Below are 42,585 nucleotides of genomic sequence, written 5' to 3'. Positions count from 1 at the left end.
ATCGGTTTCGCCGGTGTCGGCACGCTGACCCTGAGCATCGATGGCGAGCAGGTGCTCGAGGAGACCGTGCTGCCCGAGGGCACCGACCCGGTCGAGATGCTGCTGAATCCGCCGCAGCGCTTCGTCACCCGCACCCTTGCCGAGGGGCAGGAGGTCGATGTGCTGGTACGGATGGTGCCTGGCGGTGGCTTCCCAGCCATGGGCATCACCCTCGCGGTCGACCGCCCGCGCCGCTCCGCCGACGAGGAGTTCGCCGCCGCGGTCGAATTGGCGCGGACCTCCGAGGTGGCGATCGTGGTGGTCGGCACCACCGAGCAGATCGAATCCGAGGGCTTCGACCGGACCTCGCTGGCGCTGCCCGGCCGCCAGGACGAGCTGGTCGCCGCCGTCGCCGCGGTGAATCCGCGCACCATCGTCGTGGTGAATTCCGGTTCGCCCGTGGAGATGCCGTGGCGCGACGATGTCGCGGCGGTCTTGCTCACCTGGTTCCCGGGCCAGGAGTTCGGCTCGGCGCTGGCCGATGTGCTCACCGGCGCTACCGAACCCGGCGGCCGCCTGCCCACCACCTGGCCCAAGACCATGGCCGATGTTCCGGTGCTGGACACCAAGCCCGCGCCCGACAATGCCCTGCCGTACAGCGAGGGCATTCACATCGGCTACCGGGCTTGGCTGAAATCCGGTGTGGACCCGGCGTATCCGTTCGGGCATGGCTTGGGCTACACCACCTGGGAGCTGGCGGATCTGAAGGTCACGGGCCGCACCGCCACCGTCACCGTCCGCAATACCGGCGACCGACCCGGCCGCCAGGTCGTGCAGGCGTATCTCTCGCGGGAGAACAGCGCGGTGGATCGCCCGGTGCGCTGGCTGTCCGGCTTCGCGGTGGTCGAGGCCGGCGCGGGTGAATCCGTCACCGCCACCATCGAATTGCCCAGGCGCTCGTTCGAGCACTGGACCGATCAGGGCTGGGCCGTCGAGCCCGGAGCCTTCACCCTGCACGTCGGCACCTCGGTGACCGCGCTGCCCCTCACGGCCGACATCGGCTGATTCACCTCGACAACAACGGATTCCGGCCGGAAACGGCCGGAATCCGTTGATGTCCGCACGCTCTGGACTCTCCGTGGCTCATTCCGAGGCCGACGCCGTCGGCCAGCTCTCCTCTCCCGAGGCATCTCCCACGCGCGGCCTGCTGCCCCTGCTGTTCGCCGGGAACGCCGCCATGTACGCGCTCTACATCGGCGTCGGTAGTGTGTTGCTGCCCTTGCAGATCGAGCACATCGACGCGGCGTCCAAGGTCGCCAATCTCGGTCTGGTGGGCGGGATCGCGGCGATCTTCGCGACCGTGTTCAACCCGGTGGCCGGTGCGCTGTCCGATCGCTCGGGGCGGCGCAATCCGTGGATTCTGGGCGGCGGTCTGGCCGCGGTCGCCGCCATGGCCGTGCTCGGCAGCGTGAACATGGTGCTGCTGGTGGCGATCGGCTGGTGCCTGGGGCAGGCGGTCATGAACATCTATCAGGCCGCGCTGACCTCCGTTGTGCCCGACCGGATTCCGCTGGCGCGACGTGGGGTCGCCTCGGCTGCGGTGGGGCTGGGTATGCCGGTGGGGTCGACCATCGGTGTGTTGGTCGCCTCGGTGTTCTCGCATCACTATCGGACCGGGTATCTGGTGCTCGGAGCGCTGGTCGCGGCAGCGGCGGTGCTGTTCACCTCCGGTGCGCGGGAGCAGCGCATGCCCGCGCGCGAACCGACCCCGTTGCGTGCGCAGGTCGCGACGTTCCTGAATGTGCTGCGCGAGCACGACTTCCGCTGGGCGTTCATCGGCCGGGCGCTGCTGGTGCTCGGCTACTTCGCCGTCACGGGGTATCAGCTATATATCTTGCAGGATCACATCGCGCTGCCGTCCGGCCTGGAACCGTCGAAGGCGGTCGCGGTCCTGACACCCATTTCCGCTGTGGCCATGGCGGTTTCGACCGTCGCCGGCGGTGTGCTCTCCGACCGCCTCGACCGCCGCAAGCTGTTCGTCGGACTGTCCGCCGGGCTCGCGGCCGTCGCCCAGCTGATTCCACTGCTCACTCCGACCTGGCCCGGCATGCTGGCCTTCGCCGCGGTGAACGGCCTGGCCTTCGGGTGTTTCATGGCCGTGGACACCGCGCTGGTCACCATGGTGCTGCCCCAGGCCGCCGATGCCGCCCGCGATATGGGTGTCCTCAATATCGCCAATGCCGGACCGCAAATCATCGGACCGTTCGTCGCGTCGGCGGTGGTGAGCCTCGGCGGATACCCGCCGTTATTCGTTGTCGGCGGGCTGCTTTCGGTGCTCGGGGCGGCCGCGGTACTGCCCATGCGGGCGGTGCGCTGACATTCTGTGCCGGAGTTCGCGCCAGGGAGCGATTCCGTTGCTGACATGACAAGATCAGGTAATATCTTGCGGCATTGAAAGGGGCTGCACAGCAACCTTTTCTGCTCTCTTGATCGACGGTTTTGGGTGGTAGGGGGTATCCGGGGGGACGGCACACAGGACTTCAGCGAAGTTGTCGAAGCGCAGGGGGCTGTTCGTCGACACGGTGAGGGTGTTGACGGCGAGATGCCTTGGCCCGGCTGCGCCGCACAAAAGGAATCTCGTAATGTCCGAAAATTTCCCGGATCATCCCGCCGCTCTCTCCGCCACGCCCACGGACCTTTCCCTGCTGTTGCGCCCGTCCCCGCCCGGGGCCCCGACCGATGTGGTGAAGATGCACCCGCGCAACGGCTTCCTGCTGTGGGCCGACCTCCCGCCCGTCCTGGTCCTGGGCAGCTCCGGCGGCTCCGGCGCGACCACCACCGCCCTCGGTATCGCCGGCGCGGCCGCCTACGACTACGGCGAACACTCCCCGATCGTGGTGGACGCCACCACCACCGGCGGCGACCTGTCCGCCCGCGGCTGCGACACCATCGACGCCGCCGGCACCGTCCAATCCTGGCTCAACATGACCCACCGCAGCCTCCCGTCGACAGTGATCGACAGCTGCGGCGAAAACAGCTCCGGCGTAGGCGTTCTCCCTCGCGGTCCAGAAGCGTTGCCCCGCCGCGAAACCTACTCCTCCGTCCACCGAGACCTCGTAGAAGCAGGCTGCCTCCCCGTCTACGACGGCGGCGCCCCCGTAACCAACCGCATGGTCGCCCCCCTGCTCTGCGACTCCCGAATCTCCTTGGTAATCACCCTCGCCGCCCGCCCCGACGCCGTAAACCGCCTCAAACCAGCCCTCATCTGGCTAGACGACAACTACAGCCAATACCACCTAGCCGAAGCGGTAATAGTCGTAACCCGCCAACACCCCAAAGACGGCCCCCTGGTCACCGAACACGTCCGCAAATACCTAGGCGACGTAGTCCGCGCAGTAGCCGAAATCCCCTACGACGCCCACCTGGGCTCCGGCGGCCCAATCAGCTGGCGCCGCCTCGCCCCACCCACCCGAGCCGCCTACCGTCAACTGGTAAATCTGCTCCGCTGACCACAGGGCGATGCTCGGGTGTGGAACCGTTCTATGCTGTCGTGCATGGTGGGGTCCGATGCGGTGAGCCCTGGTGAAAGTGGCTCGGCGCGGCAAGCTTTCGCTCAGCGTCTGGTCGAATTGTTCGAGGCTGCGGGAAGGCCGACTCTCGATCAGGTGTCGAGAACCACCGCGGAGCGGCTGCGGGTCACACGGCGCGCGGGACAGGACAAGGTCGTTTCCGTTCAGCGGATCAGCGATTGGCGGGCAGGGCGTACATTGCCCAGCCAATTCGAGTCGGTGCTACCGGTATTGGTGACTCTCTTCGGGCTGGTCAAGACAAGGTCGGTCACCGTCCCCGCTGAGTTGGTCGATCATCGGGCCTGGGAACGCTGCTGGAAGGCGGCTGCCGGGGAGGCCAGCGTCCCGATCCGACGGCCGCCCGTTGCGCAAGAGTCGATTTCACAACTGGCGGCGACCAGAACGCTGCCTCGGGGCGTGCCGGGCTTGGTAGGCCGCGACGAGCAGCTTCGGCGTATTGCGAGGACCGCGGAACCCGGCCAGATCGTGGCCATCCATGCGATCGACGGTATGCCGGGAGTCGGCAAGACGGCGCTCGTGATCCACGCCGCGCATCTGGTCGCCGACAGGTTTCCGGATGGCCGCTATTTCGTCGAATTCAATTCTCATGTCCCGGGACTCACCCCGGCCGATCCGTTCCACGTACTGGAAAGACTGCTCAGCGATCTCGGCGTCGACCCTCGCCACATCCCGGACACCCTCGAGCGGCGTAGAGACCTCTGGCGTGATCGCCTGTCCGGCCGACGCGTATTGCTCGTTTTCGACGACGTCGGCGAGCACGCGCAGGTCGCACCGCTCCTTCCGCCAGGACAAGACAGCCTGGTTTTGGTCACCAGTCGCCGCAGGCTGATCGGACTCGACGGTGCTATCCCGATGCCGCTGGACAGTCTCGCACCCGATTCCGCGATCGAGATGTTCTGGAAAGTGGCGCACCGGGATCCGGCACCCGGTGAGGCCGAGGGCGCTGCCGAGATAGTGCGACTGTGTGGATATCTCCCGCTCGCGATCGTCGTGCTAGCCGGTCGTTTCGCTCACCACCCCACCTGGACGACCAATGACCTGGTTGCCGCCTTGTCCAATGCGCACAACCGGCTCGCCGAACTCGAGGTCGGACAGCGTGCGGTGCGCGCCGCGTTCGCGACCTCATACGAGGCATTGACGCCGCCCCGGCAGCTGATGTTTCGGCGATTGGCTCTTCACCCCGGCCCGGATCTGGACGTCTATGCCGCTGCCGCCCTCGCCGCGGTGCCGGTCGCGGAGGCACGACAGCATCTCGATGCCCTGTACATCGACCACCTTCTCGAGGAGATCGCGCCGGGTCGCTACCGATTCCATGATCTGGTACGAGAATTCGCCCGCGCGCTGGCCGAAGAGGATCCGACGGAGAACAGCGATGCCGCCCGCGAGCGTCTGTTCGATTACTACGTCGGAGCGTCGCGGCGGGCTGCCCGGCCCGGGCAATCCGCACCGAACGAGAGTCAGGACAGCGGCGGCTATCCGGAGGTGCCCTCGACAGATGTGGCCGCGCTGGCATGGATGCGATCGGAGCGGCGAAATCTGTTGGCCTGCCTCGCCTATGCGGCATCGAAGAATCTGCTGGCTCGAGTTCTCGAACTGGTCGGCGCACTCACGGAGGAATTGCGACTGCACGGCCCGTGGCAGGTCGGCATCGCCTACAGCCAGCGCGCGAGTGTTGCCCGGCACACCATGAACGACACGGACGCTCAGACGCTCGCGCTCAAAGATCTTGCACCCGTGGGATATTTGGCCGACGGTTATCTACTCGCGGCCGAGCTGTTGGAGCGGCAGATTGCCGACCATCCGGAGCTCGAGCCCATGGTGAAGGCATTGGTGCTGCAATGTCTGGGTAGGACACGATTTCTGGCAGGGCAGTACCCGGGCGCTATCGCCGCATTGTCACAGGCGCTCGATGTCATTCGGGCGATCGGCGACAGTACCGGGGAGGGTTTCGCGCTCAACGCGTTGGGGTGGACGTACCACCTGACCGGCGATTATCGAGCGGCCGGTGAGTATGTGAGACAAGCGTTGGACATCCATATCGCGCACCACCATGAGTCGGGTGAGGCCGCGGCGCGGATGAATCTCGGCTGGATATGGTGTCTGGAGCGACGGCATGCGGACTCGATCGAGCAAGTCCTTGCAGCCGAGGCGATATACCACCGATTGGGGCGTCGATCCGATGAGGCGTTCGCGATCATCATCCGATTGTGGAATTGGCACCTGACCGGTGAATACGTCGCTCTGTGCGGACATATCGAGCGAGCCATCGAGCTGTACCGTGGCATCGGCAACCGCTCGGGACAGGCCTTCCTGATCAGTCACCAAAGCTCGTTTCTGATGGTGGCCGGCGAGTATCTCGACGCCACGCAACTGCTCGAGGAAGCGAAGGAACTCTACGAACAGCTCGGCAATCGATCCGGAGTCGCCTCCGCTTTGAACAATCTGGGTTTGGCGCACTGTCATCTCGGTGATTGCGGCAGCGCCGCGGAACTGATCGGGCAAGCACGGCAGATCTACGAAGCCATCGGCAACCAGACCGGAAACGCCGAAGCCGATGCATATTTGGGCTGGGTCAGGCACTGCGAAGGCGATCACCAAGGTGCAACGGAGTTGCTGGACCAGGCATTGCGGGCTTGCCGTGCAATACAACACCGCACGGGAGAAGCCGAGACGCTCATTCGGATCGGTGCCCACGCAGAAACCCTCGGTGACAACGAGTGCGCACTGTCGAGCTACGATCAGGCCGTCGAGCTGGCCAGGCGCATCGGTTCGCCTCTCGAACTCGCCCGAGCCCTCGACGGCAGTGCACGATGTCTGGTCTCTCTCGGCGACCATGACCGTGCGCGCGCGGCCCTGACCGAAGCCCTTCCACTTTTCCGTCGCCTCCGTGCCATCGAAACGGCTTCCGCCTCAGCCCTACTCGATCGCATCGATGCTGGAATATCCCTCCGCTGACCCGACCCATGAACACCCCCGCCGACTCGCCGTCCGATCCCGAACCGGACGAGCACCGACGATTCGCTCGGTATCAACAAGAACTGGCGCAGGTCGCCCCGGAGGCGGAGATCGCTGTCATCCGCGCGATTCTGAGCGACCCGGACGACGTCATGGCCGACGCCGCACTCGTTGGCCACCTGGACCACCGAGCCGCCCAACTCCTCACCGAAGCGACCTTCCCCGACTGGGCATTCCGCATGTCCGCAACCATCGCGAACCGAGACTTCCTCACCCGCCGCCTGAACGAATGGACCCTACTCCGCTCCATCGTCCTCAACACCGCCTGGACCACCGAATCAGTCCTAGCCGCCTCGAACTGGTTTCAGTACAAGGCCACCGACTTAGCCTCCACCCCCGCAGCCCTCACCCTCCTTGCCACCCACGGCCGAACCCGCCGCATCCGAGCCGCCGCCATCCGCCGCCTGACCCAACGCGAACACACGTGAGCCGCCAGAGTCCCTCGCTGGCGCGCTCCGCCAGTAGGGGTTTCGAGCCATTCATCGAGAATGCGGTGGTGGACAAGTCTTCTCGATGTTTGTGTATGCCAGTGCATTCTGGGCAGGGTGGAACTAGGCTGCTGCGGGGCAGATCGTTTATATCTGGGGGAGTCGCAGTCATGTCCGGTCCGCATTTTCCGCAGCAGCCGTATCAGGGGGCCGGGCAGCCGTCCCCGCAGTATGCCTACGGTGCATATCCGTACGGTCCGCCGCCCGTTGCACCCTCGCCGAAGTCCGTAACCGCGATAATTGCCGGCGTTTTGAGTTTGCTGGGTGGGGCTCGGGCTGTACTCGGTTCTCTCGCTTTGCCTTTGCTGGAGACCGATCCAGACCTCGACCCGAGCGGGTTTTGGGGCAGGGTGAAGTTGTTCTTGCTGGTGGCTGTGGGGTTCGGGGTGCTGCTGCTGATCGGCGGGATTCTGATGTTGATGCGGAAGCGGATCTCTCAGGTGCTGTTGGGGATCGGTGGGATCGGGACGCTTGTCAGTTCGATCGGGCTGACGATCGCGATGTACAACCATTTCGTTCGTGACTATGGCGGCGACAATGTCTCGGTGAACTGGGATTTCACCATCTTCGGGATCATCGGCGCCGCGTTCAATGTCGCCCAGTTGGTGCTGACGTTCTGGCCCAGTACCTCTCGGTGGCTGGCCAATAAGCCTGCGGTCTAGAGGGACATCTTGCCGTTGTCGACGGTGTAGATGGCGCCGTGGACGGCGGAGGCTTCGGGGGAGCAGAGGAAGGTGATGACGTTGGCGACCTGGGTGGGGTCCATGAGGCCTCGGGCGGCGGCGATTTTCATGATGAGGGTGTAGTCGGGGTCTTCGGGGAAGGTGAAGTTGGTGACCATGGGGGTGGTCATGCCGCCGGGGCAGACGCAGTTGATGCGGATGCCCTTGGAGTCGAATTCGAGGGCCATGGCTCGGGTCAGGCCGATGAGGCCGTGTTTGGCGGCGCAGTAGGCGGCTGAGTAGGCCTGGCCTTCGAGGCCCGCGATGGAGGAGACGTTGACTATGCAGCCGGAGGTGGCGAGGAGGTGGGGGAGGGCTGCCCGGGAGAGGTAGAAGGGGGCGTTGAGGTTGATGGCGAGGTCGTGGTGCCAGTCGGCGTTGGTGACGTCGGCGGTGTGGCGCATGGTGTGGGCGCCTGCGGCGTTCACGAGGATGTCGAGACTGCCGAAACGGTCCACGCAGGCCCGGACGATCTCCGCAGCGGTGTCGGGGTCGGTGAGATCGGCTGCCAGCCAGGAGGATTCGTCGCCGTCGAAGGCGGACGCGAGGCGGTCCTTGTCGCGGCCGACGCCGAGGACCTTCGCGCCGCCGTCGCGGAGCTGCCGCGCCACCGCCTCGCCCAGGCCGGAGGACGCTCCGGTCACGACCGCGACGCGGCCCTCGAAGCGCCCGGCATCATTGCCCGCCATACCTTCTCCAATCCATGGCCCGGGCGGTCAGGGAACGCCACCCGTGTAGAACGTGTTCTAAAATAGCCGGATTAGATGTTGCGCTCCAGCAGCAGGTTCAGCACCTCCGGGAACTGGTCCGGGAAGTCCATGGGGATGATGCCGAAGTGGGCGGGCTGGGTGCGGTGGGCGGTGAGGTAGGCCTCGACCTTGGGCATGATGGCGGCGGCGTTGTCCTTGGGCCAGGCGTTGTCGGCGAAGCTGGTGAAGTTGATGTACTGCAGGGTGTTTGACGGGTCGTTGGCCGCCTTGTCGAAGCAGGCGCTGACGTAGGTGAACTTGTCGCCACCCGAGGAGCCGGTGCCGGAACCGGATTTGGATGAACCGAGATCTGAAGAGCCGGAATCCAATCCGGCCAGCCCGCGATCCTTGTACCGGTCCTGGAGATAGAAGCGGTCGGTGGTGAAGACGCCGTTGTCGCCGCCGGGCCATTGCAGGCAGCCCAGTGAGTTGCTGAATTGCGCGATCAGGATGATGCGGCCACGCACCTCGCCGAGGGCGGGAATGCGGTTCTCCATCCAGAACAGCGAGCGGTAGCCCTTGGTATCCAAGTAGCCCTTGAAGATTCGCTCGAAGTCCGCACCGACATCGTTGTTGGTCCCGTCCTCCTTCTTGACCCGCATGATGATCACCTCACCGGGATTGCGGGACAGGAACGTCCGGCACTGATCCAGCACGGCATCGAAGGTTATGCCCTGATAGAACCCGGAGTGATACACCCCGAACGAATCGGAGGTGTGATCCTGCAGCCCGTTGCAGCGGATATCCAGAAACCGGATCCCGTGCGCGAATTGATCGGGCAGCGACCAATTCTGGGTGTGCGCCCATTCGGTGCCATTGGCCGGATCGACCGCACAGGAGTCATGCGTCCCCGGAATGGTCAGCCGCAACAGCGAGGTCGCATCCGACAGCGCCGACATCCACGCCTGCGGCGGCGCGCCGACGGTCCGCAGATGCGGAACCGCCTGCGCCGCGGTGCCGGTCAGCGCGGTGGTGGCGGCGCCGACGGCGGCGGCCAGGGTGGTGCGGGCGAAGTCTCTCCGGGTCAGGCTCATAGAGCCGGGAGCCTAACTTGGACGAGGGACCAAGATCGCCGATTTGCTCGAATTACTGCGCTTCGAGATTCACCGTGATCGTGGTCCACCCGCCGACGTGAATGCGATCCCCATTCCGCAACGGCACCGGCGTCTTCGGTGGGATCGGATCCGGGCTGTCATTGAGACAGGTGCCGTTGGTGGACCCCAGATCGGTGACCGTCACACCCTCCCCGTCGATGTGCAGGATCGCGTGTGAACGCGACACCGCGATATCGGCCGGAGCGATCGACAGATCGATATCCGGATGCACCCCCTGCGACACACTCCGCTTGCCGATCAGAATATTGGGCCCCGCCAAGGCGATTCGCCGATCCGGGTAGTAGTCGGGGAAGTCGACCCGCTCCAGATCGGGTCCCTTCTGCGCCCGCATGCGCGCGTAGTGGGCCGGATCCGCGGACACGGTCGCGACCCACACCGTCTCGGCGGTGTTCACCATCGTCGGTTCCGGCTCGCCCCGCTCCACGACCGGAAGCACCGGCGGCGCGGGCATTTCCGAATCGTGCCCGCAGTTCTCGCAGAACCGCCCCTCCGAGGGCGCGCCGCACTCCGGGCACAGCGTGGTCGGCGGCAGCACCGCGCCCAGCTGGACGCCGATCGGCGCCCCGCAGATATCGCAGTAATCCGTCGCGGTCGACTCGTGCCCCTCGGTACAGAACGCCATCACGGCTCCTTGCGGACGCGAGCCGTCTTGGTCGAGCGCACGCTGAGCACCATCGCGTCCTCGTCGGCGCCGGGCCGCAGCCGGACGGTGCCGGTGCGCGGATCCACCACGTCGACCACGCTGAGCAGCAGCTTGGCGGTGTTCTCATTGCCCGACGAGGTGGCCAGGTGGTAGGCCCGCTGGAGTTTCGCGGTGGCCGTGGCCTCGTCGCCCTGCTTGCGGGCGGTCAGCCCCTCCTGCACGGCCTCGGCCAGCTCGGCCTGACCGGTGTAGTGGGCGACCCGGCGACTGATACGAGCCGACTTGTCGGTATCGGTGGTCCAGATGGCTTTGACCAGACCCTGCCCGAGGATCTCCCCGTCGGCGAGCACGCTCACCCGCGCGGCCAGCTTCTCCCGGTCCGGCGCGGCCGGTTCCAGTTCCAGCTGCACGTGATAGTCGCGATCCTCCGCACCCCAGGAGCCCAGCGGGTATTCGCCCACCTGCGGCCCGAGCTCGGTGCGCCGCCCGGTGAGATCCTCGATGAACGGCGCGACCTGCTTGACGAACACGATCCGGGTACCCACCGGCGTCCACAAGCGCAGCGTGAGGTCCGGAATCGCCTTGGCCATCGAGGTTTCCATCATCGACGCGAAGTCCTGGGCCAGCAGGTCAGGGGACGGCGCGATATCGACGGTGCCGTGCAGCGCCGACCCGATGGCCCGCAGTTCCTTTTCCTCCCAGTCGAATCCGACGCCGCGGCAGTCGCAGGTGAACACGCCCTCCGAGGCCCGGATCTCCCGCGCCAGCTGTTCGGGCTTCTCGTGCTCGTTCTTGCCGTCGGTGAGCAGGATGGCGTGCACCATCGCCCCCGGATGCTGTTGCGCGATCAGCCGCGACAGCCCCAGCCAGGTGCCCATGGCCGTACCGCCGTGCGGGGACAGCTTGTCGAGGGCGTGGCGCGCATTGGCGCGCTCTTGGCGGCTGGCGATGGCCGATGCGCCCTGGCGCGGATATACGACCTGCGCCTTGTCGGTGCCCTCGACGATGGCGAAGCGGGTGCCGTCGGGCATGACGTCGAGCGCGGCGAGGGTGGCCCGGCGCGCGTGCGCGAATTTGTCGGAGCCGCCCATGGATCCGGAAGTATCGATGATCAGGATCTCCACCCGATCCTGCGGCGTGGCGGCGACCACCAGTGCGTCGGTGGCCTCCACGGTGACGATGGCGTCGACCGTGCGCGCCCCCTCGGCGAGGAATTCGTTCTGGTCGACGGCGACCGAAAGGCCTTTGTTCTCAGCGGAAGTCACGGGGTGTCTCCTGTTGATGCTCGTGACGGTACAGGTACGAGGGCGACGGTGATGTTGTCCTTCCCGCCCGCCCCCAGTGCGTGCTCCACCAGGGCGCGCGCCGCCGGCAGGGCGGGCAGCGTGCCGGTGAAGCGGGACAGGGCCGCCGCCTCGGGCAGGTAGTTCCACAGTCCGTCGCTGCACAGCAGCAGCACGCCGGGCTCGGTGGTGCGCAGGGTCCGAACGCAATTGGCGGACCACTGGTGTTCGCTGTCGGCGCCCAGCCAGCGGGTGAGCACGTGCGCGTGCGGGCCGTCCATGGCGGTGGCGGCGTCCAGCAGGCCGTTGTCGACCATGGCCTGGGCCAGGGTGTCGTCGACGGTGAGCCGCTGCGGGTCGCCGGAGAGCCAATAGGCCCGGCTGTCACCGACATTCGCGACGGTGACGACCGCACCGCCGTCGGCGCCGAACTGCACGATGGCCGAAACATAGGTGCACGACGGCGATTTGCCGTCCGGCGTCCCGACCGCCTTGACCGCGGCCGCCGCGGCGGTGAGCCCGGCCATGGCGCAGTCCTCGGCGGGCAGGTCCTGCGACAGCGCGGTCAGGCAGGCGTCCAGGCCCGCCCGGACCGCCGCGCCCGAGGCGGCTTGCGGATCCTCGGAGGTGGAGACCCCGTCGCAGACGGTGATGACCGCCGCGGCCGGCCGTTCGGGATTCGCGCCCTCGACCACGGCCGCGGCGACGGCGTCCTCGTTGCGGGCGTGCAGCAGTCCGCGATCGGTGACCAGGCACGTGGTGCCCAGATCGGCCTCGAAGCGATCGCGCTCCGGCCCGAGTTCACCGCAGGACGAGCAGTACCCGTCGGGATCGAATTCGCTGCCGCCGCACCCGGTGCAGTCGGCCGCGGGACCGGATTCGAAGGTGGCGGTGGTCCCCGTCACCGGATCCATGCGCGCGTTGCGGGCGGCGTCGGCGACCGGCACGGTCGAGCCGGAGCCGGGCCGGAATTCCTTGGGCGGCAGCGCGATCAGCCGGACGCCGAGCTTGCGGCCGCAGGCCTCGCAGAAGCGGTCGGTGTCGGCGGCGAAGGTGCCGCAGCTGGGGCAGCGGGCCGTCACAGGACGGTCCTCGGGCGCACGGCATTGGCCTGCTCCACCAGGGCGATGCGTTCCCACATGTCCTCGGTCTCGTGCGCCAGGTCGCGATAACAGCGTTCCAAACCGGTGCGTACCCCTTGTTGATCGAGCGCCACCCCCAGCAGCGGGGAGTGGTCGGTGGGCACCCTGCCCAGGCGCAGCCAGCGCAGCGCCGCGTCCAAGACCCGCATCCGCGCCTGGGCGGCACGGTATTTCGAGTCGAGCGTGAGATTAGCGATGCGCTTGCCCGCATCGCGAACCAATTGTTCGGTGAGTTGCTCGGCCTCCGGCACGTCCAGCAGAGTCTCGACGGCGGTCACCCCGGCCTCGGTGTGCACGGCCGACGCGGCATCGACCTGATCCAGCACCGTGACCGCACCCGCCCGATCGTCGACCGCCCGCCGCACCCGCGCCGCCCCGAAGGCCGCGCTGGTGAAGGTGCGATCGGTGCGCCAGACCATGTCGTAGTAGCGCGCCGCGCGCTCGCGTGCCGGTGCGGGATCGGTGCCGTTCGCGTTGTCGGCCATGAGTTCCGCGGTCACGGCGAGTGCGAGCTTCGGGGCCGCCTCGCCGGGGAGAGCGCTGTAGAGGGCGTCGAATTCGGCTGCGGCGGCTGGATAGTCGCGTTGCAGAAGCCGGGCCTGGCCCGCGAACCAGGCGAGACGCCAGTCGCCTTCGAGGGTGTCGGCCACCTCGTCGAGGCGGCGCAGAGCGTCCTCGGCGTCGCCGAATTCCAGTGCCGCGCGGATCAATCGGAGTGGTATCTCGACGGATTCCTCGCGGCCGGTGACCACCGAGGCCAGACCCGCGGTGATCTCGCGTTCGAGATCCTCGGGGGTGACCGCGCTGGTGGAGGCGAGCAGGGCCGCACCGCTGTCGCTGGGGTCGACCAGCGGAACCGGCAGGGCGGCAATGATCTTCCGCGGATCGTCGGGCACCTGGTCGCCGACGCCGAATACCGCGCGCGGCGGCGCGAACCGGGTCGACAGTCCCGGGCGCGGTCGACCGTCCTCCTCGGCCAGCACCTCACGCAGAATCCCGGTGAGCTGATCGCTCATCTCGGTCATCGACGTGAAGCGGGCCTCCGGATCGACATCGGTGGCGCGCACCAGGAATCGATACAGCGACTCGTGCCGCGCCATGAGCGGTTCGACATCCGGACCGGGCAACGGCCCGAGCTCCCCGTTGACCGGCGGGATCCGCATGATCAGCGCCGCCAGCGTCCGGCCCACCGTGTACACCTCCGACGCGATGGTCGGCCCGGTGTGCGCGATCTCCTTGGCCTGGTATCCCGGTGTGCCGTAGATGGTCTCGGTCTGATCGTGCAGCGGGATGACCGCGCCCAGATCGATGAGCTTGAGCTGCTCCTCGGTCTGCATCACATTGTCGGGCTTGAAATCGCAGTAGGCGAGCCCGTGATCGTGCAGGTACTCCAGCGCGGGCAGCATCTCGAGGATGTAGGCGATGGCGCGCGCGGGCGCCAGATACCGCTGATCGGTCGTGCGCTGTTCGCGCAGCAGCTGTTTGAGCGATTTGCCGCCCACGTACTCCATGACGATGTAGCCGACCGGCTTGCCGTCGGGCCCGGTGTCCTCGGCGAAGTTGTAGATCCGCACGATATTCGGGTGATCGACCTGCGCGAGGAACCGCTTCTCGGCCACCGCCGCCCGCATGGCGTCCACGTCGCCGGTATTGAGCAGGCCCTTGAGCACCACCGGCCGATCGTCGACCTTGTGATCCACCGCCAGGTAGATCCAGCCCAGCCCGCCGTGCGCCAGCGGGCCCAGCACCTCGTACTGGCCGCCCACCGTATCGGTGCGAGACAGCTTGGGGGTGAAGGAGAATCGCGTCCCGCAATGCGGGCAGAAGCCCTCGGTGCGACCGGGCTGGCCATTGCGGCTGCGGCCGACCGGACGTCCGCACTTGCCGCAATCGCGATGGTTCTCCGGCACCTCGGCGTCGGTCAGGACGGCCTCGGCGGGATCCTTGCGCGGTACCGACGGCACCTTGACCATGCCCGCGCCCAGGCGTCCGCGACTGCCGCCGGTGGATCCGGAGCGGCCCGTCCGCACCGACCGGCCGCTGCGGTGGGTCCCGCTGCTCGCCGTCGACGCGGCGCTGCTCCCCGTCGACCCGACGGCGGACGAGGAATGCCCGGTGTCGCGTGCGGTGGTCGCCATGGCCGATGCCGGAGCGGGCGCGCTGCCGCACACATCGCAGTAGCCGTCGACAATCGTTCCGGTGCAACCGGGTTCGGCACACCGATCCGCCGCGGGCGAGCTCCCCTCCGTCATCCCGGCATGTTTTTGGCCGGGATCCACGGCATCGGGGTGGATTCCGGCCAAAGGCACGCCGGAATGACTAGTCGAGGCCGGGGCGGTGCCGCAGACGGTGCAGTATCCGTCCTCGATGGTCCCGGTGCAGCCGGGTTCGGTGCAGTTCATGATCGCCTCCCCGTTTTCTGCGCGATGAGCTGTTGATAGTCGGTGATGGCCCGCGTCACCGCGGCCAGATCGCAGGGCCGCCGCGACAGCAGCCCCGCCGCGATCCGGCTGGAGGCCAGCACATCCTGGTCCTCGGCGACGCCCACTCGCGCGGCCTTGGCGCGATAGGAACTGAAGCGGCCCTCGAGTTCCCGCCGCCGGTCGAGCAGGCCCTGGGCCAGTTGCTCGTTGCGATTGGCCGCGTCCAGCGCCGAGGACAGGCGCTGCCGTAACTCCCACAGCGCCGTGGGCGCGGGCGGATTGGCTTCCAGCGCGGTCAATTCCGCCCCGTACATCGCGCTGTCGTCGGCCTGCCGGGGCAGCGGCGCGGCCAGAATCGTCCGCTCCACCTCGACCCGCGCATGGTCCGCGCGCTCATAGGTCCGGCGCAACGCCTCGACCCGCGCTCGCACCCGCTCGACCGCCCCGTCCCAATCCGAAGACATGGCACGCAATTCGGTGAGCACCGTCGTCGCCTCGCGCATCCGCCGCGCCAGATCGGTCAACCGGCGATCCAGCACATCCGGTCCCAGCGCGAGCGGATCGGTGGCGACCTGGGTGGCCAGCACATCCATTTCCTCGGCGAGCGAACACAATTCGGGAATCGAGGCGCCGACCCGGTCCAGCTCCGCCTGCAGCGGCGCGATATCGGACATGACCCGGTTGTTCACGGCCTCGACCGCGTCGAGCACCGTCACCACGGACGGAAACGCCGCCCGCATCCGATCCAGCATCTCCGCGATGCCGATCAACTCGACCATTTCCCGCGGCCCGCCCAGCGACCGCTGCGCCATCGGGATGGTATGCCGCGCCACCTCGACCGGCCGCCCGCGCAACAGCTGGGTCAGCTCCTCGCGATCCAGCGCGTCCAGCCTCCGCCGCGCCCGTGCCGCCTTGGCCCGGTCCAGCACCGTCCCCAACCGGCCGAAGTCCTCCCACATGGCCTCGAGCGCCGCGCGCGCCGGCGCCCACCGCTGCTCGGTCACCCCGATCGGCGGGAACCGGCGCAGCAGCACCAGCCCGGGATGCTTGTCCAATTCGACCAGGGTGGCCGCGATGTGCTCGATTTCGCGTGCCCGCTCGGCGATTTCACGATCTATTTCGGCGACGCTGAGAATGTGCCCAGGATTCCCGTGCATGGCCGGCTCAATCGCTGTATCGGGGCGCCGGCGGACCATTGGAGGGACCGAGCACGCTCAAACGGTCGTTGTAGAGCCGCTGCCAGGTGCCGTCATTGCGGACCCGCTCCAGCACACCATTGACGAAGCGCACCAGATCGGTCTTGTCCTTCTGGATTCCGATGGCGTAGTTGTCCGATGCCATGGGCCCGCCGACGACTTCGAGATTGGGATCCTGGATCTTCAATCCGTACAGCAGCGGCAAATCGGTGCTGGCGGCGTCGACCTCCCCCTGCTGCAGCGCGGTCAGGCAGTCCAGCCAATTCTCGATGCCGATCACGATGGGGCGCTGGGGAAGTGCGAACACCGCGTCCAGCGTCGTCGAATTGGGAATGCCGCACACCTTCTTGCCGCCCAGATCCGCCGCCGACCGAATACCCGATCCCTTGGTGACCAGCACCCGCTGATCGGTATCGAAGTAGACCGAGGAGAACTGGATGTCCTGGCGGCGCGCACAGGTCGGGGTGAAGCTCTGCACCACGATATCGACGTCGCCCTTGGCCAGTGCCTGCACCCGATTCGAGGTCTCGATGGGCCGCAGCTCCACCCGATTCGGATCGCCGAACAGGTCCCGGGCCACCTCGCGCGCGATATCGATATCGAAGCCCTCGATATCGCCGGTGGCGGGATTGCGGTAGCCGAACAGGAATTCGTTCTGGTTCACCCCGACCCGGATCTTGCCGCTGGCGACGATATTGGCCATGGTCGATCCGGCGGGCATGGCGCCCGGCTGCGGTTGCGCGCCCTGGGGGCGCAGGCTCGCGAGCGGATTGCAGGACACGTCGGCGCGCTGACTGGGGGTGGGGGTGAGCACCGTCGCGCCCGCCGGCAGCCGGTTCTCGGGCGGCAGCTGGAAGGGCTCGGCGGCCGGGGTCGAGCCGCACGCGGCGGCCAGCAGCGCCACCGCCGCCACCAGCAGCATCCGCATCCGCGTCTTCACAGGAACTCCTTCAACCGCGGCCACACCCCGATGACGATGGCGGCCGTCGCGGCCAGCAGCAGCGCCAGCGTGCCGATCGGGCTCAGGGTGAGGGCATTTCCGGCCGTGTTCACATCGTCGCGCACTTCCTGGCGCGTGCGCTCGAGTTCGGCCTTCAGGGCCTCGTCCAGTGCGGTGAACTGGGCCGCGGAACCGGTGCCGTCGGTCTTGATCGACTGGTCGACCGCCCCGCGATAGTTGTTGCTGAGGTAGGCGGCCACTTCCTTCCGATGGCCGTCTTGCCAACCGGAGAAGGCCTTGACCGCGGGCGAGTCCGCGCGCAGCAGCCCGGTCAGATCCGCGCGCAGCTGATTGCTGCTGGCGGCGAAGCGCTTCTCGCTGGCGTCCAGATTGCCGCGGGTGATCAGCTGCAGGGTCTCCTCGGTGCGGGCCTGCTGGGCCAGAATCCGGGCCTGGGCCAGCTTTTCGAAGCGGGCGGTGGCTCCGGTGTCGATGGCCGCGGAGGCCGCGATGGTGGTGGCCACGATCCACAGCAGCGCCAGCACGGTCAGCCCGGCCGCGGTCACCACGCCCGCGTTGACCCAGCGGTTGGTGCGCCGCAGCAGCACCCACGAGCCCGCGCCGCAGGCCGCCAGCAGCAGCACCAGCAGGCCCGAGGTCCACAGCGGCAGACCGGTGATCGCGTCCTGGTCACCGTGCAGCTGGTTCAGGCGAATGCTTTGCAGCTCACCGGCGTTCTTCAGGATCGAGCCCTGCATGAGCGCCGAGGCCTGCCGCAGATACGCCGAACCGACCGGGAGACCCTGGCGGTTGTTGGCGCGGGCGTCCTCGACATAGCCGGTGTAGGTGGGCAATTCGGCCGAGATCTTGCCCAGGATGGCGCGCGTCTCGGTATCGGAGGCGCCCGTGGTGGCCTCCGCGAGCGCGGCTGCGGCATCGGTGAGCGCGTTCTCGTAGCGGGCGCGCACCTCGTGCGATTCGACGCCGCCGGAGAGGTAGGCCGTGGAGGCCGCGGCATCGGCCGTCGAGAGGGCGACGTAGAGCCGTTGCGCGGCGTTCGCCAGCGGTTCGGTGTGCGCCAGCGCGGTGTCGTGGCGAGAGATCTTGGCGCTCTGCGTGTTCGCCGACACCAGTCCGGCGATCAGCGCGAGCAGTGCGAGGGCGGCGCCCACCGCACCGATGACGCCCGGCGCGGTGCGCACGAAGCGTCGCGTCCACTGCGCGGCATTGCGCATGGTCGCCGGAAGACGACTCCTCAACCTCATTCCCCCGTTTGGTGTCGATGACCGGGTGAACCGGCCGGTGCTCCCCGTAGCCAGATCGTACGGGAGTGATCGCACCCTGTCACTCGAGTTCCAACCGGTTGGAATTTATTGGGGAACCGTTCATTTCGAATGCACGTGCATTCGAGTGCGAGACCGCGAAATCCAGATTTAACCGCGCGTAATCGCCGGGAAACGTTATGGCACAACACTTGGTTCACCCGATGTGACGCTAGACACCTTATGCCACAACGTAATTTAGTGCTGGAGCGGGTCTGGTGCCTGCCCGCCCCGCGGTGAGGTAGCGCTGAAAAATGGTCCCGTATCCCGACTGGCTGAACCCCGGCGATAATGCCTGGCAGTTGGTAGCCGCGACTCTCGTCGGCCTGATGAGCATACCCGGTATCGCGATCTTGTATGGCGGTCTGGTGCAACGCAAATGGGCCGTCAATACCATGCTCATGGCATTCACCGGATTCTCGCTGGTCCTGGTGGTGTGGGTGCTGTGGGGCTTCAAGATGGGGTTCGGCGAGCCCATCAAACTCGGCCCAGGAATTCTGCGGGCCGCAATAGGCAAACCGCACACCGTACTAGGATCGAATAATCAAGAGCAAGCGGTTATTCCGCTGCTCGACGGGCTCATGCCGAACTTCCGGTTCTCCGAGACCACGCTGGTGTACTTCCAGTTCGTGTTCGCGGCGATCACGCCATTGCTGTTCCTGGGCAGCGTGATCGGGCGGATCAATTTCAAGGTGTGGCTGATCTTCGTGCCGCTGTGGTCGACGCTGGCCTACTCGGTCAACGCCTTCCTGATCTGGGGCGGCGGCTGGTGGTCGCAGATGGGCGCGCTCGACTATTCCGGCGGGTACGTCATCCACTTGGCCGCGGGGACCACGGGTTTCGTGGCGGCGGCGGTCATCGGGCCGCGGCTGGCGCGGGACCGCGAACGCGCGGTGCCCAACAACCTGCCCATGGCCGCGGCCGGGGCGGGCATCCTGTGGCTGGGCTGGAACGGCTTCAACGGCGGTGACCCGTACTTCTCCGGATCGGATGCCTCACTCGCGGTGATCAATACCAACCTGGCGACCGCGTGCGCGGTGCTGACCTGGGTGATCTGGGATATGTTGGCGGGCCCGTCGCGGCGGCCCAACTTCCTGGGCGCGGTCAACGGCATGATCGCCGGCCTGGTCGCCATCACCCCGGCGGCCGGTTTCGTGAACAGCTTCGGCGCCATGGTGATCGGCCTGATCGCCTCGACGCTGGTGTGGCTGTCGTGGAACAAGCTGGGGCGCACCCGGTTGTTCCGCAAGGTCGACGACACCCTCGGCGTGGTCCACACCCACGGCGTGGCCGGTCTGGCGGGCGGCCTGCTGGTCGGCGTGCTCGCGGACCCGAACATCAAGGTGTACCTGGGCACCGGTGGCGCACCCGACGCCACCTACGGCGGCTGGCTCTACGGGCACCATCCGAAACTGCTGCTGTGGCAGGCGGGTGCGGCGGCCACGGTCATCGTCTGGGATGCGTTGGTGACCTTCGTGATCCTCAAGGTGCTCAGTCTGTTCATGAGCCTGCGGATGCCCGATGAAGTGCTCGAGACCGGCGATATCGGAGCCCACGAGGAAGAGGCGTACCCGGACGACACGCTCGTGCACGCGCAATCCCCGGCGCTGCGAAAGCCGCCGCCGCGACCGCAAGCGCCGGTGGAACAGGATGGAGCGGAGATTCCGGCCAAGGAATCCTGATGTCGGCGCCGCTGCACCTGGGCGGCATGATCGGTGACCACACCATGGACCCGGGCGGCGGCGCGGACGCGAAGCTGTTGACGCTGGTGGTGCCGCCCGGCCTGTTCGATCAGATCAAACAGGCCCTGGCCGCCTTCGGGGTGCGGCGCATGGTGGTCACCCAGGTCTACCGGGTGGACGACCGCGACAATCGCGTCGAGAGCTATCGCGGGCAGCGGTTCGAGACCGATGTCAGTTCCGGGCTGCGGGTCGAATTGCTGGTCCGGACCGAGGATGTCACCGATCTGGTCCGGATGATCGGGCGGATCGGGACCAACCACCAGTCGTCCAACATCCAGATCTGGATGACCGACGCCCGGCGGTTGTGAACGCCGCGAACCCGATCGCGCTTTGCGAAAACGATTGCCGAGCTCCCGCCCCGATCGTATGGTCGGGGCGGGAGTCGTGCCGTGATCGCGCGGCAATTCACCGGTGGGAGTTCGAGTTTGGCAGTGCGGTTGGCCTTCGGCGTGGTCGCGGACCGGGATCGGCGGGCCTGGCTGATCGAGACGGGCGAGGAGGTCGGCCACGACGGGCCCGAGGGCGCGGCCGTCGTGCTGGGTGCGCGCGACAGCGATCCGGCGCGGGTGGCCATCGCCTGCGCGGATCTGGCCGGGCTGGTGGAGGTCGGCGGCACGGTGATCGCCGGGGCCGGAATCGATCTCGGCGAGGGCTTCGTCTCGGCGCGGCTGGCCGGGGCCACCGGTGATCGGCGCGACGCCGTCATCGCCGCGCTGCGGGTGCTCAAGCTGGGCGGCGCGTGGCGGCTGGGGGAGCGCACGGCCACGCTGGTGGCGCTGTTCGGGGTGGCCGCCACCAAACCGGTCGGGGCGGCGGCGGAGCAGGCGATCGGTGAGGGGCGATGGGCCGCGGTCATCCTGGCGTCGGCGGCCGCGGATGTGCTCGGGCCCGAACAGCTGGTGCGGGTGCTCGCGCTGCGGACGCCCGACGGGGTCGATCCGATGCCCGAGGGCGTGCCGTCGGTGCTGGCCGCGAATCTGCGCCGGGTGCTCGAACAGTATTCGGGCCCACGGCGTCTGGAGCTGGTGCTCGATCTGTGGGAGCACGTCTGCGCCGGGCAGCTGGCCGGGCTCGCGCGGGCGCGACTGGCCGCCTCGCACGATCTGACCGTGCTGGAGCCGCTGCGCGAGCGCTACCGGCAGTTCGCCGAGGCCCAGGCCATCGAGCTGGTGGAGAACCACGATTACCGGCCCTTCACGGTGTTGCACGGCATTCAGTTCCGGCCCACCTGGCGGCATTTCTGGAAGCACTGCGTCGAACGGCTGATCCAGGACGCGCTGGCGGCGACGGCGCTGCTGCGGGCGGCGGTGGCGGTGCACGAGCTCGGCGCGGACGTCGGAATCGCGCGGGTGCGCGGCGAGATCGAGGCCGTCTCGGCGCTTTTCACCCGCAGCGAGATCAACAAGGCCCGGCGTCCGGTCGGGGAGCTGACCACGCTGCCCGCCCGGCCCATCGGCCATCTCCGTGAGATCGATACCGCGCTGCGGCAGCAGCAGCTGCGGGGCGCGGCGTTCGAACGATTCCTGCGCACCCGGCTGCGCACCGCGCTGGCCTACGCGACCATCGTGCGGGACGAGGTCGTGGACCTGTTCCGGAACGCCCTGCCCGTGGAATCGCTGCCCGAGACCTGGGATTCCGGCTCGTTGCGGGCGTGGCGCGCGGTGGCGGGATACCCCGCGCAGCATCCGCCGCAGCACTGGCACTGTGAACCGTTGGTGCGCAAGCACGATCAGCCCAGCCTCGCCGATCGGCTCGCCGAGGACGCGTCGGCCGTCGACCGGGGCTGCGATCTGCTCTGGCTGGCGGACCTGGCCGACGCCATGGCCCGGGCGCTCGGGCATGCGGGCGCTGTTTCCGTGCCCTCCTACCGCGTGCCGGTGTTCGATACGAATCCGCCCGCGCCGCAGCCGGATCCGCTCACTCCGCGTGCGGAGTCGATCCCGCTCGCGGTGGCCGGGGCCGCGCAGCTGCTGGCGCTCGGGGCGGCCGCGCCCGACCGGTGCCGGGATTGGGTATCGCTGTGCGAGGGGCTGATGCGCAGCGGAGCCGTCGCGCAGGCGCTGACCAGTGAATTCGACATCGCCGAGGCGGTATTGGCGCACGACGGCGCGGTGCTGCCCGGGACCGGCCTGCGCATCCAGTTCGCGCGGACGGCGGGCCGCCTCGCGGAATGGTCGGATTACATGGGCAATTGCATTGCCGGACCGTGGTATCAGCGTGAGGCCGTGCGGGGCCGCAGCATTCTGCTCGCGCTGCGCGACGAGCGGGACGTGATCGTCGTCAATGCCGAACTGCGCCGTGGCCGCGGGTGGCTCGTCAACGAGATCGCGGGTCGCTTCAATCGGGACCCGGATCCCGCTGTGCACCAGGCGCTCCGGGAATGGGCGGCGACCTTGCCGGTGGCGGAGCCGCAAGCCGAACCCGCCGATCCGGTGGACGCGATACCGCCCGTACGCGTCCGGCGGGCCGCGCCCAACCCGCTGCGTGAGGTCGCGCCGCTGCTGCGTGACGCGGCCGGCAAGGCGATGATCGAGTCCGAACCCGGCCTGCGCGTCCTCACCGCCCTGGCGGGCGACCGCGATGGCGATCCGAAATCCCTGACCGCCCTGCGCCGTTCACCCGCCGACCGGCTGGGCCGGATCTGCGCCAACGCCCTCGCCGCCGAGCCGTCCACCCTGCCGCGCCTATGGACGGCCTCGGGCACCCGGCCCCTGGCGGCCGCGCTCGAGGCCCTCGACCCGGCGCTGCTCTCGCGCTACCCCCGACTGACCGCGCTGCGCGCCGACGCTCCCATCCCGTCGAAAACCCTGCGCGCCATGGTGAAAGACCCCGATATCGCCATCGCCCGCACCATGGACCTGGTCGGTCTGCGACTGCGCGCCGCCCTCGGCCGCCTGGCTCGCGCCGACGATCCGGCCCTGGCGCACGCGCTGACCCGGAACCCCCTCGCGGACATGTTGTGCCCGCTCATCATTTCGACCACCCTCGCACCGGATCTCCGCATCCCGCTCACCGCGATCAGCGAACCCCGTGCTGTCACCGTCCCCGGCTACCCGGTGACCTCCCTGTCCGACCCGACCGGCCCTTGGCAAACCGCTCGGGTGGCAGCGCGGGAACTCGGCGTCGACGAATTCGGTTCGGACAGTGAGGCTTTCTGGACCCGGATCGCCGATCACGGTCTGCGCATCCCCGCCTCCTGGCTGGGCCCCGGCGGCTGGCCCGCCCTCTGGTCCCGCGCCCACTCCCACTGACCAGGCGGTCGGTCAGGCCTGGGTCGGGAGTTCGGCCAGGGCGCTGAGGACTTCGTCGGTGGTCGCCGTGACGCCGAGGCGCGGGAAGATCTTCCGCATCGAATGATCGTGGGAATCGGTCTCCCGGTCGGCGGTCGCGTCGGCGGCGATCACGACGTGATAGCCGTGTTCATGGGCCGCCCGCGCGGTCGATTCCACGCCGATGCTGGTGGCGATGCCGCCGAGCACAATGGTGCTCACCCCGCGGCGGCGCAGCTGCACATCGAGTTCGGTGCCGTGGAAAGCGCCCCAGTGCCGCTTGGTGATGCGAATATCACCCGGCTGCACATCGAGCTCGTCCACCAGCACATCCCAGCCCTGCGGCGGCGTGTAATTCCCCCCGCCCGCCTGCATGGTGCGCCCCGGCGGCATATCACCGCCGTCGTCGGCCCAGGACACCCGCACCAGCACCACCGGCAGCCCCTGATCCCGAAATGCCTTGGCCAACTGCGCTCCCCGCGCCACCACATCCTCGACCGCATGCGGCTGGGTGGGCGCGGCGGTGATCCCACGCTGCAGATCGATCAACACCAGCGCGGACTTCGGATCCAACAGCTTCGACGTCAACAGCCAATCCTTCTCTAGAAGTTCGTGATTCCGTTCAGTCCTCGACCAGCCGGGCCAGCAGTGGAATCGCCGCGATCAGCGAATCCTGCTCGGCGGCCGAAAGTTTCGTGAGTATCGCGGTGGTCAGCCAGTCCTCCTTGGCGTCGTGCGCCAACCGCAGCAACCGCCGCCCCTCCTCGCTCAACGACATCAACACCTGCCGCTGATCGGTCGGATGCGCCCCGCGAGCAACCAGCCCCCGCTCCTCCAGGGCCGCCAAGGTGGTCCGCATCGACTGCGGCCGCACCTTCTCGGCCCGTGCCAGATCCGCCACCGACATCGCGCCCTCCGACCCCAGCCGGCTCAAGACCACCGCCTGCGACGGCGTCATCTCGATCCCGGCCCGAGCGGCCCGCAAATGCCGCAACAACCGGCTGGCCACGACTCGAAGCTCAGCCGCTGCCGCGGCGACTTCAGCCTCGGACCTGCCCGGACTCTGCGCTCTCACCGCACCAGAATTCCACAACAACAGCAAAACTTGCAAGTTTCCCTGTCAAATTATGACCAGGGCGACAGGGGTTCAGGCGAGTGCGTCGAGCAAACCGTCCTGGGCTGCCTGTCGCAGCCCACGGCGAGCCAGAAAGCCGTTGGCGAGCAGTAGCAGTGTCTTGTTCGGCGGCGCGACGAAACCCGAGGCGGTGTGCGGTGCGTAGGTCGCCTGCCCGTCTGCGACATCCAGCCAGCCGGTGTGTTGGCGGGTTTCGAGGCCGATCAGCTTGGGGCGGTAGTCGTGGGAGAGGATTCCGGCGCGGCGGCCGCCGGGTGGCAGGTCGGCGCGGACGGAGATACGGAGGCCGTCGGGGTCGGCGGTCGGTGAGGTGAAGGGGAGGATCGCCGGGTAGCCGTCGGACTGGCGGTAGGCGATCAGGTGGTGGGGGAGCTTTGCGGCTCGGTGCGCGGCCTCGGGGGTGTCGACGCGCGGGGCGGTGCCTTTGGCCGGGGGCTTTTGTGGCGCAGGGGGATTCGCGGGCATCGGTTCGCCGAATACCTCGGGTTCACCGGCTGCCAGGAGATCGGGCCAGACGATGATTCGGCGGACCTCGACGGTGACCAGCACGCGGTCGGCGTAGTAGGCGCTGAGCCAGCGGTCCCAGAAGGGGCCTCGGCGGGGTGGACCCAGGTAGGGGGTTGCCTGTTCGCCGATCGTGTCGAGGGCCGCACGGTCCGGGTGCGGGTCGAAGGTTGCCAGGCCCTGGACCAGGACGAAGCGTTGGTTGGCCGGGTCGGCCAGGCCGTGGGTGCGGGCGTGATAGGCCAGAGCGACGCGCGGATCCTTCTTGATCCGCAAGAGCTTTCGGCCGAATCCGAGCGATGTCGTCACGCCCACCGTGCCGCGCTCGCGGTCCCGCAGGCCGATCGGCGCGACCGCCGACACGACCGCGCCGCCCGCATCGGTATTGCATGCCAGCGCGCAGGTCAGGTCGCCACCGAGAACGTCGTCCACTTCGTCCGGCCAGGTCACCACCATGCCGCTGAGTCTAGGAACCGGTCGCGGATTCCGCCGGGGTTCGGGGTGTCCGAATGCCGCCAAATGCCATGGCGGATTTCCGCCGGTTATCGGGTCTCGGCTCGGCCAGAGTGGGTGGAGGAAAGCGAACGGATCGAGCAAGGAGGAAGCGATGACCGTGTACACGACGATGGCGAGCCCCGTTGGGGAACTGCTGCTCGTGGGGGAGATTCGGGACGGGGCGGTGATGTTGACCGCCGTGTCGATGGCCGGGAACAAGAGCGTTCTGGTGCGGCCGGAGTGGACCGCCGACGGCGACGCGTTCGCGGCGATCATTCCCCAGTTGTCCGCCTACTTCGCGGGGGAGCGGACCGGGTTCGATATCCCGGTCGGCGAAAGCGGGACCGAATTCCAGCGGCGAGTGTGGCGGGCGCTGGAGGAGATTCCCTACGGGAGCACGACCACCTACGGCGAGATCGCCCGGCGGATCGGAGCGCCGAAAGCGGCGGTGCGGGCGGTTGGCTCGGCCATCGGGGCCAATCCGTTGCTGATCGTGCGGCCGTGCCATCGGGTGATCGGGGCGGACGGGTCGCTCACCGGATATGCCGGGGGAGTGGAGCGGAAGCAGCGGCTGCTCGAGCTGGAGCGGGTCGCATGATGCGGGGGACCACGCTGGAGTCGGCGTGGGCCGGGAGGGTCGCCCAGCAGGATTGGGCGGCCCTGGCCGGGGAACTCGATGCGCACGGGCACGCGCTCATGGGGCCGTTGCTCACCGATGAGGAATGCGGCACGCTCGCAGCGCTTTACGACGATGGGTCCCGGTTCCGGTCGACGATCGATATGGCCCGGCACCGGTTCGGGGAAGGGGAGTATCGGTACTTCACGCACGATCTGCCCGAGGTCGTGGCCGGGCTTCGGGCGGCGTTGTATCCGAAACTCCTTCCCATCGCACGGGACTGGGCCGAGCGGTTGGGGCGGCCGGGCACCTGGCCGGAAGACCTCGAAGAGTGGATCGCGCAGTGTCATCGCGCGGGGCAGGTGAAGAGCTCGCAGATCCTGTTGCGGTACGGGCCGGGCGATTGGAACGCGCTGCATCGGGATCTGTTCGGGGACATGGTGTTTCCATTGCAGGTCGTGATCGGGCTGGACAAGCCCGGCGAGGATTACACCGGCGGTGAGTTTCTCATGGTCGAGCAGCGGCCGCGGGCGCAATCCCGGGGTGCGGCAATGACATTGCCGCAGGGACACGGCCTGATCTTCACCACCCGCGACCGGCCCGTGCGCGGTGCGCGCGGCTGGTCGGCCGCACCCATGCGGCACGGCGTGAGCCTCGTGCGCTCCGGGCGGCGGCGCACGCTCGGGCTCGTCTTCCATGACGCCTGAGGTCCGGCCATGGAATACACCCTGCTCGGCCCGGACGGCCGCCCGTACCGCAGCCGCACCCCGGGCACCCTCGGCGGCCATCGCCGTCTGCGGATCTACGGCCGCCTCGACTGCCCGGCCGCCCTGCGCGCCCTCGCCCGCGGCGGCTACGCCCCGCAGCGAGTCTTCTTCGCCGACGAGCACACCGCCATCGCGGCCGGATACCGCCCGTGCGCGGTGTGCTCCCGGGCCGCCTACCGGGCCTGGCAGGCCCACCGTTCCAATTGATGCAGACCAGTCGGTAGCTAGGATTGCCGGACGAACCGGCCCGGTATCGGCCGGACCGTTAGTGGCCGGTGACGTGGAAACCTATCCTGGGGGCGTGAGTGTGGAAACTGTCGATGAGCCGGGTCCGTTGCCGCGTGGCCGGCACGGGCTGACTCGCGAACAGGTCGAGGCCTCGCAGTACCGGCGGCTGTGCACCGCGGTACTGGAGGCGGTGGGGGAGCTGGGCTATGCGGCGACCACGGTCGCCGATATCGTGACCCGCGCCCAGGTGGCGCGCCGGACCTTCTACGCGGTCTTCGGCGGCAAGGACGAATGTTTTGCCGCCGCATACGATCTGGCGGTCGGCGCGGCCCTGGAGCAGCTGCGCGAGACGGTCACCGGGCTCGAAGGCGTGAATTTCGCGGAGCGGGTGCGGATCTCGTTCGAGATCTACCTCAATGTCCTGGCCCTGCAACCGGGCGCGGCGCGGGCGCTGTACATCGAAACCCTGGCCGCCGGACCTGGATTGATCGAACACCGGCTGCGCGTGCACGAGCGCTTCGCCGACTACATCATGGCGGTGGTGCGCGTCGGCGTCCGCGACGGCGACCTGAAAGCCGAACCCGACCGGCAGCTCATCGACATGCTGCTCGGCGGTATCGACGACCGAGTGCGCGCGTGCCTGCACCAGAAGGGCGCGCAGGCCCTGCCGGAGCTGGCACCGCTGTTCACCCGCACCGCCATCGCCATCTCGACCACGCCCGCGCCCTGAGATCGCCCCGCGCCCGAAGCGGCTGTTGGTCACCACAATCGCGTAGATCACACGACCGCGAGCACTGTCATCTGACACAGCGCCGGTGACACGGGCCACATCCGACTCCTACGGTCGCAATCGGATTCGACGCATTCGGTCGAATCCGCTCTAGGCAGTAGGGGAGATTTCATGAGGCCGACCATCCGCACCCTCGGCGCGACCGTGTTCGCCGGCGCCACCGCCCTCGCGGTCGCCTGCGCGACCGGCGTGGCGAGCTCCGAACCCGGCGGCACCGGAAGCAGTTCCGGCTCGGCGATCGTCAGCACCGCCTCGGACACGGTCGGCGTCGGCCCCGAAATGTCGGCCTTTCTCGCGGCCTTCGCGTTCGGCCTGGCGAATCCGGATGCCGCCCCGCCGGGATCCAACGACTGGAACTGCAAGCCCAGCGCCGAGCATCCGCGTCCGGTGGTGCTCGTGCACGGCACCTGGCTCAACACCTACGACAGCTTCTCGTTCCTGTCCCCGCAGGTCGCGCGCGCCGGATTCTGCGTCTTCGCCTTCAACTTCGGCCGCGAAACCCCGCTGGGCGGTGGTGGGTTCGGTGCGATCCTGCCCGGCCGCTTCGGCGTCGGTCCGATGGAGGATTCCGCGAAGCAGCTCGGACAGTTCGTCGATCGGGTGCTGGCGGCCACCGGCGCGCCCGCCGTCGACGTGCTCGCGCACTCCCAGGGCGGGCCGGTCACCAGCCAGTACATGAAATTCGAAGGCGGACAGGGGAAGGTGCGCAAGGTCATCACCTTCGGCGCGACCACGCACGGCACGTCGCTGCTGGGCTTCGCGAGCCTGGGCCGGTTCATCACCAATCTCGGCCTCGACATTCTCGGCTTTTATCAGCCGCTCATCGGCCAGTCCAATACCCAGCAGGTCGTCGGCTCCCCGTTCTACGCCAAGTTGAACGCCGACGGCGACACCGTCCCCGGTGTCGACTACACCGCCATCGGCACCACCCACGACGAGATCTCCAACCCCTACGACTGGACCTTCCTCACCCCGGGCCCCGACGCCACCGTGGAAAACATCACGCTGCAACAGGGTTGCGCCGAGGACGTGTCAGACCACCTGACCATCATGTACTCGCCCCGCGCGGCCTCCATCGCCCTGCACGCCCTGGACCCCGCCGCCCACCCGAACCTGGTCTGCACCTTCAACCCTTGGGTCATCGGCGGCAGCGGCCACATCTGATCGCCCCCCGCACTCCCCATTCGTTCTCGGAAAGGATCCCCATGACGATCGGCGACGCGGTCGAATTCGACAGCCTCGAGGCGGAATTCGAGCCACCCCGTGCGCGTCCGCTGCTGCCCGGCCTGGACCCGTTCTACCGGTCGCCGATCGATCCGGGATCTGTTGCGCCGGGGACGATTCTGCGATCGCGGCGGGTGCGCGTGGGCTTGTTCGGCAGCATTCCACAGCGCGTGCACGCGTGGCAATTGCTGTACCGCAGCACCGATCTCGAGGGCAGACCCGAGGCGGTGGTGACGACGGTCCTGCTGCCCTGGGATGCCGAACCATCGGAGAACCGGCCGCTGATCTCCTTCCAGTGCGCCATCGACGCGGTCGCCGAGAAATGCTTCCCTTCTTACGCTTTGCAGCACCGCGCCCGCGCCCTGGGTGCGATCCCGCAGGTGGAGTTCCCGCTCATCGCCACCGCCCTGGCGCGCGGCTGGGCGGTCTCGATACCCGATCACGGCGGCCCTAACGGCCATTTCGGCGCGGCCCGCGAACCCGGCCTGCGCGCCCTCGACGGCCTGCGCGCCGCCCTGCGCTTCGAGCCCCTGGGCCTGCACCCGCGCACGCGAATCGGCCTGTGGGGCTACTCCGGTGGCGGCCTGGCCACCGCCTGGGCGGCCGAGCTGGCCGCGAGCTACGCCCCCGAACTCGATATCGCCGGCGCGGTCGCGGGCTCACCGGTGGGTGATCCGGCCAATGCCTTCGTCCGCCTGAACGGCTCGCCCTTCGCGGGTTTCGCCATGGTCTTCACCGCCGGGCTGCGCCGCGCCTATCCGCGCCTGGACGACACCGTCCGCGAGATCGTCTCCGCCGAGTACCTCGAATTCCTCGACCGCGCAAAGGACATCGCGACCTTCCCGCTGCTGGCCCGCTACGCCGGGCGGAATGCCAACCAGCACATCAAGGGTGGCCTCGGTGCCCTGCTGACCCGTCCCGTGATGCGCGCCGTGTTGGAGGACATCCGCCCCGGCGCCCAGGCCCCCGCCATGCCGCTGCTGGTCGTGCAGGGCGTCAACGACGAGGTGATCGCGGTCGCCGACGTCGATGCCCACGTGCAGCGCTACCGTGACCGCGGCGCGCACGTCCACTATCTGCGCGACCGGCTCAGCACCCATCTTCCCTTGCAGTTCATCGCGATTCCGGCCATGGTCGACTGGCTGGCCGACCGGCTCGCCGACCGCCCGCTGCCCCCGTCGGAGAACCGCACGGTGTGGTCGGTGGCCGCCGCCCCGCGCGCGCTCGCCGAGCACGCTCACCTCATCGCGCTGCTGGCGACCATGTGCTCGGGCCGCCCGATCCGCACCCGCTCGGCCTTCCGATAACTCCGCGCCACCAGCGCCGACCGCAGATACCACAACCCGGACGGCTGCGCCGGATCGAATCCGGTCAGCTGTCCGATCCGTTTGAGCCGATTGTCGACGGTATTGGTGTGCACCCCGAGCAAGCGCGCCGTATGCCGTCGGCTCAGATCGTTGCCGATGTGGCGGCGCAGCGTCTCCAGCAGTTCGGGGTACTCGTCCAGCGGATCCAGCAGTGTCCCAAGGTATTCGCGTCCCGGCCCCGGCCGGGTGAGCTGATACTCCATGGCCAGCTCGTCGAACCGGTGCAGCCCCGGCGCGCACTCCAGCCGGTGCACCATGTCCAGCAGCTCGTGCGCCTGATCCGCCGCGTCCGGAATGCGCTGCGTCTCCGCGTGAATCACCGTGGCGGTGATCGAAACCTGTGCTGCCGTGGACAATCCGGCCACCAGCTCGTCCAGCTGGGCGACGGTGGTCGCGCCGGCAGGCAGTAGGACGGTCCCGCCGTCCGCGCTGAGCAGCGACAGCGCCCGGCCCTCGCACCGGCTCGCCAGCTCGGACTGGATGCGCCGCAGCTTGCGCCGCGCCACCACCTCCCCGTCCACCCGTGGATCGGATTCCCCCGGATGCGCCGGAATGCTCAGCGCCAGAATGTAATACGACTCGTCGATCTCGATTCCGCCGGCGCGCGCCATGGTCGAGGTCGGATGCCCGGCCAGCAGCGCCGACGCCACCGTGTGCACCGCGGTGTGATGCTCGGCCACCACGGCCCGGTGCTCGCGCACGTACGCCACCGCGAATGCCGAATCCACCATGGCCAGCACCTCGAACAACCGCCGCGCGGTCACCGCCAGCCGCGCGTAATCCTCGGGCCCGGTCGCGTCCACGATAAGGTCGAACCCCAGCGCGAAACCGTCGTGCACGGCCCGGTGAATGGTCCCGATGGGAATGCCCTCCCGCGCCCAATCCGCGCCCGCGCGTTGCAGCCGTTCGATTTTGGCGCTCACATCGCGGCCCTCCAGAACCCCGGCCGCGAGCTCCAGACAGGTGCGGGTGACGGTGGTGACCTCGCCGCGCAGCGCGTCGCCGGGCAGCGTGCCGCAGCGGGCCACATGCTCGGCGAAGTGCGCCACCAGCGTGGCGGACAGGCTCCGCGCATCCCGCAGGGGGAAGGAGATCGGTGCGGCCGCTTCGGTTTCGGCGGATCCGGACGCCGCGAGCGGATGCCGTGTTCTGCCCACGGTGCTCATTGCCTTCGCCATGCCGATTCCTCCGCAAACCTCTGGGAACGCCAGCGTTCCTACTGGCCCGTAACTGTAGCCTGGGTCACCTTGCGCGGCAATATGCTTGACCGGAAACGGCGAAAACCGCACTGCGCCTTGGGGACAGCAGTGCGGTCTTCGGAAGGGCGTCGATCAGCGGGTCAGGCCGGAAAAGAACTCCCGGATATCACCCACCAGCAGCTCGGGAACCTCGAGCGCCGGGAAGTGCCCGCCGGAGTAGAACTCCGACCAGTGCACGATATTGTGCGCCTTCTCCGCGAACCGCCGGATGGCGAAATCCGCGGTGGTGAACACCGCGACACCGGTGGGCACCGTGCCCTGCGGCTTGGGCGCGAACATCGTGTAGTCGTGGAACCGCTCGTAGTAGTAATTCGCCACACTGCGCGCGGTATCGGTCAGCCAGTAGATGGCCACGGTGGTCAGGATCTTGTCCCGATCGATGGCCTGCTCGGGCAGCTCATGGCTGGCGTCGGTCCACTCCTTGTACTTCTCCACGATCCAACCCAGCTGCCCCGCGGGCGAATCCGCCAGCAGCTGCGCCAGCGTATTCGGCCGCGACCCGGCCAGATTCATGTAGGCCGACCCGTCGTCCTGCCACTGCTTCATGGCCGCCATCCGCTGCCGCTCGGCCTCGGTGAGCGCCGCCATATCGGCGGGATCCCCGGTGGGGAAGGTGACCAGGGCATTGGCGTGCACGCCGATCACGTGCTCGCCGTGCTCGCGGGCCAGGCGCGGGCCCACGAACGCGCCGTGGTCACCGCCCTGCACGCCGTAGCGCTCGTAGCCCAGCCGCGACATGAGCTCGGCCAGCGCGGTGGCGACTTTGCCGTCGTTCCAGCCGGTTTCGGTGAGCGGGCCGGAGAACCCGTGACCGGGCAGGGTGGGGATGACCAGGTGGAACGCGGGGGCTTCCGGTTCGCCGTGCGCGGCCGGATCGGTCAGCGGGCCGATCAGGTCCAGGAAATCGGCCGGGGTGCCGGGCCAGCCGTGGACCAGCAGGAGCGGGGTGGCGTCCGCGCGCGTGGACCGGATGTGCAGGAAATGCACGTTCTGGCCGTCGATGGTGGTGGTGAACTGCGGGTACTCGTTCAGCTTCGCCTCGATGGCGCGCCAATCGAACTTCTCGGCCCAGTAGGTGGCGAGCTCGCGCAGGTAAGAGGTGGGCACCCCGCGCTCCCAGCCGGATCCCGGTACCTCGTCGATCCAGCGGGTGCGGGTCAGGCGCTGGCGGAGATCGTCCAGGTCGGCCTGCGGAATGTCGATGCGGAAGGGGCGGATGTCGTTGCTGCTCATGACATTGAGTTTTCCGATAAAGAGGGGGTGGCCACATCACGACAATTCACTATTTAGCGGACAAGCTGGGCGCTTTACACCTGTCACGGCATGATCGTGGGGTGGTGAGTTACCCCGGAAGTAGCGCCCTGGTCGGTCGGGCGGCGGAAGTGTCGGCGCTCGTGGCGGCGGCAGCCGATCCGGGCACGCACGCGGTGCTGATCGCCGGGGAGGCCGGGATAGGCAAATCACGGCTGGTGGCCGAGTTCACCGAGCGACTCGACCCCGAGACGCTGGTGCTGATCGGCCGCTGCCCCGAACTCGGCACCGGCGGGGTGGCCTTCGCGCCCTTCCTCGGGGTGCTGCGCGGACTGGTCCGGCAGCTCGGCGTCGAGGCGGTGGCCGAACTGCTGCCGCCGCGACCGGCGCTGGCGAACTGGCTGCCGCAGCTGGCCGTTCACACCGGTGGCGCGGCGGCCGAGGCCGACCGCATCCGGTTGTTCGGCGAAATCCTCACGGTGCTGGAGCAATTGGCGCTGAACCGGCCCGTGGCGGTGATCCTCGAGGACCTGCACTGGGCCGATGACGCCAGCCGGGACCTGCTCACCTTCCTGGCCGCCAACCTCACCGACGCCGACACCCTGCTGGTCGGCACCTACCGGCCCGGTGAGGCCGGACCGCTGCGCGGCCTGGTCGCCGAGCTGCGCCGCAATCCGGGCGTTCGAGTCCTGGATCTGCATCCGCTGACCCGCCACGAGGTCGGCCGTCAGCTCGCCGCCCTGCTCGGCCGCGAACCCGGACCACGGCTCATCACCACGGTTTTCGATCGCAGCGGCGGCAATCCGCTGTTCGTCGAGGCGCTCGGCCAGACACCCGACGAGGTGCCCGCGGACCTGACCGATCTGCTGCTCGGCTTCCAGGCCGGCCTCTCCCCGGACGCGCACACCACCGTCCGCCTCGCCGCGGTGATCGGCTCCCCGGTCCGCCACGACCTGCTCGCCGCCGCCATCGACCTGCCCCCCGGTGAACTCCACAGCGCCCTACGCGAATTGGTCGATCGCCACCTGCTCCTGCCCACCGACACCGGCTACGAATTCCGCCACGGCCTCATCCGCCAGGCCATCCACGACGACCTGCTCCCCGTCGAGCGCACCCGCCTGCACGCCCGCCTGGCCGACGTCCTGTGCACCGAAACCCTGCTTCCCACAGCCGATCTCCTTGCCGAACTCGCCCACCACGCCCAGGCCGCCGGCGATCTGCCCCAAGCCCTCATCGCCACGTGGTCCGCCGCCGCGGCCGCACCGGCCGTCCACCCCGAGCGTCTGCGCCTGCTGGAGCAGATCCTCTCCCTCTGGGATCGCGTCCCGAACCCCGAATTACTGGTTCGCACAACGAAACTCGATGTCCTCGAGCAGATCGTCGAGGTGGCCGTCGCAATCGGGGCCACCGTGCGCGGCATAGCCGCCGCGGACGCCGCCCTCGCCATCCTCGATCCGGATGGCGGCGCTTCGAACCGAGCGGGCGAGACCCTCGCCGAATCTCCCACGGCGGGGCACGAACCGGGTGCGGCCGGGTTCGGGTCCGAGCGGCTGGCACGGCTCTATCGGTGGCGGGCCTATCTGCGCGGGACCACCGGGGCGGGGCCGGGGGAGGACCTGGCGCGGGCCTTGGCATTGTTGCCCGAGGAATCCGCGGGCGCCGAAAGAGCCGAGGCGCTGGTGCAGTCGGCATCGGCTCGGATCTTCCGGGGAGACGCGGTCGGCTCGGCGGCGGACGCGCGGGCGGCGCTGGCGATCGCGCAGCGACTCGGGGCCGACGCACTGGTCGCGCGAGCCCACGCCCATCTCGGACTGGCCGGTGCGGCTGCGGCGGAGGTGGCGGCGGCCGGGCCGTCGGCCTGGGATGGGACCGAGGCGACGCGACCGAGCGGAACCGATTGGGCGCTGGCGCATTTCGCGCAGGCCCATCGGGCGGCCGCGGCGGCCGGGGATGCTCGGATCGTGGTCGACGTGGCGACCTGGGAGTCGGCTCTGCTGGTGGGGGCGGGGCGATACGAGGCAGCGATCGCGGCGGTGCGGCAGGGGTTGCGGGCCGCGCACGAGTCGTTCCGGTTCACCGAGTCCGCGCCGATTCTGTTCGTCAAATGGGCCCAGGCGCTGGCGGCGCTGGGGCGCTGGGACGAGGCCAGGACGGTGGTCGACGAGACCCAGCTCGAGGAACTGCCGCCCTTGAGCCGGGCCGCCATGCGGTTGTGTTTCGCGCGAATCTCCCTGGCGGAGGGCGATTCCGACGTGGCACAGGAGGCAGCGGATGAAGTGGGTCGGCTGCTGGGGGACAGTCCCTGGGCCGCGCAGTATCGGCTCGAACTGGTCGCGCTGAACTGCGCGCTGGCACTGCGTGCGGCCGAGGAGGCGCGCGCGGCCGCGGCGCTCTCCGACCTGCTGGGCGATGCGGTCGGCGCGGCGAGCCTGTATGCGCACCCGCACGAGGCGTGGCCGCTGGTGGTGCTGGCGGCCCGAATCGCCGGTGCCCCGGCGGAATTGCTCGCCATGGGTGATTCGCTGCCCACGGCCTCCCCGGTCGATGCCGCCCAGCGTGCCGTCTTCACCGCGCACCTGGCCGGCTCAGCGGCCCGCTGGGCGGAAGCGGTTACCGCCTGGCGGGCGGTCGAACGGCCCTACGATGTCGCCACCTCATTGCTTGCGCTGGCGGAATCCGCTGCGGCCGAGGGGAATCGGGTCGAGTCCGGCGCGGCCTTGCGCGAGTCCGTCGACATCGCCACCCGGCTCGGAGCCGTGCCGCTGCGCGACGCCGCGCAGGCCGTCTCGGAACGGGCGCGCATCTCCATTGACGGGTCGACGACGCAACTCGCGAAGCCCCAGGGCGGCAGCGCTTCCGGGCGCTTCGGACTCACCCCGCGCGAACTGGACGTGCTGCGGCTGGTCGCCAAGGGCCTCAGCAATCGGGGCCTGGCCGCAGAGCTGTTCATCAGCGCGAACACCGCGGGCGTCCACGTCTCGCGGATCCTCACCAAACTGGGTGTGGCCAGCCGCACCGAGGCCGCCGCCTTCGCCCACGAGCACGGCCTGCTGGCCTCGGGTGAAAACGACTGAGCCTCAGGACAATCGCCGCGGCAGGTCGAAGACCCGGAACACCTCCTCGACCGCGTAGGCGATCATGTGCGTGATGAGCCCATCGCGAATGGTGAAGACCTGCAAGGTGTGCAGCACATACGCACCCTCACCGTCGCGGACGTACGCCGCCAAGGCGGGCTGCCCGTTCGCACCGACGGGCACCAATCGCCAATCCGTGCCCCGGGTGTCGAAGACGCGCCCCATGAATCCGGTGTAGCCCGTGCGCCCGAAGTACCAATTGAGCATGGGCGGCATTTCCATGATCACGTCGTCGGCGAGCAGCTTCTCCAGCGCCGCCAGATCCGCATTGCGGAAGGCGGTGGCGTAACTGTCCACCACGGCCCGCTGTTCGGCGCTCTCGGTCACCTCGTCCTCGCGAATACCGCTCTGGCTCAGCGTTTTCCGGGCCCGCTGCAACGCGCTGTTGACCGCCGCCGGGGTCATGTCCAAGGCCTCGGCCACCTGGGCGGCGGGCCAGTCGAGCACCTCGCGCAGCACCAGCACGGCCCGCTGCCTGGCGGGCAGCTGCTGCATGGCCGCGACCAGCGCCAGCCGCAGACTGCCCTGCGCCACCGCGGCTTCGGACGGATCGCCGAGCAGGGAATCCGGAATCGGTTGCAGCCAAGGGATTTCCCCGCCGTGCATGAGCGCCTCGCGCGGATCGTCACCGGGTGCGTTGCCGAGCCCGGACGGCATCGGCCGCCGCCCGCGCTGCTCGAGCGCGGTCAGGCAGACATTGGTGGCGATCCGGTACAGCCAAGTCCGCATTCCGGCCCGGCTCTCGTCGTAGTTGTCGCGCGCCCGCCAAGCCCGCAACAGCGTCTCCTGCACCAGATCCTCGGCGTCCTGCACCGACCCGAGCATGCGATAGCAATGTGCGAGCAACTCCCGTCGGTACCGGTCGGTGCTCGCCGCGAAGTCCACGTCCACCATGTGCTCAGCTCCTCGAAACAGGCCCTGCCGAACTTTCTACACCGCGACCGATGAATCCCGCAGGGCCCGCCGGTAGGTACTCGTGAGCCGCTCACCGCGGCCACGATCCGAGGAGGAACAATGTCCGACACCACCGTGCAGACCGCCGACCGCGAGGCCGTTCTCGACGTGCTCAGCGGCGTCTACACCGCCTGGGCCGCCAATGACGCCGACGCCTTCGTCGCCGACTACGACCCGGATTCGACCTCGGTCCTGCCCGGCGTCTACAGCAATGGCCGCGAGGCCGTCCGCGCCCGCATGGCCGCCGGTTTCGAAGGCACGCTGCGTGGTTCGCGCGTGCTCACCGACCCCGAGCTGGTCCGGTTCCCGGTCCCCGACGCCGCGGTCGTGATCAGCCGCGACGCCATCCTCATGGCGGGAGAGACCGAAGCCCCCGCCGACCGCTGGGTCCGCAATACCTGGACGGTCATCCGCCGGGACGGCCGCTGGCTCCTGACCGCCTTCCACTCCTCGCCCGCCTGATCCATAGGGTGGGGAGATGGTGCTGAGTAGAGGCGTGTTGGTGACCGGGGCGTCGCGGGGGATCGGGAGGGCGATCGCCAAGGCGTTCGCCGCACAGGGCGATCGGGTGGCGGTGCACTATTCGTCCCGAAAGTCCGAGGCGGAGCAAACGTTGAGCGAGCTGTTCGGGGACGGGCATGTGCTGATCGGCGGCGATGTGTCCGACGCCGATCAGGCCACCCGGATCGTCGAGGAGGCGATCACGCAGCTGGGCACGGTGCACGTCCTGGTCAACAACGCGGCGATCAACCTGCCGCACCCGCTGCCGACGACGGATTACCCGGAATGGCAACGGGTTTGGCGGCAGACCGTGGACGTGAACCTGCTCGGGACCGCCAACGTCTCCTATGGCGTGGCCCGCCACATGATCGACAACGAGGTGCCCGGCCGCATCGTGAACATCGGTTCGCGCGGGGCGTTTCGCGGCGAGCCCGATCACCCGGCCTACGGCGCGACCAAGGCGGCGGTACAGGCGCTAGGGCAGTCCCTGGCACTCTCCTTGGCCCCCTACGGAATTGGCGTGGCCTCCGTCGCGCCCGGTTTCGTCGCCACCGAACGAGTGGCCGAGCGGGTCACCGATGCCGTGCGCGCCCAGAGCCCGTTCGGCCGCGTGGCCGAACCCGCCGAGATCGCCGCCGCCGTCACCTACCTCGCCTCCCCGGAAGCACTCTGGAGCTCGGGCACGGTGCTCGACGTCAACGGCGCGTCGTACATCCACTGACGGCCACATCCGGAAAGAACGAGCCCCCTCGGTGATCCGAGGGGGCTCGACCATTTCTCGCGGCGGAATCCGCCTACGGCACGACCTCGACCATGTCACCCGGGTTGAGGTAGTTGAAGAACTCGCGGGCCCCGTCCGGCGTCATCCGGATGCAGCCGTGCGACTTCTTGTCCACCGGTCCGATGTGGAAAGCGATGTCCCCGTTGAAGAACACCGCGTACTCCATCGGCGCGTTGTGCATGGTGCTCCAGTGGAACGGCTTCTTGAACGACACGTGGAACACGCCCGGCGGGGTCTCGTAGCCGGGCATGCCGTGCGAGATGGGGGTCGGGCCGAAAATAACCTTGCCGTTGTCCATCAGCCACGCCTCGTTGGTGCCGAGCTTGAGGCAGGCGCGGGCGCCCGCCGTCGCACACGGCGCGTTGACATCGCTGGGGGCGATGCCGGGGACGATCGCGGGGACACCGGGCACGTCCGGGCCCCCGGGCCACAATGGTTCGGCTTGCGCGGGCACCGCCGCGATTCCAGCGACCGCGACTCCGGCGAACACCGCCGACCGCGTCGCCAAGCCGAGGGAACTTCTGCTCATCATCGAGTCTCGACCCTCTCCTACCTTGGCCCGCCACCCTGTTCAATGCCGCCTGTCAGGGCGAAGGACATCTCTCCGTTGGAACGAGCATGGGACCACTGGGTACCGAGATCATTCTGACTGGTGCGAACCGTGATTCGCGGGATAAACCGCGACAGGCGCGCCGACACGCCCGCCGGGACGCGCGGGCGGGCCGGTCTCACCGCGCGCTCGGGTGTGGCGAAACAGGTGTGTCACCGCACCGGCGGCAGGGTCCGCTCGTTGGGATCGACGCCGGTCGGCATGTGCGCGCCATTGTTCGGCACATCCGGTCGGGGGGCGTTGGCGGAACCGCGAATCTGCTGCGCGGCCTGCGGATCATTGCAGTAGTTCCAGCGTCCGAAGGTGCCGTCGGTCACCACGAACGGCGCCAGCGCCGGCACCGAGTACTGGCACCACGGCCGCGGCCAGGAGTCGACCACCGTATAGAACTCCCCATGGTGCGCGGGCACACCCATCGCCGAGGTGCCGACCACCAGCGACGGAAACAGCGCGCGGATCGCCGGAAGCCGCAGCAGCGCCGCCCGCACGATGGCCGACATGGTGGTGGCCAGGCTCTGGATCGGATCCATGTTCTTGTCGAGAATGTCATTGGCGAGGCCCAGCTGCCCGGGCGCGTTGTCGAGCAGCCGCCGCAATTCCCCGTCCGCCACCCGCGCCTGCTCGACCAGCAACTGCGAATTGCGGGTCAGCGTGCCCAGATCCGGCTGCGCGTGCGAGGTGGTGCCCGCGATGACGCGCAGATTCTCGATGAGGCTCACCGTCTGCGGCAGCCGGTTGTCCAGCCCGGTGGTGGCCAGGCTCAGCCCGTCGATGAGGCCGCGCAACTGCTCGGGACCGCCGCTGAGCGCGGTGTTCAGATTGTCGAGAATGACCGCGTATTTGTCCGGATCGATCTGTGCGATCAGCTCATTGCTGTCGGCCAGGGTCTCCCAGATCGGGGTCGGCGTGCTGGTCTGCTTCGGATCGAACGGAATCACCTGCCCGTCGCGCAGATAGGGCGGCCGGTCGGTGCGCGGCCGGAAGTCGATGTACTGCTCACCCGCCCCGGACAGCGCCCCGACATGGATCTCGGTATCGGCCGGAATGCGGTACCGGTCATCGATTTCCGCGGTCGCCGCGATCGCGCCCCCGCCGTCGATGATGTCGACCGCTCGGACCGATCCCACCCGGTACCCACGCCAGGTCACGTCGTTACCGGCCTGCAAACCGCCCGACCGATCCAACTGCACGGTCACCGCATAGGTGCTCCCGGGCCGCTTCACCCGTGCGATCTCGATCGCCAGATACCCGGCGCCGAGCAGAAGAAGCACTACCAGAGCAAGATTCCCGACCAAGATCTTGTGCCCGCGCAGCACGTTCAAGGAGCCGCCTCCACCGCTGATCACAGCCAATTGGGTTCGATGCACAGCAAACATCAGGCGAAACTGCGCGCAATCTAACCACAGGCCGGGCGGCGACCCGGGGCGGGCTAGCGCGGGGTGTCGTCCAGCAGGCCGAGTCGAGCTGCGCGGACACCGATCTGGAAGCGGCTCCGGACACCGAGCAACGTCATCAGCTCGGCGATGTGACGGCGGTAGGTGCGCAGCGACATGCCCAGCCGGCGGGCCGCGGCCTCGTCGATGAGACCTTGGTTGAGCGTGTGCAGCACGGCTCGGGCGGTGTCGTCGAGCTCGATGTGTTCGTCGTCGCCTCGCCCGCTCAGTCCGTGCCCGGATTGCCAACTCAGCACGGCGAATTGGTGCAAGGCGCGCAACAGGGCCGGTTCGCGGACCAGATAGGCGTAGGGCTGGTCGGCTCCCGCGCCGCTCCACAGCACCGCCACCCTGCGATCGATGATGAGCGCGTTGTGGAAGTCGTTGTCGGTCACCCGGATCTGCGCGCCCCGCGCGGAATGCCGGAGCAGCGGTCGGCGATCGCGGGTCTCCAGATAGTCGGGGGAGTACAGCAACCGCACCTGTTTGCCAGCGCTCAGCAGATCATCGACGACCACCTGCCCCAGCCTCAGATGATCCAGGGACGGTGCGGGATTGGAGACCGCGACCACGGCCTCCTGGCGCGCGTATCCCAGCAGCCGGTGGACATCCTGATCCCAATGCCCCTCCTGGCTGAACCGGACGATTCCGGTGGCCGGGCTGCCGGTGCGCTTGTTCATCACTCCCCCGATCGTGACGGCGGTCCGGGTGGATACGTCCGAGTTGGCAGCTTCCTGCCACCCGCACGAATGCGGGCTGTCCGCTTCGTACGTTTCGCCCATGCACATCAGTTGTAGCGAAGACCAGGACCGATTGCGCAAGCGACTGCGCGAATATTTCGCCGACCTCGTCACCCCGGATGTCCGGGCGGCGCTGCGGGCGGGTCCGGGTGGCGAGCACGGCGACGGGACCGTCTACAAGGAGATCGTCCGGCAGCTGGGCCGCGACGGCTGGCTGGTGCTGGGCTGGCCGAAAGAGCATGGCGGGCAGGGCCGTCCGATGCTCGATCAGCTGATCTTCCTCGACGAGGCCGCCGCGGCGGGCGTGCCGCTGCCGTATCTGACCGTCAACACCGTCGGGCCGACCATCATGCGCTACGGCACCGCGGAGCAGAAGGCGTACTTCCTGCCCCGCATCGCCCGCGGTGAATTGCACTTCTCCATCGGCTATTCCGAGCCCAGCGCGGGCACCGACCTCGCCTCCCTGCGCACCCGCGCGGTCCGCGACGGCGACGACTACGTGATCAACGGCGAGAAGATGTGGACCAGCCTCATCGAATACGCCGACTACATCTGGCTGGCCGCGCGCACCGACCCCACGGTCGGCAAGCATGCCGGATTGTCCATCCTCATCGTTCCCACCACGGCGCAGGGCTTTTCGTGGACCAAGGTGCACACCATGGCCGGGGTCGGCACCAGCGCCACCTACTACTCCGACGTCCGGGTGCCCGCCGCGAACCTGGTGCACGCCGAGAACCAGGGCTGGGCGCTGATCACCAACCAGCTCAATCTCGAACGCGTGGCACTGGCCTCGGCCGCGCCACTGCGGGAGTCGCTGCGGCAGGTGACCGCGTGGGCGCGCGAGACCGTGCTGCCCGACGGCTCCCGCGTCATGGACGCCGAATGGGTGCGCCTGCACCTGGCCACCGTGCACGCGCACGCCGAATACCTGAAGCTGCGCAACTGGCGCACCGCGTGGGCGGCCGATCGCGGCGAACTCGGTCCGGCGGAAGCTTCTGCCACCAAGGTGTTCGGCACCGAGTTCGCAATCGAGGGGTACCGGCTGCTCATGGAGGTGCTCGGCGCGGAGGCGGTGATCCGCGCGGATTCGCCGGGCGCGCTGCTGCTCGGGCGGCTGGAGCGGTTCCACCGCTCGGCGCTGATCCTGACTTTTGGCGGCGGCATCAACGAGGTGCAGC

General features: G+C 68.5%; 38 protein-coding genes. 20 read left to right on the top strand and 18 right to left on the bottom strand.

Annotated elements, in window-relative coordinates; all coding sequences use genetic code 11:
- The 6 genes from ON43_RS37795 to ON43_RS45270 all read left to right on the top strand — a co-directional run.
- A partial coding sequence (locus ON43_RS37795) for a glycoside hydrolase family 3 C-terminal domain-containing protein (protein WP_040815490.1) occupies window positions 1-1,044 on the top strand: 1,044 nt, incomplete at its 5' end.
- Between the two features lie 73 nt (window positions 1,045-1,117).
- A complete protein-coding gene (locus ON43_RS37790; RefSeq protein WP_218003486.1) occupies window positions 1,118-2,356 on the top strand; it encodes an MFS transporter in 1,239 nt (412 codons plus the stop codon).
- A gap of 265 nt (window positions 2,357-2,621) precedes the next feature.
- Window positions 2,622-3,488: a MinD/ParA family ATP-binding protein gene (locus ON43_RS37785; RefSeq protein ID WP_051179846.1), complete on the top strand. Its 867-nt coding sequence runs from the start codon at window positions 2,622-2,624 to the stop codon at window positions 3,486-3,488.
- Between the two features lie 45 nt (window positions 3,489-3,533).
- The gene (locus ON43_RS43130; protein ID WP_167333495.1) at window positions 3,534-6,524 is read left to right on the top strand and encodes a tetratricopeptide repeat protein; all 2,991 of its coding nucleotides are present in this window, start codon (window positions 3,534-3,536) and stop codon (window positions 6,522-6,524) included.
- Window positions 6,525-6,532: 8 nt separating this feature from the next.
- Window positions 6,533-7,012: a hypothetical protein gene (locus tag ON43_RS37775; RefSeq protein WP_040815488.1), complete on the top strand. Its 480-nt coding sequence runs from the start codon at window positions 6,533-6,535 to the stop codon at window positions 7,010-7,012.
- A gap of 170 nt (window positions 7,013-7,182) precedes the next feature.
- On the top strand, window positions 7,183-7,734 hold the full coding sequence (locus tag ON43_RS45270; protein WP_157514349.1) for a hypothetical protein: 552 nt from the start codon (window positions 7,183-7,185) through the stop codon (window positions 7,732-7,734).
- On the opposite strand, the gene ON43_RS37765 is transcribed toward ON43_RS45270, so the two are convergent.
- From ON43_RS37765 to ON43_RS37740, 6 genes are all read right to left on the bottom strand, one after another.
- Window positions 7,731-8,483 carry an SDR family NAD(P)-dependent oxidoreductase gene (locus tag ON43_RS37765; RefSeq protein WP_040815486.1) on the bottom strand — a complete coding sequence of 251 codons (753 nt, stop codon included), beginning with the start codon at window positions 8,481-8,483 and terminating at the stop codon, window positions 7,731-7,733. The genes ON43_RS45270 and ON43_RS37765 overlap by 4 nt on opposite strands.
- Before the next feature lie 71 nt (window positions 8,484-8,554).
- On the bottom strand, window positions 8,555-9,577 hold the full coding sequence (locus tag ON43_RS37760; protein ID WP_040815485.1) for a phosphatidylinositol-specific phospholipase C: 1,023 nt from the start codon (window positions 9,575-9,577) through the stop codon (window positions 8,555-8,557).
- Window positions 9,578-9,629: 52 nt separating this feature from the next.
- Complete coding sequence (locus ON43_RS37755; protein WP_040815484.1) at window positions 9,630-10,280, bottom strand: double zinc ribbon and FHA domain-containing protein; 651 nt, start codon at window positions 10,278-10,280, stop codon at window positions 9,630-9,632.
- Window positions 10,280-11,566, bottom strand: a complete 1,287-nt coding sequence (locus ON43_RS37750) for a VWA domain-containing protein (RefSeq protein ID WP_040815483.1) — start codon at window positions 11,564-11,566, stop codon at window positions 10,280-10,282. Before ON43_RS37750 ends, ON43_RS37755 begins: the two co-directional genes overlap by 1 nt.
- Window positions 11,563-12,666: a protein phosphatase 2C domain-containing protein gene (locus ON43_RS37745; RefSeq protein ID WP_040815482.1), complete on the bottom strand. Its 1,104-nt coding sequence runs from the start codon at window positions 12,664-12,666 to the stop codon at window positions 11,563-11,565. Before ON43_RS37745 ends, ON43_RS37750 begins: the two co-directional genes overlap by 4 nt.
- Complete coding sequence (locus ON43_RS37740) at window positions 12,663-14,699, bottom strand: serine/threonine-protein kinase (RefSeq protein ID WP_051179842.1); 2,037 nt, start codon at window positions 14,697-14,699, stop codon at window positions 12,663-12,665. The genes ON43_RS37745 and ON43_RS37740 overlap by 4 nt, the downstream gene beginning before the upstream one ends.
- Between ON43_RS37740 and ON43_RS47360 the strand changes: the two genes are divergently transcribed.
- On the top strand, window positions 14,692-14,907 hold the full coding sequence (locus ON43_RS47360) for a hypothetical protein (RefSeq protein ID WP_444543750.1): 216 nt from the start codon (window positions 14,692-14,694) through the stop codon (window positions 14,905-14,907). The genes ON43_RS37740 and ON43_RS47360 overlap by 8 nt on opposite strands.
- A 217-nt stretch (window positions 14,908-15,124) precedes the next feature.
- Here the strand turns inward: ON43_RS47360 and ON43_RS37730 are convergent, their stop codons facing one another.
- The 3 genes from ON43_RS37730 to ON43_RS37720 are packed head-to-tail and all read right to left on the bottom strand — an operon-like array spanning window position 15,125 to window position 18,550.
- Window positions 15,125-16,306, bottom strand: a complete 1,182-nt coding sequence (locus tag ON43_RS37730) for a hypothetical protein (protein ID WP_040815480.1) — start codon at window positions 16,304-16,306, stop codon at window positions 15,125-15,127.
- Between the two features lie 7 nt (window positions 16,307-16,313).
- The gene (locus tag ON43_RS37725) at window positions 16,314-17,285 is read right to left on the bottom strand and encodes a glutamate ABC transporter substrate-binding protein (RefSeq protein ID WP_040815479.1); all 972 of its coding nucleotides are present in this window, start codon (window positions 17,283-17,285) and stop codon (window positions 16,314-16,316) included.
- On the bottom strand, window positions 17,282-18,550 hold the full coding sequence (locus ON43_RS37720; RefSeq protein ID WP_245568948.1) for a GlnX family signal transduction membrane protein: 1,269 nt from the start codon (window positions 18,548-18,550) through the stop codon (window positions 17,282-17,284). Before ON43_RS37720 ends, ON43_RS37725 begins: the two co-directional genes overlap by 4 nt.
- A gap of 311 nt (window positions 18,551-18,861) precedes the next feature.
- On the opposite strand from ON43_RS37720, the gene ON43_RS37715 reads away from it, so the two are divergent.
- The 3 genes from ON43_RS37715 to ON43_RS37705 all read left to right on the top strand — a co-directional run bounded on the left by ON43_RS37715 (window position 18,862) and on the right by ON43_RS37705 (window position 23,600).
- A complete protein-coding gene (locus tag ON43_RS37715; RefSeq protein ID WP_083914128.1) occupies window positions 18,862-20,289 on the top strand; it encodes an ammonium transporter in 1,428 nt (475 codons plus the stop codon).
- Window positions 20,289-20,657 (top strand): P-II family nitrogen regulator, encoded by a 369-nt coding sequence (locus tag ON43_RS37710; protein WP_040815478.1) that lies wholly within the window; start codon window positions 20,289-20,291, stop codon window positions 20,655-20,657. The genes ON43_RS37715 and ON43_RS37710 overlap by 1 nt, the downstream gene beginning before the upstream one ends.
- Before the next feature lie 117 nt (window positions 20,658-20,774).
- The gene (locus tag ON43_RS37705) at window positions 20,775-23,600 is read left to right on the top strand and encodes a hypothetical protein (protein ID WP_157514348.1); all 2,826 of its coding nucleotides are present in this window, start codon (window positions 20,775-20,777) and stop codon (window positions 23,598-23,600) included.
- 12 nt (window positions 23,601-23,612) lie between these two features.
- On the opposite strand, the gene ON43_RS37700 is transcribed toward ON43_RS37705, so the two are convergent.
- The 3 genes from ON43_RS37700 to ON43_RS37690 all read right to left on the bottom strand — a co-directional run bounded on the left by ON43_RS37700 (window position 23,613) and on the right by ON43_RS37690 (window position 25,713).
- A complete protein-coding gene (locus tag ON43_RS37700) occupies window positions 23,613-24,206 on the bottom strand; it encodes a hydrolase (RefSeq protein WP_040815476.1) in 594 nt (197 codons plus the stop codon).
- A gap of 34 nt (window positions 24,207-24,240) precedes the next feature.
- Entirely contained in the window at window positions 24,241-24,627 is a 387-nt protein-coding gene (locus ON43_RS37695; protein WP_051179838.1) for a MarR family transcriptional regulator, read from the bottom strand.
- Between the two features lie 138 nt (window positions 24,628-24,765).
- Window positions 24,766-25,713 carry a pyridoxamine 5'-phosphate oxidase family protein gene (locus ON43_RS37690; RefSeq protein WP_040815475.1) on the bottom strand — a complete coding sequence of 316 codons (948 nt, stop codon included), beginning with the start codon at window positions 25,711-25,713 and terminating at the stop codon, window positions 24,766-24,768.
- Between the two features lie 151 nt (window positions 25,714-25,864).
- On the opposite strand from ON43_RS37690, the gene ON43_RS37685 reads away from it, so the two are divergent.
- The 6 genes from ON43_RS37685 (at window position 25,865) to ON43_RS37660 (ending at window position 30,684) form a co-directional block, all read left to right on the top strand.
- Complete coding sequence (locus tag ON43_RS37685) at window positions 25,865-26,350, top strand: methylated-DNA--[protein]-cysteine S-methyltransferase (protein ID WP_040815474.1); 486 nt, start codon at window positions 25,865-25,867, stop codon at window positions 26,348-26,350.
- Window positions 26,350-27,075 carry a 2OG-Fe(II) oxygenase gene (locus ON43_RS37680; RefSeq protein WP_040815496.1) on the top strand — a complete coding sequence of 242 codons (726 nt, stop codon included), beginning with the start codon at window positions 26,350-26,352 and terminating at the stop codon, window positions 27,073-27,075. Before ON43_RS37685 ends, ON43_RS37680 begins: the two co-directional genes overlap by 1 nt.
- 9 nt (window positions 27,076-27,084) lie before the next feature.
- Window positions 27,085-27,342 (top strand): Ada metal-binding domain-containing protein, encoded by a 258-nt coding sequence (locus tag ON43_RS37675; protein WP_040815473.1) that lies wholly within the window; start codon window positions 27,085-27,087, stop codon window positions 27,340-27,342.
- 94 nt (window positions 27,343-27,436) lie between these two features.
- Window positions 27,437-28,093: a TetR/AcrR family transcriptional regulator gene (locus tag ON43_RS37670; protein WP_040815495.1), complete on the top strand. Its 657-nt coding sequence runs from the start codon at window positions 27,437-27,439 to the stop codon at window positions 28,091-28,093.
- A 171-nt stretch (window positions 28,094-28,264) separates the two neighbouring features.
- Window positions 28,265-29,317, top strand: a complete 1,053-nt coding sequence (locus tag ON43_RS37665) for an esterase/lipase family protein (RefSeq protein WP_040815472.1) — start codon at window positions 28,265-28,267, stop codon at window positions 29,315-29,317.
- Window positions 29,318-29,358: 41 nt separating this feature from the next.
- A complete protein-coding gene (locus ON43_RS37660) occupies window positions 29,359-30,684 on the top strand; it encodes a lipase family protein (RefSeq protein WP_083914124.1) in 1,326 nt (441 codons plus the stop codon).
- On the opposite strand, the gene ON43_RS37655 is transcribed toward ON43_RS37660, so the two are convergent.
- On the bottom strand, window positions 30,615-31,922 hold the full coding sequence (locus tag ON43_RS37655; protein WP_245568947.1) for a PucR family transcriptional regulator: 1,308 nt from the start codon (window positions 31,920-31,922) through the stop codon (window positions 30,615-30,617). The two genes, ON43_RS37660 and ON43_RS37655, sit on opposite strands and share 70 nt — an antisense overlap.
- Before the next feature lie 153 nt (window positions 31,923-32,075).
- Complete coding sequence (locus ON43_RS37650; RefSeq protein ID WP_040815471.1) at window positions 32,076-33,236, bottom strand: epoxide hydrolase family protein; 1,161 nt, start codon at window positions 33,234-33,236, stop codon at window positions 32,076-32,078.
- A gap of 104 nt (window positions 33,237-33,340) precedes the next feature.
- Here ON43_RS37650 and ON43_RS37645 point away from each other — a divergent pair, with 104 nt between their 5' ends.
- Complete coding sequence (locus ON43_RS37645; RefSeq protein WP_157514347.1) at window positions 33,341-36,328, top strand: helix-turn-helix transcriptional regulator; 2,988 nt, start codon at window positions 33,341-33,343, stop codon at window positions 36,326-36,328.
- Window positions 36,329-36,331: 3 nt separating this feature from the next.
- Here ON43_RS37645 and ON43_RS37640 read toward each other — a convergent pair whose 3' ends face one another.
- A complete protein-coding gene (locus ON43_RS37640; RefSeq protein WP_040815469.1) occupies window positions 36,332-37,282 on the bottom strand; it encodes a sigma-70 family RNA polymerase sigma factor in 951 nt (316 codons plus the stop codon).
- A 120-nt stretch (window positions 37,283-37,402) separates the two neighbouring features.
- Between ON43_RS37640 and ON43_RS37635 the strand changes: the two genes are divergently transcribed.
- Together ON43_RS37635 and ON43_RS37630 are read left to right on the top strand one after the other, a co-directional pair.
- Window positions 37,403-37,804, top strand: coding sequence for an SgcJ/EcaC family oxidoreductase (locus tag ON43_RS37635; protein ID WP_040815468.1), 402 nt, complete (start codon window positions 37,403-37,405; stop codon window positions 37,802-37,804).
- Between the two features lie 16 nt (window positions 37,805-37,820).
- Window positions 37,821-38,564, top strand: coding sequence for an SDR family NAD(P)-dependent oxidoreductase (locus tag ON43_RS37630; RefSeq protein ID WP_040815467.1), 744 nt, complete (start codon window positions 37,821-37,823; stop codon window positions 38,562-38,564).
- Between the two features lie 73 nt (window positions 38,565-38,637).
- Here the strand turns inward: ON43_RS37630 and ON43_RS37625 are convergent, their stop codons facing one another.
- From ON43_RS37625 to ON43_RS43125, 3 genes are all read right to left on the bottom strand, one after another.
- On the bottom strand, window positions 38,638-39,153 hold the full coding sequence (locus ON43_RS37625) for a L,D-transpeptidase (protein WP_167333494.1): 516 nt from the start codon (window positions 39,151-39,153) through the stop codon (window positions 38,638-38,640).
- A gap of 233 nt (window positions 39,154-39,386) precedes the next feature.
- On the bottom strand, window positions 39,387-40,580 hold the full coding sequence (locus ON43_RS37620) for an MCE family protein (RefSeq protein WP_245568944.1): 1,194 nt from the start codon (window positions 40,578-40,580) through the stop codon (window positions 39,387-39,389).
- Between the two features lie 83 nt (window positions 40,581-40,663).
- On the bottom strand, window positions 40,664-41,347 hold the full coding sequence (locus ON43_RS43125; RefSeq protein WP_157514346.1) for a hypothetical protein: 684 nt from the start codon (window positions 41,345-41,347) through the stop codon (window positions 40,664-40,666).
- A gap of 100 nt (window positions 41,348-41,447) precedes the next feature.
- On the opposite strand from ON43_RS43125, the gene ON43_RS37610 reads away from it, so the two are divergent.
- Window positions 41,448-42,585, top strand: a 1,138-nt coding sequence (locus ON43_RS37610) for an acyl-CoA dehydrogenase family protein (protein ID WP_040815465.1), incomplete at its 3' end; no start/stop codon positions are given.

Origin of the sequence: Nocardia concava NBRC 100430 (assembly GCF_000308815.1) — a bacterium.
Taxonomy (GTDB): Bacteria; Actinomycetota; Actinomycetes; order Mycobacteriales; family Mycobacteriaceae; genus Nocardia; species Nocardia concava.
The sequence above is the reverse complement of the archived record's forward strand: the minus strand, read 5'-3'. Positions and strand labels throughout refer to the sequence as shown.

Excerpts from the sequence above, each read along its gene's own strand:
- ON43_RS37630 (WP_040815467.1), top strand. The coding sequence starts at position 37,821 with ATGGTGCTGAGTAGAGGCGTGTTGGTGACCGGGGCGTCGCGGGGGATC.
- ON43_RS43130 (WP_167333495.1), top strand. The coding sequence starts at position 3,534 with ATGGTGGGGTCCGATGCGGTGAGCCCTGGTGAAAGTGGCTCGGCGCGG.
- ON43_RS37740 (WP_051179842.1), bottom strand. The coding sequence starts at position 14,699 with ATGGTCAAGGTGCCGTCGGTACCGCGCAAGGATCCCGCCGAGGCCGTC.
- ON43_RS37710 (WP_040815478.1), top strand. The coding sequence starts at position 20,289 with ATGTCGGCGCCGCTGCACCTGGGCGGCATGATCGGTGACCACACCATG.
- ON43_RS37685 (WP_040815474.1), top strand. The coding sequence starts at position 25,865 with ATGACCGTGTACACGACGATGGCGAGCCCCGTTGGGGAACTGCTGCTC.
- ON43_RS37665 (WP_040815472.1), top strand. The coding sequence starts at position 28,265 with ATGAGGCCGACCATCCGCACCCTCGGCGCGACCGTGTTCGCCGGCGCC.
- ON43_RS37655 (WP_245568947.1), bottom strand. The coding sequence starts at position 31,922 with ATGGCGAAGGCAATGAGCACCGTGGGCAGAACACGGCATCCGCTCGCG.
- ON43_RS37635 (WP_040815468.1), top strand. The coding sequence starts at position 37,403 with ATGTCCGACACCACCGTGCAGACCGCCGACCGCGAGGCCGTTCTCGAC.
- ON43_RS37775 (WP_040815488.1), top strand. The coding sequence starts at position 6,533 with ATGAACACCCCCGCCGACTCGCCGTCCGATCCCGAACCGGACGAGCAC.
- ON43_RS37755 (WP_040815484.1), bottom strand. The coding sequence starts at position 10,280 with ATGGCGTTCTGTACCGAGGGGCACGAGTCGACCGCGACGGATTACTGC.
- ON43_RS37765 (WP_040815486.1), bottom strand. The coding sequence starts at position 8,483 with ATGGCGGGCAATGATGCCGGGCGCTTCGAGGGCCGCGTCGCGGTCGTG.
- ON43_RS37730 (WP_040815480.1), bottom strand. The coding sequence starts at position 16,306 with ATGCACGGGAATCCTGGGCACATTCTCAGCGTCGCCGAAATAGATCGT.
- ON43_RS37650 (WP_040815471.1), bottom strand. The coding sequence starts at position 33,236 with ATGAGCAGCAACGACATCCGCCCCTTCCGCATCGACATTCCGCAGGCC.
- ON43_RS37760 (WP_040815485.1), bottom strand. The coding sequence starts at position 9,577 with ATGAGCCTGACCCGGAGAGACTTCGCCCGCACCACCCTGGCCGCCGCC.
- ON43_RS37690 (WP_040815475.1), bottom strand. The coding sequence starts at position 25,713 with ATGGTGGTGACCTGGCCGGACGAAGTGGACGACGTTCTCGGTGGCGAC.
- ON43_RS37720 (WP_245568948.1), bottom strand. The coding sequence starts at position 18,550 with ATGAGGTTGAGGAGTCGTCTTCCGGCGACCATGCGCAATGCCGCGCAG.
- ON43_RS37675 (WP_040815473.1), top strand. The coding sequence starts at position 27,085 with ATGGAATACACCCTGCTCGGCCCGGACGGCCGCCCGTACCGCAGCCGC.
- ON43_RS43125 (WP_157514346.1), bottom strand. The coding sequence starts at position 41,347 with ATGAACAAGCGCACCGGCAGCCCGGCCACCGGAATCGTCCGGTTCAGC.
- ON43_RS37625 (WP_167333494.1), bottom strand. The coding sequence starts at position 39,153 with ATGAGCAGAAGTTCCCTCGGCTTGGCGACGCGGTCGGCGGTGTTCGCC.
- ON43_RS37785 (WP_051179846.1), top strand. The coding sequence starts at position 2,622 with ATGTCCGAAAATTTCCCGGATCATCCCGCCGCTCTCTCCGCCACGCCC.
- ON43_RS37640 (WP_040815469.1), bottom strand. The coding sequence starts at position 37,282 with ATGGTGGACGTGGACTTCGCGGCGAGCACCGACCGGTACCGACGGGAG.
- ON43_RS37715 (WP_083914128.1), top strand. The coding sequence starts at position 18,862 with ATGGTCCCGTATCCCGACTGGCTGAACCCCGGCGATAATGCCTGGCAG.
- ON43_RS37680 (WP_040815496.1), top strand. The coding sequence starts at position 26,350 with ATGCGGGGGACCACGCTGGAGTCGGCGTGGGCCGGGAGGGTCGCCCAG.
- ON43_RS37660 (WP_083914124.1), top strand. The coding sequence starts at position 29,359 with ATGACGATCGGCGACGCGGTCGAATTCGACAGCCTCGAGGCGGAATTC.
- ON43_RS45270 (WP_157514349.1), top strand. The coding sequence starts at position 7,183 with ATGTCCGGTCCGCATTTTCCGCAGCAGCCGTATCAGGGGGCCGGGCAG.